Origin of the sequence: Reichenbachiella sp. 5M10 (assembly GCF_002742335.1) — a bacterium.
Lineage (GTDB): Bacteria > Bacteroidota > Bacteroidia > Cytophagales > Cyclobacteriaceae > Reichenbachiella.
Genome location: NZ_MDGR01000007.1, coordinates 2811686 through 2869356, shown reverse-complemented (window position 1 = coordinate 2869356; position 57671 = coordinate 2811686). Strand labels below are relative to the sequence as shown.

Here is a 57671-nt window from a genome sequence, read left to right as displayed (position 1 = left end):
AAGTCAATTGCTCCAACAACATGTGGTTTTCATACCCAGGGTACAGCGAGATTCTTTGTGGGTTTGCAGATGATGAGCATATCGATAGCAACAGCAAAATCAACAATCCCAACGTCACGGTGTTGGAGTATCTCAACGAGACGAAAAAGTACAAAGGCCAAGTGGCTGCCTTCGGGTCATGGGATGTGTTTCCATACATAATCAACCAAGAGCGTAGCGGTATCCCTGTCAATGCAGGGTTCGAAAAAGCTACTGACAACCCCAACGAGATCGAAACTTTCTTGAATAAGATACAAGACGAGATCAGAGGTCCTTGGGGTGGAGTCCGCCTGGACGTGTTTACCCATCACTATGCGATGGAGTACATGAAAAAGAACAAGCCGAAGGTGCTCTACGTCGCATATGGGGAGACAGACGACTATGCGCACGATGGCGAGTACGACCAATACCTCAAGTCTGCCCACCAGACAGATGCTTACATTCAGGAGTTGTGGGACTATGTGCAGTCTGAGGAGCAGTACAAGGACAAGACGACTTTTATCATCACCACAGATCATGGTCGTGGCACGCATCCTAAGAAAACATGGCAGCACCATGGCAACCGAATCAAAGATGCAGGGGAAATCTGGATAGCTGTATTAGGCCCAGATACGCCTGCCAAAGGAGAGATCAAGGTAGAAGGACAATATTACCAAAATCAAGTAGCACGTACCGCGGCGGAAGCCTTGGGAGTGAAGTACAAGCAGCCCAAAGCCGGTGAGGTCATTGAGGGTGCGATTGAGTAGTAGATATTCATGATGAATAGACTAGTAGTTACGTTTGCAATTTTGTTTGCCTGGGGGTGTAGTAGTCCCCAGGTATCCTTTTTACCTACCTATCGGGAGGCTGCTTTTTCTTCCCTAGCTGCCAATCAGGAGCTGGATTCTTTGATGAATCTGCGGTTGACTAGTGTCGATATAGGTGACACATGGCAGCTTGTGACTACAGATACAACGGGCGGTATGCAGCCCGATTTGCCTACTTTTGACCCAAGTCAATATACGCCATTGCCGCACCGAATCCTGCTGCCCAACACAGCGATATGGTACCGACGAGAGGTCTCTCTTGATAGTGGCGTCTTGCATGTACGAGCCGATGATGGCGCGCAGCTCTGGGTTGACGGGCAGCGTGTGTTCCGACTGGAGGGAGAGTACTTTCCTTTCCATCCTTCCAACCCCTCTCCTCAAATTACCATCCGTGTCCTCAACAACGCCATGCATGGTGGACTTAGGAGCGTACAGTGGATTTCTCAGGCCGATTGGGCTGGTCATGTAGAATCCCGACAAAAAAATCAACAGTACTGGTTGGCTCGACGCAAAAAAGAGCTGGCACGTGTCCCGATAGACGAAGGAATGACTCTGCCGATTTTGCTCACCGACCCGATCGTGCAGCAAGTCGGAGATACCCTCTATCTACGCTGGGTGTCTGAGCGTGGAGGAGAGGCCCGTTTTCACTGGGGGGAGGATACGACGAGACGGTTTCAGACGCAGATGGTTAGGAGTGAATCAGGAGTGTTTTTGGCACGGGTTCCGTGTCAGATATCACGATTCTATTATCAAATCGAGCAAGACAATGCCATTTCTCAGCGCTATGCTTTTCAGCAAAAACCAGTGTCCGACACCCTGCAGTTTGCGGTGTGGGGGGACAGTCAGGGGGGATGGAGGACTTTTAGAAAGCTCCTCGGTTTGATGGATGAGCATCTGCCAAGTTTTGGCGTAGGGGCGGGAGACTTGGTCAGTCATGGGAGTGACCGCTTGGGGTATTTGCAGTTTTTGCAGGCGCTCAGTGGATCGTCTTTTGTCCACTACCCTGTGCCAGGCAATCACGACTATGACGGCTACTATGACGATCTTCATCCGCAGAACTATTTGGATTTGGCAGCCTTGCCTGGTGAGAAGCAGTATTTTTCATGGCAGGTGGGGAACTGTGCTTTCATTGCCTTGGATCCAGATGAGCGTTTCCCTGTTGGGATTCCGGACGGTTCGGACCAATACGATTGGTTCATAGAGCAAATTGAGTCTTCCGAATGGCAGGCTGCCGAATGGCGATTCGTATTGTTGCATCACCCTCCTTTGTCTCAAGGGTGGCCAGGGTATCACGGTGAAGAGTCCATGCTACAACTGCTGGAGCCTCACTTCGAATCGGCCAAGATAGATTTTGTAATCGCAGGTCATAGCCATGATTATGAACGCCTGATTCGGACATATGGTCGGCAGCAGACGGGGATACTGGTCGTAGGAGGAGGTGGCGGTGGCATAGAACCCTCGGGTTTGTCTGACTGGCCTGTGATGGATACCGTCATCAAAGCACATCACTACGGCATCATGACGGTAGAGGAGTCCTCACTGACTTTCAAAGCTTACGATATAGAAAATACAGTAATTGACAGCATCAAATTCATACATCCATGAGAACACTTATTTCACTATTTTTCATTTCCATTGTGGCGCTCGCGTGCGAGCAGCCCAAAGAACAGGTCGCACCTCTTCGTCTCAATCAAGTCCAAGTCATCGGTAGTCACAACAGCTACAAAAGTGGGGTCGAGCCAGCATTGATGCAGCTGCTGGTAGCGCAGGACTCAGGAGCACGTGGGCTGGATTACAGGCACCTGCCGCTGGATCAGCAGTTGGATTTGGGTTTGAGGAATCTCGAACTGGATGTGGTCGCTGATCCCGAAGGGGGGCGTTTTCAGTCACCCATAGCCTTGCAACTCATGGACTCGCTGGGGATTGATGCACTGCCTTTCGATACGGCACGCGAACTGTCTACGATGGGTATCAAAACTTTCCATATCCCAGATATTGATTTTAGGAGTCACTGCCTGACTTTCAGGGGATGTTTGTCAGACGTCCAGTCTTGGTCAGCGGCGCACCCGGAGCATTTGCCAATCATCATCACCATCAACCCCAAGAACTCCGGCATAGACAGATCTGGGTATACGAAGGTGATTCCTTTTGATGGGCCGTTGCTGGATAGTCTGGATGCAGAGATTCGATCTGTCTTTTCGGCTCAAGCGCTGATCACACCGGCACTGGTGCAGGGAGGGGCTGCATCCTTGCGAGACGCTGTGTTGACAACTGGCTGGCCAAAATTAGAAGAGGTCAAGGGACGTGTTCTTTTTGTATTTGATGCGGGGCGTGCACAGACGGAGCAGTATCTGCAAGGTGACACGTCGGATCATGTGATGTTTGTAGATGTAGAGGAGGAGCATCCTATGGCTGCTTTTTTCGTGATGAACGACCCTGTGAAACAAGAGCAAGCGATCCGAGAGAGGGTCAACAAAGGCTATATGGTACGTACACGAGCAGATGCCAATACCCAAGAAGCGCGTGACGATGATTATGCCCGATTCGAGGCGGCCAAGCGCTCCGGTGCACAGGTGATCACGACGGATTACTATGTCAAGGCGATCAATCCATTCAGTACGTTTCAAGTCACTTTTGACAGCATGACCTATGAGAGGGTCAACCCAGTATCCTACAAATCTACATTATGAATTCACGAAGAAAATTTATCAAACAATCGACTGTCGTATCTCTGGGGTTTGCGGGGCTCGCCCAATATTTGACACATTGTTCGTTTGCCAAAAACGAAGCGATGACAGAAGCCAATCCTTGGTTGGAATTGCCCGAAGGGTTTGAGGCAAAGATCATCTCACGCTGGGGAGACCCCATGTCGGATGGCTTTTTGGTGCCCAGTCGAGCAGATGGCATGGCGGCTTTTGACTTGGAGGGCAAGGTCGTCCTCATTCGCAATCACGAGAACAGTCCTAGTCCTAGTGAGTATGGGCCTTTTGGTAGATATATGGAGCTGTTGGATCGATTGAAGAAAGATAAGTTTTATGACCATGGATATGGCAAACACCCGAGTCTAGGAGGTACAACGACCGTCGTGTACGACGAAGAGAAGCAAGAGGTCGAAAAGCAGTTTTTGAGCTTGATCGGTACCAACCGAAACTGTGCCGGTGGGCCGACACCATGGAACACTTGGATCACATGCGAAGAAGATACTACGCCACAGGGAGGCGACAGTGAGCGTTTTCATGGCTACAATTTTGAGATCCCGGTAGAGGCTACAGGACTGATCGATCCAGTTCCGATCAAGGCCATGGGGAGGTTCAATCATGAGGCAGTCGCTGTGGATCCTAAGACAGGGATTGTCTATCAGACCGAGGATCAGCACGATAGTTTGATTTACCGCTTTCTGCCTGATGTGCCTGGCCAACTGCACCAAGGAGGTCAATTGCAAGCACTTGTAGTGAAGGATAGTCCAAGTTTTGACACGAGAAATATCGACGAGCAAACCTTGGCTGTAGGAGAGTCCATAGCAGTCCAATGGATGACACTAGATCATGTGGATAGCCCAGCGGATGACCTGCGCCACAGAGGGTTCGCAGCAGGAGCGGCGGTCTTCGATCGAGGGGAAGGCATGTGGTACGGTCACGAGGAGATTTATTTTGCCTGTACCAATGGAGGCAAGAACCGGTCTGGGCAGGTGTTCAAGTACGAGCCGAGCCCCTACGAGGGTACGGAGCGAGAATCCGAACAGCCAGGGAGTCTTACACTCTTTGCTGAGCCCAACGATACCGAAATCCTCAAGTTTTGTGACAACTTGACTGTAGCCCCATGGGGAGATGTGATCCTGGTAGAAGATGTAGCAGATGCGTATATCCGAGGCATTCGGCCCAACGGAGAGATTTACAACATCGGTAGAAATGTAGGCTCCACATCTGAGCTGACTGGGGTGTGTTTTTCGCCATCTGGCAAAACACTATTCGTCAATGTCCAAGAAGAAGGACTGACCATGGCCATCACTGGTCCATGGGATCAATTGAGAAACAAAGCATGAAAAAAAATATCCTATTCGTATCGTTGGTAGCGGTAGCATGGGGTGTGCAGGCCCAAGAGCCGCTAGTCGAATGGTGGTTTTGGCCAGACTATACCCTGGAGCGCCATGCCAAGAACCCTATAGGTCCTCGGCTGGAGGCGCCTCAGACACCTGTGGCTCCTTTGAAGTATCAGACGTATCCGTTTGAGTTTTTTGGACAAGACCCTACTGAGCGGTTGGAAGGGTTTTATCCTTCGGAGCAGGTGCCGACAGAGGCTTTTTCGGTCGAACTCTGGCTGCTCTATCATGTCAATCAGGAGGTAGGAGTGATGACGACCTACCGCTACCAGTACCGAGAGGAAGATCCTCTTTGGCTATTGGGGATGTACGGTCGTGAGGTGGTTTTTACTTTGAAGGATCAAGGCTCTGCTTATTCGAGTGCTGTCAACTATACCGTTGCAGAACGTGGATGGAAAAACTACTGGATGCATCTGGTCGCGACTTATGATGGAGCAGCTATGAAGCTATATATCAACGGCGAACTCAAACGCGAGATGAAGGTCGGGCAGATGATTGGTCACGACCCGAGAGATATGCAGCTCGAGAATGCGGCCTATCTCTCGCACGAGCCTTACATGCAGCTGGGAGACCTGCTCAAATGTCAGCGACTCTACGGACGTGCCCTTCACAAGAAGCAGATCCAACGGAATTACGAAGACTTCCAGAACCTGACGATCGAGGGCAAACTCTATCCTGACCTCTTTCACTACACGGCGGGTCCTTATTTACAGATGGCGACACCTACACAGATGGGGATAGTGTGGGAGACCAGTGAGCCTGCACAGGTGGTCATCGAGTACGGGACGTCTGTTCCCTTGATGGAAAAAGTAGAGGTGCAAACCTTGAAAACCAACAAGGAAATGGGAACAGTAGAGGGAGAGAATATCAATCAATACGTATTGAAAGGTTTGACGCCCGGTCAAGCCTATTTCTACAACATCAAATCAACCTCCAAAGATGGAGAGACGATCGAGAGTGGAGTGTCAACCTTCAAGACAGGTGAGGTAGCACCTCCATCATTCACGTTTGCGGTGATAGGAGATACGGAGGCACGACCGCATGTCAACAACCGTGTGTCCAAACTGCTGTGGGATGAGAGACCAGAGTTTTTGCTCAACCTTGGAGACTTGACCGATGGAGGAAAGGAGGCCAACAAGTACCAGTGGAACTACGAGTACTTTCATGCCATGAATCAGTTGACGTCTCGCATCCCAGTCTATCCTGTAGCGGGCAATGGCGAAGGAGACTTGTACTGGTTCAATCAATACCACATACTGCCTTATCAAGAAAAGGCCTATTATAAATTTACGTATGGCAATGCCGAGTTTTTCATGCTGGACAGCAACCGCAAGGAGCAGTTTGGGGAGGGGGAGGAACAGTACGTCTGGCTCGAAGAGCAGCTCCAAAACTCTACAGCAGAATGGAAGTTCGTCGCGCATCATCACGCGCCCTATTCCTCGGATGAGGACGATTATGGAGATAGCTGGTCTGAGTCGAGTTCTATGGGTGATCCTAAGATCAAACCGATCGTGCCACTCTACGAAAAGTACGGAGTGGATATGGTTTTCTTTGGACACCTGCATACCTATCAGCGGACACATCAGATTTTAGAAGACAAGCTCACCAAGACTGGAGGGGTGACCTATGTGCAAGCCGGTGGAGCAGGGGGCAATTTGGAGGATTTTGCGCCGACGCGTTCGTGGTTCAGTGCCAAGACCTTCAGAGGACATCACTACTTGACCATCGAGGTGTTCGGGAACGAGCTAGAGCTACGCATGTACGATAGCGAAGGTCGGATGAAAGATATTTTTACACTCAATAAATAAACCAACTATGAGTACAACTACAGCCCCCTTTGTGCAGCAGGGCGATACGCACAAGTCGGGAGTGCAGAGCCGAAAGGCCGAGTCGCTGAGCCAAGCTTCACGGACCTTACTCCATCGTGATGCCAACGTGTTTTTGCATCAAGCCCTATCTACTCCCGTGATGAATGTCGTCGAGCAAGCGGAGGGAGCCTACATTACAGATCTAGATGGCAAGCGCTATCTCGATTTGCATGGCAATGGAGTACATCACATCGGGTACAACAATCCCGCTGTGATCGCAGCGATCAAACAGCAGCTGGATGCGCAACTTAGTTTTGCACCACGGCGCTACACGGCACGTGTGACTGTGGATTTTGCGGAGCAGCTGGTAGCTCTAGCTCCTGAGGAGCTTGATCGTGTACTGTTTTGTCCTGGAGGATCAGAAGCCATCGAGATGGCTGTGATGCTTGCCAAGCGTGTGACGGGCAAGTGGAAGACGATCTCTTTTTGGAACCAGTTTCATGGGAGTACCTATCAAGCAGCGACTCTTGGAGGGAATCCTCACTGGACGACTGGAGTGGGGCCGATGGTGCCTGGGGCGTACTATGTGGAGTTTCCAGACTACTATCGTAATCCGTGGGGCTTAGATCCTAGTGATACCGAAGCGATCGATGAGGCGTATCTGGATCAGGTACGGACGGTGTTTCGACACAATCCGGATATCGCAGCTGTGGTGGGGACACCAGTGGCTTCTACACCATTCATCCCGACAGCTTACTATTGGCAGAGTGTGCGAGAGTTGTGCGACGAGTACGGGGCTTTTTTGATCTTCGATGAGATCGTATGTGGCATGGGACGGACGGGCCGTTTGTTTGCATGTGAGCACTATGTGACGCCAGATGTGCTAGTAGTGGGCAAGTCACTCGGTGGGGGGATATTGCCTTTTGCTGGGATCCTTACCAGAGACAAGTATAACCTGGTTTCTGACTATTCGATTGGGCATTTTACCCACGAGAAGAGTCCGATATGCAGTGCAGCAGCCAAAGCTACATTGGATTATATCCAAAAGAATGAATTGACTGCTCATGCAGAAAAAATGGGGGCATATCTACTCGATGGACTGAGGCAACTCGCCGATCACTACGAGCAAGTAGGACACGTCGACGGGATCGGACTCTTGCTGTCGATGGATCTGGTGACAGATGTACAGACCAAGGGCCGCAATCCAGATTTAGCCAACGCCGTCCTTGAGGCCGGGTTGAGTAAGGGGCTCTCCTTCAAGGTGATCGATACCAATGTGGTCAGTTTGCACCCGCCGCTGATTCTCTCTCAGGCCGAAGCAGACCAGATTTTGAAGAGTTTTAAGCAAATACTTCAAACCTTAATAAAAAATTAATCACGCCACTTAGGCGATAGAATCTAGATATATGAATTTGAACGGAATTGAGCTTGTCGTTTTTGACATGGCAGGCACCACAGTAGAAGAAGGAAAAACAGTGTATCAGTGTGTAAAAAGAGCATTAGAAAAAGTAGGGATCCATTTGGAGCTAGAAGAGGTGTTTCGTGCCATCGGAGGCATGAATAAGACCGAAGGTATCGCGCAGCTCATCGATGAGTATGCGCCGGAGACTTCTCTAGTAGATCGCGAGGCTGTCAATGTTGCTTTTTTTAATTCGTTGATCCAACGCTACGCGGAGACAGATGAGATAGCGGCCTATCCTGGTGCAGAAGAGCTTTTTGCCGAACTCCGAACACGTGGTATCAAAGTCGCTCTTGATACAGGTTATAGTCGTGAGATTGTGGATCTATTGCTCCAGCGTCTTGGGTGGACTGTACCGGGTACGGTTGATTTTACCGTGACAAGTGACGAAGTGGAGGCCGGGCGTCCTGCTTCAGACATGATCCGAAAGATCATGGCGTACTTTGAGATTAATGATCCCGCCAAGGTCATGAAAGTCGGTGATACCCAGTCTGACATGGAAGAGGGGCTCAATGCCCAATGCAAATACATCGTCGGAGTAGCTTCCAACATGTTTGGTAGGGAAGAATTGACCCAACTGGGTGCGACACATGTGGTGACAAACCTCATGGAAATCATGGATCACGCCGAAGCATAACTTGATGGAAGCTACGTTGCCCTCCACCGTGACCCGTCCAACCAAGAGTTCTTGGCTGCTCATCATTTCGATGGGGTTGGTGGCTTTCTCGACTTATTCGTGTATGTATGCCTTTCGCAAGGCGTTTTCGGTGGGGGTGTTTGCGGATGTGACGCATTTGGGGTTGGAGTTCAAGAGCTTGCTGATCATTGCACAAGCTTTGGGCTACATGTTTTCCAAGTTCATCGGGATCAAGTTTATTTCAGAATTGAAAAAGGACCGGCGTGCGGTCTTGATCTTGGTTTTGATTGGAGTAGCCGAGTTGGCCTTGGTGTTGTTTGCGATCATACCTCCTCCTTACAATTTTTGGTGTTTGTTCCTCAATGGCCTCCCGCTGGGGATGATTTGGGGGATCGTGTTTAGTTATCTTGAGGGACGCTCGAGTACCGAAATTCTCGGAGCGATCCTCTCAGTTAGTTTCATCATGGCATCCAATCTCTGCAAGTCCGTGGCACAGTGGCTGATCGTACATCTCAATGTGTCGGAGTACCACATGCCATACATCGTCGGGATGATCTTTGCCGTGCCGCTGTTGCTCTCGGTCTATTTCCTCAATCGCATGCCCGAACCGACAGATGAGGATCGTGCCGATAGACTGGCTCGTACTCCGATGACTGCTGCGAGCCGAAGACAGAGCCTTCGCGGGATCGGGATGCTGATGATGATCATGGTGTTGAGCTATATGTTACTGACGATATTTAGAGACCTTCGGAGCAACTATGCCTCGGATATTTGGTTGGCTTTGGGTTTTGACCAAGAGCCATCGATCTACCTCAGTACTTCGGTGCCCTCCACAGTCATCGTCTTGGTGGTGATGAGTCTGATCTTTTTGATTCGGGACAATTTCAAGGCCCTGCTGACGATACAGTTGATCATATTGCTCGGTTATGTAGTCATCGCTCTCAGTACCTATGGTATGGAGCGCGAGCTGGTCTCGGGATCTGTCTGGGTGATCATGATCATGACTGGAGTCTACTTGGCATATATTCCATTCAACTGCTTTGTGTTCGAACGGGTGATTCCCGTATTCAAGATTTCGGGTAGCAACATCGGATTTTTGATGTACATCGCCGATGCTTTTGGCTACTTAGGCAGTGTAGGGGTTTTGCTGTTCAAAAACTTCTTTTCACCCGAAGTGAATTGGTTGGACTTTATCATTCAATCCGCCTACCTCGTGGCATTCGTCGGGATGGGGATGACGGTGATCACTGTCGTGTATTTACTAAAGAAAATTAGAGTGAATAATTGATTATGAATAACGAAAAGTATGATTTGATTGTCGTAGGGGGAGGAGTTCTGGGGACTTTTCATGCCTACCATGCACTGCTGGCAGGCAAGTCCGTAGCGATGGTCGAAAAAGACTGTGAACCTCAAGGTGCAACGGTACGCAATTTTGGACAGGTAGTGCCTTCGGGCATGGATGCCAAATGGCAAAACTATGGCCGGCGAAGTTTGGAGATTTACAAAGATCTCCAGTCACGGTTTGATATATCAGTACGTCAAAACGGCTCGATCTACCTTGCCTCCAATGATGAGGAAGTGCAGCTCCTTCATGAGCTGCACAAGATCAACAGTGCCAATGATTATGAGTCGCAATTGCGGTCTTCTCGGGAGTGTCTAGCGACGTATCAAGGGCTCAAAACGGATTATGTGAAGGAGGGCTTGTTTTTTCCGGGCGAAGTGACAGTGGAGCCTCGTGTAGCAGTGCATCAGATCAGGGCGTACTTAATAGAGCAGCACGGTTTGGCGTATTTTCCCAATCACAGTGTGATGGAGATTGATTCAGCGACGGAGCAGCAGTGGGTCTTTTGCAACAACGGGGAGGTATTCGTTGGGGACAAGGTCGTCGTATGTACAGGGAGTGACTTCAAGAACCTGTACCCGACACTCTATGGATTGAGTGATCTAGAAGTGACCAAACTACAGATGATGCAGACAGTGGCGCAGAAGAATCAAATCATACCTGGATCGGTATTGACTGGTCTCAGTATTCGACGTTATGAGAGTTTTGCGGAGTGCCCGTCGTACCAAGCCGTGAAAGCCAAAGAGGCGAAGCAATCCAAGCACAAAGAATGGGGTGTGCACATCTTGTTTAAGCAGGCGATGGACGGGAGTGTGATTATCGGGGATTCACACGAGTATGCAGATGCTGGGCAGGCAGACACTTTGGGTTTTGATATCAATCATGATATCAATCAGTACATGATTGATCTGGCCAAGGAGATATTTCAACTGGAGGACTGGAGATTACAGCGTACGTGGTTTGGTGTGTACAGTCAGTGCAAGACCAAGGATGTGTTTGAGCATACGATCGATGAGAATGTCCATATCATTACAGGAATCGGAGGCAAAGGGATGACAGGGAGTGCAGGGTACGCAGAAGCTAGTATCCGCAAGATATTTGATTTGTAAATGGAGCGAAAAGGAACCCTAGCGTAGTGCGTAGTGCTTGGAGTAGGTTTGTCGCGAGCTTTTAGCCATCAATGGGTATTGGCTCAGTACGATCTGTGCAGCAGCTCTATGGTTCTGTGTAGAGATTGCATGCAGGTTGCTCATGTGTCCTTGCCAAACCTCACGCTGGATCTGCGGGTCGTAAAATGAAATGAACAACGAGTGCCCGTGGATTTTGGAAGTCGTCTGGTGCGTGTCTTTGTTGTCGTCCTCTGAGAAATACCCCTTTCGAGCCAGCCAGTTCTCCAAGGGGGCTTGATCTTCTGTGGTCAGTTTGAAATCCTCTTGATAGACTTGGTAGTAGATGTAGAGCGATGGGTTCTCTGTGTCTTCTTGGTAGCCAAGTGAATTCATGTGAGCAGTGATGCCCTTCTCGATGGCACGCTGCTCCAATGTCTCAACTTGCTCGTTGCTCACCAGTGTATACGATGTGTAGTCCTCGAACCGACCCTCCTCTGCATAGGAAGATTGGATGGGATGCTGATGTGTCATGCTACAGCTAGCGGTCAGGAGGAGGAGTATGTAGTGGCGTAACGAGCTCATATTACCTTAAAGTTAACAAAAGGTCATCACAATGTTATGAGTATTGTGTTGAAAAAAATCGCCTAAACAATTGATTAACAGTCTAATGTCTGTGCAGTGCTGAGTTTAGGTTGTGCAGAGTGTGAAGGAATGTGTCGTTAGCAGTGTTTAGGGATCCGTTGATCAGTCTGTGAATTGGAGGATAAAAACCAATATTCGACATGGAGCATTCGATATTCATGCTTTCCATTGTGTACACATTGGTTCAAAGACTCATAGTAGGTGGTTGTTTAGCAAAAAAGTAATGATGAATGTCGAACCATGACTGTTGAATTTCGAAGTGATCTTGGATCAATGCCCCAGAAATACAGACTGATCCCAAAACCACTATCAGAGTATTCTCAATTTCTTTGATCATCGAAGTACCAATGCGTCAGCAGAATCTTTCAATGCCAAGATCAAAGCCTTTAGATCTCAATTCAGAGGTGTTCAAAACGTAGAATTTTTCCTCTACAGACTATCTAAAATTTATGCGTGATTTTTTCAATCCCCCAAGTTTACAGACTGATCCGTATTACCTCTATAAAAAACAATAGCGAAAGTCGAACAATGAATCTTGACTAACAGAGTGATCAGAGATTTTTAGAATGGTTGGGACAAGGACTTGGGTATAAAAAAAGCCTCAATTCCTTGAGGCTTCTTGGTGACTGGTCTGGGGCTCGAACCCAGGACCCACGCCTTAAAAGGGCGTTGCTCTACCAACTGAGCTAACCAGTCGTTTTCCCATCAAGTGAGAATAAAAAACCTGATGCGTTTATCAGGTCTGATGTGATTGGTCTGGGGCTCGAACCCAGGACCCACGCCTTAAAAGGGCGTTGCTCTACCAACTGAGCTAACCAATCGACTTTTTGCAAAAGAATTTCTTATTTTCTAAGTCATTCCCTTATTTTGCGGTTGCAAATCTAGGTATCCAATGACGAAAAAGCAAAACATATTATTCAATTTTATCATGATCCTTTGTGGTCTTTTTATAACTCCTTCATTAACAGCGCAAGAGTTGGGAAATCAATCTTCCTTGCAGCAGGCTGATTCGTTGTTTGAACAAGGTAAATACACTGAGTCGTTCGAGATTTACCATGGGATATTGAGTCAAACCAATGAAGCCACTCCCCAAATGTTGATGAAAATGGCTTTCATCAAGGAGGGGTTAGGGAATTATAGCCAAGCGTTGTTGTATTTGAATAAATATTATTTGTTGACTTATGATGAAAATGCCCGTAGCAAGATGGATGACATAGCTACCGAGAATAATCTGAGTGGATATGATATGACAGATTATGGATTTATCAAAGGAGTTATCAACGAGTATTACCTGCAATCCAATGTCCTCGTAGTAGCGATTGCACTTCTACTGCTCTCAGTGGTTGTATATCGCAAGATCAAGCTGCATGTCAATGCGTATCCTTATGTAGTGATTCTGTGTTTGCTTTTAGGGGCGTTTTTTTATGTGTCCAATTACCATTTGACGATAGATCAAGTGATCGTCTCGGATGATCATGTCTATTTGATGCAGGGACCTTCATCTGGTTCAGGGCTTGTCGACGTTATCAAGAAGGGGCATAGACTCACGGTATTGGGTGAGGATGAAGCCTGGGTCAAAGTCCAGTGGAACAACGCTGTAGTGTATGTCAAACAGTCCAAAGTAGAGCGAGTCATCTAGTGCTTGATCAGACTGGGGTCTTCCTTGGTCATGACGTTGTAGACTGTTCGGTCCATCCATCTCGGAAAACGCTTGTTGAGAAAGATGAGTGCTTTGCCCAATAGGGTCAAGATGACATTTCTTTTTCTCCGCATCTGTGCACGGTAGATATGATCAGCCACTGTTTCTGGTTCCATGAGTTTGCTCTCATTTTTGTGAGACTCATTTTGTACTGAGCCGTCTGCGGAGAGTGCGTTGGTTCGGATATTGGAGCGCGTATAGCCGGGGCTCATTGTCATGATGTGTACGCCGCGTTTCATGACTTCAATACGCAACGCTTCGAAGAATCCCTCCATCGCGAATTTAGATGCTGAGTAGGCTGTTCGGCCTGGAGTGCCTCGGTGTCCGTTGATCGAGGAGATTCCTACTATTGATCCTTTGCTTTGGATGACGTGGGGAAGGGCGTACTTGACATAGTTGATGGTTCCTGTGAAGTTGACTTTCATGACTTGGTCAAACACCTGTAGATCTACATCCTCAAAGAGGGCTTTCATGGAGACGCCGGCATTGCAGATGAGTACGTCGATACTACCGTAGGTATCGATGGTTTTTTGGATGACGATTTGGGCTGCTTTTTCATCTTCTACCGCAGCAGAGATGCCGAGGCATGAGATGCCAAGTTTTCTAAAACCCTCTGCGGCTTGTTGGGTTTTGTGCTCGTCCCGTCCTGTGAACACTACATTGAAATGGCTCTTTCCATAGCGTTCGACGCAGGCTTTGCCTATTCCTGAAGTGCCGCCAGTGATGAGTAGTGTCTTTTGCATGTAGTTGTCGTGTATGGATTGTGTCTGTGATCCTTACGGATAAAGACGTGATCTGTTCAATCTGGATTATGTATTAGTACTTCGTGATGAGGTGCTTACGAACTATAAATTAAGAAAATATCATAAATAGTTGATTTGTAGTAGGTTAGACTTTAGAAGTGTTTTCTAATGCATAATGCGGATCATTTGAATCAAGCCAAAAATTAGTGATCGTCGAATTTAGCAAGACTTCCATGGAAACTTAGTTTTAATAAGAGCTAATTTCCTCTAATTTTGCGCCTCATGGCAAGAAGAAGAAAGCAGATCCGGCTGGATCATCTCGAAATCGAGGCAGTAGCAGCAGAAGGTAAGAGTGTCGCCCGTCACGACGGACAAGTGGTTTTTGTGAAAGGAGCCGTCCCTGGAGATGTGGTAGATGTTCAGGTTACCAAAAAACGTAAGGCATTCATGGAAGGGAGCCCAGTGGTCTTTCATCAGTATTCTGATTTGAGGGTTGATCCAGTATGTGATTATTTTGGTACTTGTGGAGGGTGCAAATGGCAGCATCTCAACTACCCCTCTCAGCTGGAGTACAAGCAGCAGCAGGTCGAGGATAGCCTCCAGCGTATCGCTAAGGTCGAACTGGCTGGTATGTCACCGATCATAGGCTCGCAGAAGAAACTCCGCTACCGCAACAAACTGGAGTTTACTTTTTCGAATAAGAAGTGGCTAACGAAGGAGCAAATATCTACGGAAGAAGAAATTCAGCGCAATGGGTTGGGATTTCATATTCCAGGGTTGTTTGACAAGGTTGTAGATGTAGATACCTGTCACTTGATGGAAGAGCCTACCAACGCAATTAAGAACGAAATTAGAGCGTATGCTTTGCGTAATGGTCTGACATTTTTTGATATTCGTGACCAACATGGTCTTCTGCGCAACTTGATGATTCGTCTGACGGATCATGGCGATCTTATGGTGCTTTTGCAGTTTTTCGAGCCAGATATGGAGGCGATCGATGGATTGATGGCGCATGTGCAGAATGCCTTTCCAGAGATTACATCACTGCTCTATGTGATCAATCAAAAGAAAAACGATACAATATTTGATCAAGAGGTGATCGTCTATCATGGCGAAGATCATATCGTGGAGACGATGGGTGACTTGAGATTTAAGATCGGACCCAAGTCTTTCTATCAGACGAATTCGGCGCAGGCCAAGCTACTCTACGACAAGACGATCGAGTTTGCAGGACTGACAGGTGACGAGCTGGTCTACGATTTGTATACAGGTACAGGTACCATCGCCAATTATTGTGCGCACAGTGCCAAAAAGGTGATTGGAATCGAGTATGTTGAGGATGCAATCAAGGATGCTTTTGTCAATTCAGAGGTCAATGGCATCACCAATACTGATTTTTTTGCGGGAGACATGAAGGATGTGCTCAACGACTCATTCGTACGTGAGCACGGTACACCGCATGTGATTATCACAGATCCGCCACGTGCAGGTATGCATGAAGATGTCGTGGATATGATTTTGAAACTTGCGCCGCAGAAGGTCGTGTATGTGAGTTGTAATCCTGCGACACAGGCACGAGACATTGCTTTGATGGATGCCAGTTATAGAGTGGAGCGCATCCAGCCTGTGGATATGTTTCCTCATACGCATCATGTAGAAAACATAGTACTATTAATCAAAAAGTGAGATGAATAACGATCCAGAATTGAATGGCAAGTATCTCGGTACCATCACTGAGGATTTTGTCAAGGTAAGTGAAAACCTAAAGGAAGCGTCTTACCAAATTCGAGACCGTGGGTTTTCTGATTATCCGATATTTCCTATTTCGAAGCATGAAGTGTCTATCGGTCAGGTACTCATCAAGTCGACTGAGTTGGAAAACAAGTGGAACTATTCTGCCTCGTTCTTGGATGAATTTGTCCAAAGGGAAGTAGTGGAGGAAGGACGAGTGGATGCATTCAAAGAAGCATACAAGAATCCAGATGAGTTTTGTTGTTTGTTCGTGATTGATCAGGAGTTTACCAACTTCGTCTTTATTCCTTACCCAGAGGATTGATAGGGGTGAGCTGTCACGTTGGAGATGAGTCTACAATGTTAGGAGGCAAAATAACGATTCGATATCCTAGTTACTGGAGCACTCCGTGTTTTTGGGGGAGAGATAGTAGACCACTTCGTTATTCAAGATTCATTGTTCCATAGGATAACCACCTGTTGTGAGTCTTTCAGGGAACGCTCAAATGATTGGAAGAATGAATATCGAATGCTCCTGTCGAATAGTGATTTTGAACCTCAGAAACACCTATAGACCCCTAGTGTCCCAAACCTTAGATAGTTTGGTTTTTTCTGAAAGGGCAAAAAAAGGGCCCTACCGTCCGACAACCGGTAGAGCCTATAGACTTGAAAACATCAAATACACAGAGATGCTATGCAAATGGAATCTTAACCTTTCGGTAGCGAGGCTACTTTATAGTCTCGATTCAAGCACAATGTTCAATGAGTAAGGTTTCTTTCAAAACCCTACAATACAAATGTAGTGGAGGGTCAAAAAGAATACTATGGGCTTGCCCAAGGTGAAATCGTTTTTTTTAGAGCTTAAAAGCTGTCAAACGACAGGTAGGTAAGGGGTTAATGGGTTTCGTCTCGAAGTTGTCGAACATTTTGTTTGAACTCAATGCGATACTGTACCAAAAACTCCTTGACATCATCGATTTGCATGGCCTTCATTTTGTCACTGAGGAGAAAGGGTTCCTTGATCTCACAAGCAAATTTATTGTTGCGAATGCGCTGATCGAAGTTGGCCATCACTACAGGTACGATGAGGGGTTCTCGCTCCATCTCCAAGATACGCTCAAAAACGTCCGCGTTGAACAGCCCAGGGGATTGATCGGTTGTGTAGGATGTGTGCTCGGGGGCGATGAGAACGTTGTTGAATTCCGTTAAAAATTCTTCTATTTGATCAGAGACTGCTTCGTTTTTTTCGAAGTTTTCACTGCTCTCAGTATCCTCGTTGTAGGCATTGATATAGCCCAAGCGCTCATAATATGACTGATGTCCGTGTTCGATCTCTCTGCCGCTTCGTACGATTTTCATGGTCACCTCTTCGTTGTAGGCGTCCGCCAATATGGTGCTAAGGAAGTGGCAGTCCAAATTGATTTGAAATTGATTTGGTAGGGCGTAGTAGGGAGGGTTGAGCAGGTGGTTGTACAAAAATAAATTACCTGGAGTTTCTGGAATGAGCTCTTTGCCTTTGACGAAAGTCGAGACTGCATCGAAAGTTTCTTTGCTCAGATTGATACATTCTTTGAATACCTTGTCTGGCATCATGATCGCTGGAGCAGAGACCACACTGTTGTATATTTTTTGCAAGTTCTCGTAGAAATTCACTTCACGTTGTGTGTCGTGCAGATTGTCGAGACACAGCGATGCGATATTTTTCTCGATACCGGACCCGTTGAGTTCTACGTGGTGGAGGATACTCAATCCATCAGTGATGGTATGCTTGAAACTCAGCAAGTGAGGAACCTTGTGCAGTGGAGAACTTAGCGATAGACTGGCTCGGTTGCTTTCGATGAGGTTGGTAGATACAGTGACCTCTTCGTTGAATTGCGCGGAGATCAGGCGGGCACGTAATCCTCTGAGTTGGTTATTGAGCAACCAGGAGATTCTAATCTGTAGTTTGAGGGCAAAGTTTGGATTCTTTTTGCTCAATGCTTTGAAGGCATCGTAGGGTATGTGCAAGATGACCGAATCCTTCTTGGCTTTGGTTGTCATGACATTCTCAGCACCTAAGAAGCCTGAGGGACCGAGTAAATAGCCGGGCGTAGAGATTGCACGCAGTGATACTTTGTATTTTTCATCTCCCTCGCTGTTGAATCGGGAGAAACGGATGTCTCCTACACGTAGGATGTTGACACCTTTGCTTACTTCATCTTGTAGGTCAATGACATTTCCTACTTTGTATTGTTTACGGATGATATTTTTTGAGAGAATGCGCAAATCTTCTTCTTCGAATATTTCGAAAAAAGGAGACTGCAATAGGAATACGACGATTTCGTCCTCGTTGAACCCGAGAGGAGAGTCATAGCCTTTGGATGCTTTCAGGTTGGTATCGGCCTGTTTGGTGATCATCGCCGTGTTGGCGAACAGGTAACTGGCCTCTTTGATGAGGTTGAGCGCGTGGATATTGATATGCTCATAAAACAGGATCGCGAGATCGATGTTTTTTTCTAGAAATACATTGAGCTGTTTGCGGTCCCATCGGAGTACCTTGACGGTTTCGGAGACAGCCTCAATCGACGAGTCGTAGCGGTACGGCTCATTCATCATATCCAGTCCCAACGGTGAGTTGAGGCTCGAGTATCTACCTAATTCAATTTTTTTGTTGCCACCATCGAGAAATGAGTAGACACTGACTTCACCTTCTTGGAGAAGGTAGTAATAGTTGGTTTTTTCAAACTGTACAGCTAGGTGGTCGCCTTTTCTATAGGTGATGTGTTCTGCTTTTGCAAAGACACTTTCTAGGCTTTTGGTCGATGTTTTTTTATAGAAATTGAACAATTGGGCAAAGATTGATTTAAAGCGCAATTTTATCGAATAAACTTTGAAAAGGACTTATCTATTCTGTAATTAGTCAAGCAATAGTGCTAAAATCTCTTCCATATGTACCAAGCGAATTGGGAGGGTATGATTAGATTTGATCTAGCAATGCGTGAAACTCAATCGATAGATATCAATAGTGACATGGGGGAGTTTGGTGATAAGGTCACTTCCGGAGACGATGCGGTTCTTATGCCGTGGGTGAGTTCGGCCAATATCGCTTGCGGAGGACATGTGGGAGATATCCAATCGATGGCTCAGACGGTACTATTGGCCAAGACGCACAAGGTGAGAGTAGGTGCTCATCCTTCGTATCCTGATCGGCGGGGCTTTGGGCGCGAAGAGGTGGATATTAGTGAGGAAGCACTGATCGAGACGCTGGTGGAGCAGATTGGAGCTCTCCAAGAGCAAGCCGAGCGGCAAGGCATTCGGTTGTCCTATGTCAAAGCACATGGAGCCCTTTACAACCGGTCTGCTCAGGACCAAGATACGGCGAGAGCGTTGATCACCGCAGTACAAAGGGTAGATGCTGAATTGCCCTTGATGGGACTGGCAGCTGCTCCATTGGAGACATGGGCTGCAGCGCAAGGACTGTCTTACATTCGGGAGGCTTTTGTCGATAGACGCTATGACCAGAGCGGGGCTTTGATGTCACGTGCCGAGTCGAGTGCTTTGCTTACAGATCCTGCCTTGGCACTCGCTCAATTTCGAATATTGGTAGAGATGCAAGCAGTGAGTACGCCGACAGGTATGCTCATACCGATGGCTGCTGATACCTACTGTGTGCATGGTGACAATCCAGCCGCACTTCCTATTCTTATGGAAATTCATCGTTATTTGTCTACCACTCCGTATACCTTGTGTACATGGAGTTGATCGATGTGATACGATACGGTGATTCGGCGCTACTGGTGCAGTTTGAACAAAAAGTGGAGGTGAGGATCAATAGGGCAGTTCATGCGCTAAATCAATGGCTGCTACAGCAAGAGATTATAGGTGTACAAGGGACAATTCCCGCTTATTGTTCGTTGACAGTATGTTTTGATCCGACGTTGATTTCCTTTGCGGAGATGAGTCAACGAATAGTATCTTGGTCATACGAGGACCCGTCGACTCCTGAAACAAATCGAGTGGTGCGGATTCCTGTTTGCTATGAAGAAGAATATGCGATGGATATGTCTTGGGTGGAGCATTATACCCGACGGACCAAACAAGAAATCATAGACGATCATACCCACGCGATCTATCACACCTACATGATTGGTTTTTTGCCAGGATTTCCTTATTTGGGGAAATTGCCCGAGACTCTTCAAGTGCCTCGGCATTCCGAGCCGAGGCTCAAAGTACCTCGTGGCGCGGTAGGTTTGGCAGGGGATCAGACAGGTATTTACCCTTGTGCTGCGCCAGGAGGCTGGCAGATCATTGGGCAGACGCCTATTCCTCTTTTTGACGGAGTGTCGGGCAAGGGAGCTCTACTACAGGCAGGAGATCGAGTGCAATTTTTTGCAGTGAGCCCACAGGTATACCGTATGATTGCCAGAGATATAGAGTCAGGTAATTTCAATTTAAAGTCACTTTATGTCTGGTAAACTAAAAGTAATCTGCGAGAAGCCTGGGTTGTTTGCCTCCGTGCAGGACCAGGGACGGATGGGGTGCCAGTCCATGGGGGTCCCGATTGGAGGTGCCATGGACCGTGGAGCTGCCGCAGCTGCCAATGCCCTCGTCGGCAACCCTGTGGAGAGACCTGTACTGGAAATGACTTTGGTGGGACCCGTATTGCGTTTTGAAGGGAGCGGTAGTATCGCACTGGTGGGAGCGGATCTTTCGCCACAACTCAACGGTAAACCAATGCTGATGTGCGAGAGGGTGACGGTTGCTACAGGAGACGTGTTGCATTTTGGGAGGTGCGTGTCAGGGTGTAGGGCTTACCTGGCGATTGGGGGCAAGTGGGATGTGCCAGTCTGGATGGGGAGTGTCAGTCCCATGTGCGAAGGGGAGGCTGTTCCGGGCAAGTTGACTAAGGGTAGTGTGTTATCGATCGAGACGGTAGAAGGAGCTGAATTTTGCCGAAAGGTTGCACCCGAGCCATGGGTACCCGTACTCGGAGTGTATGAGGGACCAGAGTGTCATTTGCTCAATGTGCAACAGAAGAAAGCATGGACCAGTGTTACTCATGTGGTATCGAGTCATTCCAACCGCATGGGCTTGCGTCTCAAGACGAAATTGATTTTGGAAGAACCTATGGAGGTGATTTCGTCAGGGGTTTTTCCCGGGGTGGTACAACTTACACACTCGGGGCAGCCGATCATCTTGGGGATAGATGCGCAGACGACAGGGGGGTATCCGAGGATTGCTGTGGTGCAGAGCGAAGACTTGGATGTGTTGGCACAACTCAAGCCAGGAGATACCTTTCGTTTTGTCTGGTTGTAAAAATTGCCATCGTCCTGTTGCCTTATTCTTGGGGAGTATTTAATTTCAAATTTTGAAACAAAAGGAAGTGTAGTATGAAGCAAATATGGACAATACTTGGGTTGGGGTTGATTGTGTGGTCTTGTGGACAAAAACGAATAGTGACAGAAGATGTGACACTAGATGGCCTGCCCGAATATGCTGAAATTACGGATTACGAAGAGATTCCAGGATTGTCTCGTGCGACAGTGATGTTTGGCGATCGTGTGGAGGAGCAGGGCGAATACTACAAGGGCAAGCGCAACGGTACATGGACGGTCTATCATAGTAACGGGATGCCCAAATCAGTCACTTCGTATGTCGATGGAATCAAGCAGGGTGTGCATATCGAAATGAATCAGCAGGGAGATGTGACGCTCAAGGGGCATTTTGTCAATGGGGTGGAAAATGGTGAGTATGTATTGTATCAGAGGGGTAGAAAAGCAGAAGAGAGAAACTATACGATGGGAGTGCTCGATGGTGGCAAGAGAAAGTACTACACCAATGGCAAACTCATGGAGGAAAGTTTCTACAGTGGTGGAAAGATCCACGGGACCGCAACATGGTTTGATCAAGATGGTAATGTGACCATCCAGTATGAGTACAAAAACGGCGCATTGGTCAAAGAATAGGCAGGGATCGGTTTTGTCTATGAGATCATTCGCAAAAACGATAATCTAGCACGAACAATTTCTACTATATTTGCGTTTTGAAGGCATAATAAAAGCATTAAATATTAAATTTTATAATCATGGGTAACAAAGCAATTGAAATTACTGACAGCAACTTTGACGAAGTACTGCAATCAGATCAGCCAATATTAGTAGATTTTTGGGCAGAATGGTGTGGGCCATGTAAAATGATCGGTCCAGTAGTGGAAGAATTGGCTGGTGACTATGAAGGAAAAGCTGTAGTAGGGAAAGTAGATGTAGATGCTAATCCTGAAGTATCGGCTAAGTTTGGTGTGAGAAGCATCCCTACTTTGCTTGTATTCAAAAACGGGGAAGTAGTAGACAAGCAAGTAGGTGCAGTACCCAAAGGGGTATTGGCGGGTAAGATAGACGCGCAGCTATAAGCCTCTTGATACTCAAAAACATAGAAAACCCTGATCATTGGTGATCAGGGTTTTTCTTTTTATATACTTTTCTTATCTTCTCAAAAAAACACGATTATGAAAAACTACATGAAGTTGGCTTTGTTGTACATAGTGATAGGTGCATTTTTTATTTATTGGGCCATGACTCATTCTCCCAATGCTAGTCTAGGTACTATTGTTCGCAACGAGATCGGAGGATCCTATACGCTCAGTTCCAATTGGTACTACGCCATGTTGTTTGTAGGGGCTGTGTCAGCTGTCATAGGGGTGTGGAAACTCATAGTAAGAAAATAAAGCAATTCGGCTGACTGGTTTAAGGTCAGCCGAATCTATAGTTGGACTATTTGAGCGATATATCTTGAGTAGAGGATATGGATACAACAGACGCCTTGGGGTCGGTGATTACGTCTAATTTTTTTGTCTCCACGATGTAGTGGTCGAATTTCTCATTTACGAAGGGTGAGAGCACTTCGATGTTTTTGTATGTTTTGTTGCTTTTTTTTGGCACATCAAAGGTGTACAGTTCCATCGTGCCGATTTCCTCTTGATTTTTGTCGAGTAGATGGATCAAGAAGTCTACCTTTTGCAAATCATACTCCGACGCATTGTTGAGAGTGTATTCGATTTCGAGATTGTCCCATCCATATTTTTCCACTCGCTTGATGTCAAGGATTTCTATGTAGACATTGTTTTTGATCTGATATGCGTCGTAGGAGGTTATCTCTTGTGCATAGATAGTGGCAGTTGTCAATAGACTGAGGGCAATTAATCCTAATTTTTTCATGTTGTTTCTTTTAGCGGTGTGCTGTGCCACAATCCAAAAACCGTGTCAAAAATGAAATCCAGACCAAGATTGGCTTGCAATCTCGATGATTCGGCTAACTATGTCGTCTAGGCGTCAATGCCCTGTGTCGGAGATGGTTGTGCTTTCAGAGGTTGCAGTTTGTTCACTATGGTCCGAATGACGTCCTCATTCCAGAGCATCTTGTAATGTCCAGTATTTTGTATGATCTCTAGTGTAGCATTGTCCCAAGCATCGTGAACCGATCGGGCTTTGTCTATGTGAATGATCCTGTCAGATTGGTCGTGTATGATGAGCAAACCGTCGTGCTGTATCAGACTGCCTAGGGTGGAGACATTGACCCGATCGATGGGCTCCTGGATGAGGTTTTCGGTGATGGTGAGCAATTGCTCATAGGCCCGAGGGCTCAACCCGATGAAATTTGCGAATTCTTGGAATACATCAGTGATTCTGTCGGGAGTCGTGAGAAAAATCAGTTGATCCACAGTGTGACGGGTTTTGGACAGTGCATAGGTCGTGACTGCCGAACCAAAGGAATGTGCTACGACAGAAAATGGAGCTGTGGGTTGCAAGAATTCAATAACCTCCCGTAGTGCTTCGCTACACATCTTTAGGTTGGTACGCTTGAGTTTGGAGTAGCCATGAGCAGGGAGATTGAGTAGTACTGTATGGTACCCTGCTTCAGCAAGTGGGGTTGCGATACCAGATAGGCTAGCGGCGTTGGATTCCCAACCATGAACCATCAAGACCAGAGGTCCATCGATAGGCCCTAGACTGTAGCACCGTATGTCTTCGTGATACCAGGGCACGATGAAGCTGTTCGCTTGGTCAAAGAAGGGTAGCTCTTTTGGACGAATTTTTTTATTGATAGGAATTTGAAACAACCGAAAAGCTTGTTTTCCCGCAAGAGAGGGGGAGAGGGTGGACAAGACTTGGAAGTAGGGTTTGATGAATTTTTTCATGGCAATGTTAAAATATACCGATCGGTATAATGCTGTTTAAATTTTTTTATACTTTCATTTCTATGGCGATCATTTGATCGATATGATTCATCATGTCTACCATGTTTTGATTGGATTGGGTGATGATGGACAGAAATATGCTGCCTTGGATTTGGGCATAGATACGGTTGGCATAGGTAGTCGCGTCGATGGAGGCTTTGATACTGCCTTCATTTTGCGCCTGGAGAATGACATCTGCGATTCCTTGAGTCATTTTGCCTATGACCGACACGACACGTTGGTAGAGCACACTGTTATGGTTCATCGAATCCACACCGACATTGAGGACCGGGCACCCGCCATATTCTGAGACATGGTCGTAGTAGTTGCGATAGAAACTCGTCAGTGCGTGTAGCTTGTTCAAGCCAGTGTTTTCTTGATTGATAGCCTCTATTACAGGCCAAAGGCGGGATTTGACCGTGAAATTGAAGGCTTGTACGGCCAAATCTTCTTTGCTAGCAAAGTTGCCGTAGATTGCTCCTTTGGTTAGTCCTGTGGCTTTGGTGATATCGGACAGGCTCGTGCCCGTATATCCGTGCTTGTTGAAATATGGAGCTACGGTTTCGATGATGTACTCCGCTGTTTTAGCGGCTTTGGTAGTGACCATGCCACAATAGTAGTTAATATTCAAAATATACCGATTGGTATATTGCTGTTTTTTCTTATTTTTCTTTTACAAGAAAGCCCTATTTCCATATAGGAAAAGGGTAAAATATATTTGTGACAACTCAATGTATGACCTCATATGAAGCTAACTGGTTTACAACCGATAGAATGAAAAACTTGTTTCGCATTCCTTTCTGTTTAGTTCTCTTCGTGTGATGACAATATATCCCACCGCCGATGGTTTATATAGCTAATGAAAGTGATGCGCATACGGATGTGTAGCCATATACACGGAATTATAATATAGGAGCTTGCTTTGGAAGTTTGACTACTCATCTAGGCTCGACGACATTGGATTTGGTCAAGTATTAGATCCATATCGGATATGAGTGAAAGGTACTATGTCGTAACGAATTTTCTTATTTGAAAGATTACGCAATAGTACTATGCTCCTGCTCAAGGGGATCAAATATCTTTGTCATCGACCTAGTTGATACAACCTACCTATATAAAATAGAGTATACCAGAGGATGATAATGAAATACATAGGTCATTGGCTTTTAGTGCTTTGTGCAGCGATGGTGGTGAATCACCTGTCCTATGCACAAGTACACCCGTTGAGTAGTGAGCTTCTTCACTTTCAAAAAGAGGTCAAGAATCAACAGATGCATTTGACTTGGGATGTGGTAGCCAATTCGAGCATTCATCAATTCGTAGTAGAAATCAAGTCTGAACTGGATCATGAGTTTGTGGCTTTGACTACATTGGGTGCAAACCACTCTTGGAATCCCTATAGCTTCAAAGTCGATGAATTGGATACGGATTGTGATTATCGTCTCAAGTTGATCTCCGAAGAAGGTGTGGCATATAGCGAAGTGTTGACTGTCCATCGAGGAGTAGCCAATGAAGTGGTCGTCTATCCTAATCCCACCAATGGTAGCATACGAATCGCAGGGGATCTAATCCAGCACTATCAGCTGCTAGATGTACGAGGCAAAACCATACTCTCTGGAAACTCCCATAGCAATATGGAAGTAGAGATGATAGTCTCTGCTGAGTTGAAGCGAGCGCAGACGGGTATTTATTTTCTCAAAGTACAGACTGCACACGAACAGAAAACCATCCAAATTCGTCGAAACTAATTTTAAGGTTTTTGTTGTTTGTTTTGGATGAATTCATCCATACGCGAGAGCAATCTCCACCATTCGGATCCATCCTTTCTAAATTCACGAATCGCTCCAGCTCTGACCAGTATTTTGCGAAGTTCATCTTCTTCAAATCCACCTAGGTGCTTTTGGATGACCTCAAATGATCGATCTGTATAGGTCTTGTGGTTGAGGAAATGTTTGACGGTTTCTTCGGCCATAAATTCCGTTTTGTTTTCCATACGCAGTTTTTTGAGTTCGTGCTCAAACTGCTTTTTTTGGATGAGGTAAGTCATCATTCCACCCATGGCTGTGCCTATAAGTGCAGATAGTGCAGGTATCAACGTATCGATCATGGCCTCAATATAAGAGGAATCAGAGATTCTTGCCAGTTTGGGCTGCCTTGATCAATAGATTTCTGAAAGATGCCGTGTTGTACTTGGCCATCCCTTCTCGTCGAGCGATGATTCGTCCCTGAGGAGAGAGTACGTATGTCGTAGGTATGGACTGGCTTTGGAGTACCTGAGGTCTATGGGATTGCAGTTGATAGATAGGGAAGGTGTAGCCTTTTTTTTCTTTTAGCGCAATGGCTTTTGCAAAATCCTCATCGAGACTAATCATCACAAAATGTACGTCCTTGGAGTGTACTTCATTGTATAGGGCTTGGATGTCCGGCATCTCGGCCATGCATGGAGGACACCAGGTGGCCCAAAAATTGAGAAAGACTGTTTTCTGACGAAACGTATTGAAATCTACGCTTTGACCTGTTTCGTCGAGCAGGTGCATGTTGTAGTCTGCTTGCTCGAACCCTGAGGCATTGGTCGAAGGTTGGAGTAGCCTTGTCTCGATGATGATGCGTTGCAGAAAACTTGCGACATCCTTGTAGTACCCACTGACATACAGTCCTCCAAACAGTGCCACAATGAGCACCCATTCCTTTATTTCCTTTTTGATTTTCATGGCATTGTAGTCTTTAGCCCCTGTGGATAAATAGTTCAGAATTAATACAATTTCAAACGCAAAATAATTCCTCGAAGGACTTACTTTTGGCTCCCCCAAAATAAAAAATTGAAGAAAATATTAATCTAGATACATGAGTCAACAACATACCGCGATAATCGCTTCGGAATTAAACCTAACACCTTCCAAAATAGCAGCTGTGGTTGCTTTGCTCGACGAAGGAGCTACGGTGCCTTTTATCTCTCGATATCGAAAGGAAATGACTGGCAGTATGGACGAAGTGCAGGTTGGTGCGGTCAAAGAGCGGATACAGAAGCTCCGTGATTTGGACAAACGTCGTGAAGCTATCCTAAAGTCAATCGATGAACAAGGGAAGTTGACCCCCGAATTGAAGAAAAAAATAGAGGGAGCAGATACTTTGGCAGTGTTGGAAGACATCTATCTGCCCTATAAGCCCAAGCGAAAAACCAAGGCGACCATCGCAAGAGACAAGGGATTGGAACCACTGGCGCAGGTGCTCTTCAAGCAAGGGATGGAAGACCCAGAAGCAATCGCAGCACAGTATATTGACGAAGAGAAAGACGTCAAAGACATAGAGGCGGCTCTACAAGGTGCTCGTGATATCATCGCTGAGTGGACCAACGAAAACAGTGAAGTGAGAGCTTCGTTGCGTAAGCTGTTTTTGGAGCAAGGTATCGTCAAATCCACTGTCATGAAGGGCAAAGAAACGGAAGGGCAGAAATACAAGGATTACTTTGAGTGGGACGAACCGTTGAAGAAGATCCCTTCGCACCGATTGCTTGCTATGAGACGTGGAGAGAAGGAGATGATATTGTCTTTGGACATCTGTCCTGAAGAGGGCTTGGCGATGAAGGCCATCGAAGACAAAGTACTGACGGGGCAAAATGCCTGTTCGGAGCAAGTGGGTATAGCGATCAAGGATGCCTACAAGCGTCTTTTGAAGCCATCGATGGAGACCGAGTCTCGTGTCGAATCCAAGAAGAAGGCAGATGAAGAAGCGATAGCTGTATTTTCTGACAACCTGCGTCAGCTTCTCTTAGCTCCTGCTTTGGGTCAAAAAAATGTATTGGCACTGGATCCAGGTTTTCGTACGGGGTGCAAGGTGGTGTGCTTAGATAGACAAGGTAAGCTGTTGCAGTTTGAAGCGATCTATCCCAATCAACCGCAAAACCGAGTGAGGGAATCCAGTGCAGTGATCAAAATGATGGTGGAAGAACATAACATCGAAGCGATTGCGATTGGAAACGGCACGGCAAGTCGCGAAACAGAGAGTTTCGTCAGAGGGCTTGGTTTGAGCCCAAACATCATCATCGCGATGGTCAACGAAAGCGGTGCGTCGATATATTCTGCTTCTGAAGTGGCAAGAGATGAATTTCCAGATCAGGATGTCACTGTACGGGGTGCAGTATCCATCGGTCGGCGTATGATGGATCCACTGGCTGAGCTCGTCAAGATTGATGCAAAATCCATCGGTGTGGGGCAATACCAGCATGACGTGGATCAATCTGCACTCAAGGGATCGCTCGACGATGTGGTCGGGAGTTGTGTCAATGGTGTGGGTGTCGAAATCAACACTGCAAGCAAGCAGCTGTTGACTTATGTTTCGGGGCTGGGACCGCAGTTGGCAGAAAATATAATCAAACATCGTGAAGCCAATGGACCGTTTCAGAGTCGAAACGAACTGAAGAAGGTGGCTAGAATGGGAGACAAGGCTTTTGAGCAGGCTGCTGGTTTTTTGCGTATTCGCAATGGCGTCAATGTACTCGATCGCAGTGCTGTGCACCCAGAGCGCTACCCGCTCGTGGAGCGTATGGCTGCTGATCTCAATAGTTCTGTAGAGAGCCTCGTCTCAGACGCTGGACTCAGAGCCAAAATCAACCCCAAAAATTATGTGACCGAAGAAGTGGGGTTGCCTACACTGGAGGATATCATGAAAGAACTCGACAAGCCAGGGCGTGACCCTCGAGAGGAGTATGAAGTGTTCGCCTTCCAAGAAGGGGTCAATGAAATCAGTGATTTAAAAATTGGGATGAAACTGCCTGGTATTGTGACCAATATTACCAAATTTGGTGCATTCGTAGATGTGGGAGTACACCAAGATGGGTTGGTACACGTGAGTCATTTGTCGGACAATTTTGTCAGCGATCCTTCCAAAGTAATCAAGCTACAACAACAAGTAATGGTGACCGTGACGGAGATCAATGCCGCACAGAAGAGGATCTCACTTTCGTTGAAGTCAGACCCGTTTGGCAAGGCTCCAGCCAAGCGCAACGAGCGCAAGCAATCCAAGGCAGTAGAGCCGGAAGGTGATTTACAGGCCAAATTAGCTATGCTCAAAGGGAAATTTAATGGATAGTAGCTCGTTCATTGGGTATTCTATGGTTTTTCCTTCGAAAATCCATAATTTCAAGTTTTAAGAAAGAGACTAAATCTACCATACAGGTAGATTTAGTGTATAAATAGAAAACCTAGCTCAAGTATGTCAAATTATATCAAGTTCCTATTGATTGCCCTATGCGGGATGGCGAGCACGCAAGTGCAGGCTCAAAAACTGAAGTACAAGAACATCTTTGAACTCATCGAAGCGGGGGACTATGATACCGCGATTCCGATGACTAGGGAGTTTCTATCAGATGAGAAAAATGCTGATGAAGCCAATGCGAATCTGCAGATGGCCTTGTTTTATGATCGTCAAGTGAGCAACTATCACTTAATCGAAGACTCCACTGCGATACTCAAGGCGGCTGATTCAGCGTTGTATTTTTTGATGAAATCCAAGGACCTCATCGATGAGAAGGAGCTCAAGAAGAACGACGATTATTACCAAGCGTACTACCGTAGAGATTTGCGTACGGGAGAATTTGGGATCAAACTATCCGACGTGCAGCTTGATTTGGACAAGAAGATAGAGTCGACCAAAAACATCGTGGATTATGCCAGTGATATCTATAGCAATCTCTTCAAAATCAATGCATATAATACTTTTTGCATGAATACCTATACTGGTTTTGTGAAGCAATATCCTACGGTGAGTGAGTTCTACTTGAGGACAGGGCAGGATCAATTGGATCAGTTGGATGAGATGATCGCTCGTACGACGGATATTCGTGATGGATTTGAACGGGTGCGTCAGGCAGTGAGCATGACTGGGGCCAAGGGCTACAGTCCTGAGCTGACGTTCAAGGTCATCCGCACTTATGGGCAAGACGGCATGAGCGAAGTAGACTTTTTTGCCAATGACGTACAGGCTTGGGATTATGGTGTTTGGGCTGAAGAAAATTACTCTAAAATCAAAAGAGAAGTGCTCAGTATGAAGGCGGAATTGATCGAATTTGACAAGGAATTAAAGGCAGAGTACGAGTCCCTAAAGGGGTTGTATACGATGGATTTTTCATCACTCATCAAACAGACGAATCCAAGGCTTGTCAGCCAAATGAGGGAACTGGATCCGGATCCAATTCCGATCAAACTGTTTGATATCCAGATCAAAACCAATCAATACCAGTACATCACTACTCCACTCCAAAATGCCCGAATAGAGAATGAGGAGGACGTGGATTATCAAGTGATGATATCAGACAGTTTGTTGAGTATACTGGATCACATCGAGATGAATGCAGAGACTTTGGTAGAACCCTATGTGACAGAAGGGAAACTGAAGTATCCAGAATTGATAGAGGGAGAGTATGGAGGTGATTTTGGCTTGATCAAGCTGCGCCAAAAGATGGAATCTTTCGTCTCTTCGGCGCGTAGCAAGTGGGAAGATAGAAATCAAACATTTGTCACAAGGAGTCATTGGGGTGTGAGCCCTGATGGAGCAGATTCGTTGTATCTGCCGACAGCAGACGATATGGAAGCTCCCCGATATTTGAGTGATTACTATTCGGTCGCTACGCTCAAGGACGATTCGTCCAATACCTATGTGATTGGGTTGGAATTCAAAGGGAGTGTGGACGTAGGCTTCATTGCCAAAGTCAACAACGGACGATTGATTGAGTGGAAAGAGAATTTTGTTCTCAAAGGGATGAGCTATGACAAAGCAGACTTGTTGGTGTTTGGTGATTTTGTCCCGGCCCAAGAAGGACGCTTGACAGCATATTTGTACAGTGCAGACCCATCGGGTAGTAAGAACATGGTGGCCATTTCGATCGAGGAATCTGGCGAAATGAAGTGGTCCAATAGAATCAAAGTGCCGCGAAAGCCGGTAGACGTGAAAATGAATGATACGGTCAAAGAGACCATCTTCTATTTCGTGTCGGCCGATGAGATGGATAGTGTAGGCGATGGCGAAATGGCCTATTTGGTGATTGATAGGACAGGGAATGTCAGAAAGTAGAAGAATATACCGCACCCTGGTGGTGATTTTGCTGGGAGGGCTAGCCGCGTGTGCGCAAGATATTGAGACCAAATACAGCGTGGGGCAGGTCAATCACCTGCTCACAGCAGAAAATAGCAAAGAGTGGGAACGTGTCTATCGATCAGAGAACGGTAGCACCATCGATCTGGTAGATTGTATCGACTCCAATTCATTGGTTTTTGTAGAGGCAACCAAGGCAGATTCCGTGGTGATGTGGAGTCAGAGTTTTGATTGTGAGAATTCCGAGCAGCCTACTTTGGTTTATCAAGCCTACTACGAATTAGAGGAGGATGCCAAGGGGCAGTTTGAGGGGGTAATCGATTTGACCAATGAGCGTCTGCAGGATATCAATCAAATGGAAGTGCTTTATTTGACCTCTGAGTACTTGAGAATCGAATATTCTGAATCTGGAGTGAAAGTGGTAGAGGAGTATTCTTACGAATAGTCTACCTTTAGTTAAATCAAATCTGTAAATCATGCGAATAGCTCTGTTGTGTATAAGTGTAGTGACACTATTGACTTCTTGTAGTGGCGATGCTATCCGAGAATCTGGGGTGGACTTAGTGAACCAGTACGTCCGAGCCATCGAGGATAGAGACTATGCGGCGATGGATTCCTTGGCGAGTGATGCGTTCTACATCGTGGGGCCATCCGTGGGAGACACCCTCTTCAAGGAGGAGTTGATTAGCAACTGGCGCAACAACGATGGCGTGACTCGCTTGGAATTTACAAGTGTGAAAATCTCAGGAGTGACCCTGCCGTCCCAAGTTGAGTATGGGGATTGGATAGGTGAATGGGCTCTCGCTAAAATTACTTTCAAAGATTTCGATGGTCCCCCTGTGAGTGTATTGATGAGTACGTCGTTTTTGGTTCAAAATGGAAAAGTCTCTCGAGGATTATTGATCTATGATCGAGCAGATATCTATGATCAGTTGGGCTATTTGTTTTTCAAACCAAGCGATACACCATCGACACAAGAGGCAGATGAAGAGTAAACACGCGTGAAGCGAAGGAGGAGGTGTTTCGTCCCTGTTGGGGTTGAAACGGATGTCCTTTGCTGTCTTTTCATCTTCATGTTTATTGGTTTGTGTTGCCTATTTTTGAATCAGATATGGGGATTAGAACCTACACTTTAGACGCCTTTACCGATCGGCCTTTTGCAGGCAATCCTGCCGCAGTATGCATGCTCAAGGAGCCTCTGGCAGAAGATGCGATGCTGGCCATCGCTAGAGAGTTTAACCTCTCAGAGACAGCCTATGTGACACAACTAAGCGGTGGCGTATATGGTATTCGTTATTTCTCTCCAATCCAAGAAATTCCTCTTTGCGGTCATGCGACACTGTCAGCAGCCAAGGTGCTCTTTAGTACCAAGTCTCTCGATGCGGTGGATTTCGTCACAGGGGAGGGACTGACTTTGCACTGCTTCAAAGTAGGGAGTGAGATCATGATGCGGTTTCCGCTCTATGGTACCGTTGTCTCTGAGGTACCTGAGAGTATGCTGGTGGCGCTAGGGTTGGACTCGGTCCTAGCGGCGCGCTTTTGCCAAGAGACCAAGATGCTGTTGCTGGAGATGGGAGGAGCAGAGGCACTGCGTCTTTTGAAGCCTGATTTTGAAGCACTGCAAGCGAGCCATCAGGGGATCAATGGAGTCATCGTGACGGCTCGATCTACAGATGCCTATGATTTTCATTCGCGGTATTTTTGGCCTTGGGCTGGAGGAAACGAAGATCCTGTGACGGGTGCAGCCCATACGGTGCTGGCAAAATATTGGCAAGAGCAGCTTGGTCAGGATCAATTTCGAGCCTACCAAGCATCGGCGCGTGGCGGGTTTATGAAACTGAAAATCGTCGCAGAGGATCGATTGGAGATCACCAGCAATGCAGTGATTGTGCATACTGGAGAATTGCTCGTCTAGTTTCGCATACTTCTACATTTTTGTATATTGCTCGTACGAACCCAAATCTCCTAGTTATGAAAAAAGTACTTTTACTTCTTCTTGTTGTTTTGCTTCCCGTTTTGACAAATGCACAAAACGTGATGACTCCAGAGCGCCTCTGGGAACTCGGTCGGGTGAGCCCAGTGGGCTTGTCGATGGATAAATCAAAGGTTGTATTCGGTGTGACCACATACGATATCACTGCAGACGCGAAGGCTACGCAGTACTACGCGATACCACTCAAAGGTGGAGTCTCTCAGGTCATAGATGATCCGGTCGCTTTGGTGGGAAACAAAAACCGGTCGAATGATGGCAAGTATGATTTGAGCCATCGGGCTGTGAAGGTTCAAAATGTAAAAGGAGTGGATTACTACCCCAGTCTGGACAAGTCCAACGCATATGTTTACGATGACCTGATGTATAGGCACTGGGACACCTGGGCTGACGGGAGTTACAATCACCTGTTCATGAGGGATAGGGATACAGGGGAGGAGATTGACTTGATGGAGAACAAGTTGTTTCATTGTCCGACGATGCCTTTTGGCGGGGACGAAGATTACATTTGGGACCCGAGGAGTCATCAGGTACTGTATGTGACAAAATCAAAAGTAGGGACGGCTTATGCGACGAGTACCAACACGGATATATATGTCTATGACCTGAAGTCACAGACCACGACCAATAAGACCAAAGGGATGATGGGCTATGACAACAGCCCGGCGTTTTCTCCGAAAGGCGTCCTCGCATGGCTCAGTATGAAGCGGGACGGGTACGAGTCTGACAAAAACGACATCATCGTCGAGTATCGGGGTGTCCGCTACAACCTGACTGAGCACTGGGACGGGACTGTGAGCTCGTTTCTCTGGGGAGAAAAGGGGAAATACATCTATTTCGTTGCTCCTGTGGGGGGAACCATGCAGTTGTTTGCGGTGGATTTCCCTGGAGTGGCACGACGAATGCCCGTCGTGAGGCAACTCACCCAGGGGCAGTTTGATGTGGTCAATATCGTGGGGCAGTCGGGACAGACACTCGTAGTAGGTCGTAGAGACATGAACCATGCGACAGAACTGTATACGGTCAATTTGAAAACGGCTGCTTTTTTACAATTGACGCATGTCAATGATACAAAGTACAAAGAAATAGCACTGAGCAAGGTGGAAAAAAGGATGGTCACTACGACGGACAACAAGCAGATGGTCACTTGGGTGATTTATCCTCCGGATTTTGACCCAAGCAAGAAGTATCCGACGCTACTGTATTGTCAAGGAGGACCACAAGGGGCACTGAGTCAATTCTACTCCTACCGGTGGAATTTTCAACTGATGGCTGCCAAGGGCTACATCGTCGTGGCTCCCAATCGTCGGGGGATGCCTGGACATGGTGTAGCATGGAACGAGCAGATCAGTACGGACTATGGGGGGCAAAACATGCAGGATTACCTATCGGCCATCGATGATGTCGCCAAGGAGCCCTACGTAGACCAAGATCGATTGGGAGCTGTCGGAGCTAGTTATGGAGGGTATTCGGTGTTTTATCTCGCAGGGATTCATGAGGGGAGATTCAAGTCCTTCATCGCACATGATGGGATATTCAATTGGAGGAGTATGTATGGCACCACCGAGGAGATGTTTTTCGTCAATTGGGATTTGGGTGGAGCATATTGGGAGAAGGACAACGCAATAGCACAACGCTCATTCGGTGAGTTCAACCCCATCAATAGGGTGGAGAACTGGGATACGCCGATTATGATCGTGCAGGGAGGCAAAGACTACCGTGTGCCTATAGGGCAGGGGCTGGAGGCATTCCAAGCAGCACAGCTACGGGGTATCAAAAGCCGACTACTCTACTTGCCCAACGAGAACCACTGGGTGCTCTCTGCGCAAAATGCCATGGTCTGGCAGCAGGAGTTCTTTAGGTGGTTGTCAGAGACACTATAACCCCTCAGGCTCGAGCCAGAATGCATTTGAGTGTGCCTGAGAGAATCTGGTCAGCGTGAGGTCCGCCCGATGTGGTAGGTGATGCTGATCGCAATCAGCACTGCAAAGGGTACAGATATAAGGGTCGAATAGAGAATCAATTCGGGTTTGGTCAAGCCATAGGATAGTTCGCGGACGAAAAATTCCGTGGCTCCTGCTGCCCAAAGCCCGAGTGCTGCGCCGTTCATCCCGATGATGTGTTGCTTGAGCCAGTTGGGTTTGCGCTTTTTCGCGAAAGCGGGCCATAGTCCGTAGCAGAGGAAAAACAACGAGACGGGAATGAGCAGGTGGAACACGCTCGGGTGGCCGTCGTTGAAGTCGTAGATGGACAAAGCCGAAAGGTTGACCAGAAGTAGTGAGACCGAAAAGAGGTAGCCGATGGTTTTATGCAGGCGAGTGCCCTTGGGGGCGAGAAGCAAGAAAGCTCCGGTCAGTAGTCCGATGATCGAACTGTAAAAGTGTAGCGCACCTACTGATGAGTGAATCCAATTTGATAAATCCAGCATGAGTATAGAGTTTTGAGTAGCATGAATATACGCTCAATAGGTAGATATACCTAATTTTTAGATTAAGCGATTACTTTTTTGAAGACTGGAGGAAATGCATTCATTTTGCGATAATAAAACATTAAAAAGCGATGAAGTATATATTATTTGTTTTCGTATTGTTCGTAGGGATGGATGCTGTGACTGCACAAACTGAGGAATTGTGGGGTAGTGAGAATCTAAAAATAGAAGAGACGACTCAAGAGTCTGGAGATAAAGTCTATAACCTCTACTCAAAGGAAATGAAGTACAACGATATGTATTATTTGTTGACCGTCAGCAGCGGTACTATGCAAGAAGTGTACAGTGATGTGGTCTACTACGATGATCTTTGTAAGAAGATGAAGGGGACCAGAGAGCAGCACAAAGGAAACGATATAGCGACACGTGATGACCGATCGATCTTCGTCGTAGTAGATGGAGATGTTGGGTTCACGGCGATGTTTCGCCACGACTTGCTTCGCGTCAAGAAAAAATTAGAGAAGAGAGCCGAGGAATTAGGGGTGACTTTGGATGACAGTCTAGAAGCAGCAGTTTCGTTTGCCAATAGAGGGACTTCCAAATAAACTTAGGACGAGCGCAATGCTCGTTTTCTTTTTTTCTCGTTGTAGAACGATTTAGACGCCACATAAATGGTCTTTTCCACCTCGGAGAAGACCATTTCTTGTTTATTGGTGATGTAGATCATCTTGGTGATGTCGATTTCGCCTTTCTCCGCTACATCACGCTTGATCTGCTCGACTTCTTCAGGGGTGTATTCGAAGCGCGCATAGGCACGCTCGGTCGCTGGTCGTTTGAAGCGGATCAGCGCAGCTTTGTCCCATACCACATAGTCTTTGCCTAGGATGTACACCAGCTGAATCATATAGATCGGATCGGTGGCTGAGAACAAACTGCCCCCAAACATCGTCCCCACGTAATTGCGGTTTTTGTAATTGAGGGGGATTTCTACAGTGGTCAGCATCAAGTCATCTGAGACGTATTTGACTCGTCCTACCGACCTACGGTACATCGGCGCTAGGTTAAACAAGGCTTTGAATAACGTAGCAGTCTTGAAAAACCTGTTGAGGAATTGATAAATTTTGTCGTACATGTTTGTTTTGGGTGTTGTCTATGTCTGCCAAAGATATCCGATGCAACCCGAAATAGCGGTGGATCAAGGCAAGTCATTTGTCACAAGTGTGAAATCCATGCTGGGCTTTTCTATCCTGGAGATTTGTCAATATGCGTGGTGTCGCTGTAATTTCACGTTCGTTCCATCAAAACACATTACCTATGTATGTTTACCTGCTCGTCTATATCCTGTTGATTATTGGTTTCTCACTTTACCTGTCAAGGTCTTCTAGTGCGGAGGATTTTTTGATCGGCGGGCGCAACCGCGGTGGGCTCACGATTTTGTTTTCCAAATTTGCGGGAGCAGTAGGAGTCAGCACTCTCATCAGTTATACAGGCTATGCCTACCGCTTTGGGGTGGGGATGTCTGGGATGCTCGTCGGTGCAGTGATTGGCTATGCTCTCTTTGCGTTTTGGGCCGCTCCTCGGGTCAAGCGTCTGTCGCTAGAAGGGCAGTTCTACACACAAGGGGATTTGCCGGCACACCTCACTCAGGACAAGCGAAGCGCTCGGTTGACCAATGGTGTCACTACGGTAGTGCAGTTTTTTTGGATTGTCCTTTCACTCGCAGGAGGAGCCAAGATCATCGCGTATTTTGATTTGTTCTCCTACGAAACCGCTCTGCTCCTCACGACAGGAGTAGTGATGGTCTATGTGCTGGTTTCGGGGTTCAAGGCCGTCGTGATGACGGATGTCGTGCAGGCAGTGATTATCTTGGCGTTTTTGGGATTGCTGGTGTATGGGATGACTCGTGGAGAGTCAGTAGATGCACTGCTCCGTATACCAACGGGTGAGCATGTCACGCTCGGGAGTATCATCGGTTTGGTGCTTTATGGAGGGTTGTCGGTATTCGGTCTGGCAGACCGCTATCAGCTCTGCTATGCCGCTAGAGATGAGCAGTCGCTCAAGCGGGGCATGGGCTTGGCCATCGTGCCAGTTTTGATCATAGCCTTTTTGCTGTTGCTTTTGGGTTTGCAAGTATACCGTCTTGATACGAGTTTGGACCCAGATATGGTGTTTGTCTACGCGACACAAAACCTCATGGATACCTCTTGGTTGCCGGCTCTGTTGGTGTTGTTTTTTGCCGGACTCATGAGCACGGCAGACAGTGCGATCTTTGCGGTAGCCTCTCACGTGACAGGAGGGGTCTCTTCGGACAAAAGGGTGAACTCAGTGCGCTACGCTACGGTGATCACGGTGGTGTTGGCTTTTGGGATTGCATGGTTTTGGAGGAGCATTGTCGACATCACGATTGTCGGTGCTGCGCTACGTATGACCCTCGCTGTGGCTATGATCTATGTGATCGGTGGCCACCAAAACAAAGGCCGATTCATGGGGAGTGCCATGGGTGGAGTCCTAGGACTGCTCATAGGTCTCGCCATCTTCGGGGCTAAACCCACTATTGCCATCGTGGTATTGGTAGGCTCACTGTTGGGATTGCTGTACAGGAGCAAGAAAGTAGAGGTTAGGGAGGTGTAGTTGGAGTATAGTTCTGCGTGTCACGCAAATCCCCTGCTGATTTCTGATTTGATACCCTGATGAATTCTATGGTTATGGCTGTGTGTTGAGCCAATGAAGATCGCCAATTGGGACTAAACAAGTCTGAAGACTTGCACTGTATATATTATATACTTTCAAGTCTTGCTTTGTACTAAGACTTGAAAGAGCGGGTCTATTGACTATGCACCTTGTAGTGCTTTTGTTTTTTCCCTTTTGACGATAACAAAGCATAAAATAGCGGAAGTCAATGTCAAGAAGGTTCCTAGGATTAATTCAATCAAGCTTTTTGAAAATAGATTGCCTACAGTATTCAATGCGAAAAAGGCGGAGAAAATCCAAATGAGTATATCAATAACCTTATTTTTCACCCCTTTCGCTAGTTGTCTGTATTTGATATACAATACAGATAGCATGAAGACATTCAGTAGTATTGAGAATGTTTCAAAAGATTTCATTTCCTCAACTGAATGAAGTTTTCCTGCCCAAACTTTGTCATACGGAATTTGCCCTGTCAAAATCAAAACGTGCAGTATTAGAACTATTCCAAGTATGAAAAACATGATAATTGAAGCTACTTTCTTATTCATATTTGATGCTATCTATCTAGCTTTTGGAATTACCAAGTCATACTTAATCCTTGCAAGAAGTTCGATTAATCTTTCGGAATCTTCAATGTTACTAACGAAAATAGTGTAATAACCCTTTGAAACTAAAGCTCTCTTATTTATTTCTTTTAGAGTGATTTGATTAATCTGATCTAAATAGTCGTACACCCATTTATTGCCTGAATAATTTTCAATTGTGAGTTCTCTAGTCTGAATAATTTGATAGAATGCAGCTTGCACACCTTCAAAATTATCACCGTAGCATATTAGGTTAAAGTGAGATAAAATAAATTCAATAACGAAACGAATGTATGTAATCTCTGAGTTCTGAACACTCCACTCAGCAAGAAACGGTTTTGGCTCCTTCACATGAGCCCCATCTTTTCGAACTGAATAGCCACTACCTAAGCTTCCCTCAGAAAACTCCTTGTAGTTAGAGTCGAATAGAATTGGGTCAATAGCCGCTTGCCAGATCAGCGTTGAAATAGAATCGATTTCATCATCAGAAATCGACTTTGAAGCAATAATTGTTACTAATTCTTTAAGTGCACCTTTATTAAAATCAAGCTTCGAATAATCAGGGTTGAAGTTTTTATACTCAATGTTCGTATCGTAAACAATGTTGACTTCTTTTTGGCACAATGCTTTGAAAGACACAGAAATTACCAATACAAAGATTAAGTTTTTCATCATGTTGATTTATTTGGCTAACAGACATTGCATATAACGCCCAACTATCATCCGTATGCTGGGCTTATTTCAATAAAACTACACGACCACAGCAGCCTTTGCAAACAGCTAAGTAAGCTTATGGGTGATAGCGATTGTTATCAGCCTTATATTATGTTCTTTTCATGCAGTTCTTTCATTATCTTGTTCGCTAAAGTTTTAGCTACTGCCCTATAGTTTTCGTCAGAAATAAACCATTCAAAACTTGCTGAAATAGTACCCTGCCAAACCATTTTTTGACTTCTTATGTCAAATAAAGCAACTCCAAGTTCTCTTGAGCTTGTTGTGCCATACCCAACAATAACTTTAGTTGTAACCACAGTTAGTACGTGATCAGTTTCTGGTGATGATGGCCTCAATGATGAGAACAGAACATTCATATCAGTGTTCTCATCTCGGCAACAGTGATATTTCGAATCAACCGATACATAACTCGAAAGAGAATCTTTTAAGTTATCCGTTAGATAGCCATAAGCCGCCTTGGTCTTTTCATCACCAACAACGATTAGATAGAGTTCTTCAATATTGTTAGTTGGTTGGTAAGAAGAGCTACTTTTGAAGTGTGCTCTTGGTCCACAAGAAGTCATAAGTCCTAGAGCCAGACAGAATATAAGTAATGCTTTATTCATATATTGTTTTGGTTTCTTCAATCTTACTCGATTGAGTTGCTTTTTTCAGCACGTGCATGCTGATGAAAGGATCAATATTCGGTATATACTCAGAATACATATCTAATCTTCCCAATTGTCTGTCAGCTTGACTGAGGGGATTTAGTAATTCCATGTTTTCAATTTGTCATTCTCGACATATGATGTCTGGTTGAAAACTCTTATAGGAGCCTTGTTTGATATACTTCCCTGAGTTGTAGTTTTTCATTTTTGTCTATCATGAGTTACTTAAACAAACGTAAATCTTATATGATAAAATGACAAAAATCTTAATTAGTAGGATTGTTAATTAAGATTTTAATAGGCAAGATTCTTAATGAAGCCTAACGCCTGCGTATGGTGCGTGTGCGTGTCGTTTGATAATACAGCCAAAGTAGTGAAAATCTGCCGAACCTACTAGCGAATCGGTCAGAGCTGCGTTCCGCCGATCTTCCGATGCGGCGAACTGATCTCACTTAAGCAGAGAAGTAATTTCCGCCGGCAGATGCACGGGTACGTTCCGCCGAGGTTGGCTATATGCTCAGTTCGCACATGCATCTATACGCCATGTTGTGATCTGTTATTTATTGGAAACTATCGGGTAGAGAATTGTTCAGGCAGATGGCTGGAACCCAACCAGAGTTTGAAATTTCCTCGCCTCTGAAATTGTTATGAACCCATTTAACTTTAGCTACTGTTGGTGTTCCATAATATCTGTAGATAAGGACTTTATCACCAAACTTGACTCTGTTTGAGACAACATTGTCATAATTTCCATTCTCAATAAGAATAGCAGATTTTTGTGCATCTTCTGCTCTAAAATGCAATTTTGCTAACTGGATTTTCTTATTTTCAGTTGCGCAATAGCAATACTTTTCGGCAATTGGTTCATCAACAAAGTACTTGTCTAGATGTTCAGCTAGATATGATTGATATAGCCAGATTCCTCCAATTATTACAGGACTAGCAGCAACACCTAAAATCATTAGAATTCCCATGAAATCCCACTGTTGTTCAAGGAATGATTTTTTACTCTTCATTATTCGTTCCGAAATGGATCACAACATTTGTGTAAAGTGCACAGTGCACTTTATATCTGCTATGTCTTTTATACTGTTCTTTATTTTTCTACGTAGTGACAGCTCTCAATAGAGTGAATAGCTCACAGGATAGAGATGGCTGCACACTTCGAAGATAGTGATAGTCTAGTGACCAAACAACAATCCTAGGTTGATACCTACTTGCTCCAAAACCTGACGGAGGGGCTATTCGAATTCCGAGTAATGCCTCAGGCGAAGGGTTCAAAGCTTATAGCAAGCTTCCCTTGATCGTGTACTTATTTCTCGAACTTATGCTACAGGAAGCCGACTGCTGATCGGCTTGGTGAGGCCAAGCTAGTATTTCCTGTCGATATTCCCCAAGACTACAGGCAAACCTCTTGGTATATCACAAAACGCGATGAGACCTGACCTGTCCAAACTAAGCTTAGTTCGGCTCCCATGTTGCCTTACCTCAGGGTCGAGGTAAGCTTAGGTTCACCCTGCAGTAAGCTTAGGTTGGGGCTCTGGTAAGCTTACCTTCAGGCTCAGGTAAGCTTAGCTTTTGCTCAAAGTGCATAAAGCCTGCTCAAAAGCTTGTTTTGAAGGTTTTTGAGTGATGAAATAAATCCCCTGCTGATTTCTGATTTGATGCCCTGATGGTTATGGCTAGGTATTGAGCCAATGAAGATCGCCAATTAGGAGTAAGCAAGTCTGAAGACTTGTCCTGTATAGATGCTTTCAAGTCTCGCTTTGTGCTAAGGCTTAAAAGAGCGGGGTTCATTTCCGTTATCCAGTTCGTTGGAGTTAGCCGTACCTCTTGGTGTTAAAGTACTTCACCTTGTTCGCCTGTCCAGAGTTGATCGCCTGATATACCAAAAATGGAACCGTTAGGATTCCGACTGCTCCAGAAATCGCATAAACGGAAGCTATTTGAAAAATGTAAGGCCAGAGGTAAATTAACAATGCAGTTGTTCCACCGAGGAAAATGAGCACTGAGATGATTCCAACTATTCTGCTTTCCTCAGCTTTCAAGTTGTTCACATGATATTTCTTGGTTGATCCGCAAGATTCGCAATTCAATTTGATTCGTTCGCCTTGTCTCTTCGCCAGGACAAACCTATCTGATGCACTTGTTCGGAAGTTAATTTCGGATTTACAGTTGATGCAGTTCGTGTAGAGTCTCATGCGAGTTGCAGTCTATGCTGGGTAACGACCAACTAAAATGAGTATGCGCCCCAGTGGCTAGAAACATGGAGGTTTCCAGTTCGCAATGTCATATCAAAGTGCTCAGTTCGCATATTCATTTTAGTGTTTGTTGGGGGTATGTGTTTTATGCGTTTTCGCTTTCGTTTTCGGTTGATTCTAAAGCCTCATCAATACCAGCAAGTTCCTTATTAAGGATGCGTTTCTGCCGTTTTTCGAGAATTTCGGTTAGCTTACTCATGCCTGGAATTCCAGTAAGTTTGTCAACAGCTTTTGATAGTTTAGCACTCTTATCCAATGCATCCATCAATGGATGGTCAGATTTGTTATAATCTGAAATTAATTTACCCGGGTTCTCAGAACTTACTTCCATAATATTGAAAAGCAACTTTATTCTGAGTTCGCTTGACACATCATAGTCGTGATCTTCCAGTTCGTCAATTTGTCTAGACAATCCTTCAAAAGTTTTACTCAAAACCTCTTTGTGCGTATATTCCTCAATTAGTCTTTTGGATAAATTCAATTTTTTGTTCGCTGAATAAGCTAACCACATTACAGGTACGTACAAGGGGAGAATTGAAATTACCAGTCTAGGTAAATCTAATAATACCTCTGAAATTTCCTTCCCTTCTTTCAAAAGGTTGATACTGACCAAAAAAGGTATTAGCGAAACCAAAACTAGAAAAAAGATACCTACATAAAACTGAGTTCTTAGCTTCTTACTATCTGATTCCTCTTTTACCTTTTTTTCGGAATAAGCATGACTTAGTCCTGCCGTCAGTGCATTCGGTAGAAGGGACTCAATTTGTTCTTTTATTCTGGAGTATTCGCTATTCCATGTTTTGATTTTCTTTTCAAAAGAATCATCCTTTGAGGTAATAAAATTGTCGTAATTCGTTTTTGATTCATTTTCTATCTTTTCAACCTTCTTTCCGAGTTCTTGAAAATCACTTTCCAACTGCTCAAATGTGCTATCAAGCTTATCTTTTATACCCTCAACGTGTGTATCCTCTTCTCCCTCAGCCCCCTCTTCGTCATATCCATGAATTTCATAATATAATGAGTCTACTTCCTCTTTTCTGGAGATGGCCTGTTTGTGTAGAGTATTTATTTTATTGAATAAATCTGAGGCTTGAGTTGATATGGATGAAAGTTTTCCTATTTGAGCGACCAATTCCTCATGACCTGCATAGATTTCTTCAACAGCGTTTATTTGATTCTCTAGTTCGGACTTCCTTCGGGTTAGCTCGTCAAGATCCTTTTGAAGAGCTTCTGAGTTTCCTTTGGAGGTATGATAAAACCTGCTTATTGAGGTGTTGAGCTTCTTTAATGACTCCTTTTCTGTCCTTAGTTCTTCAAGAATGGATTGGCATTCGGATAGAAATTGTTCGGCATTCCCTTTCGCTTTTTCGGTTTTATTTCTGAACTCTGAAGTTTTACGTGAAGCCTGTTGTGCCTCTTTTTCATAGTCGGAAGTCTTTTTCTGGATTAGTTCGTCCAGTTCGATAATTTTTTTCCAGATTTTTTGACGTTCGGATTCTAGGTATTCAAGTTGGTCCATCTGCGGTGACAGTTATATATTAGATAAAGGTAGGAAATTTACGAGTTTAAGACATTACCCCTAACGTCTGCGTATGGCGATGTGCCCACACAGTTTCTAAAAGCACTAAAGTAGCCGATGCGCTCCATACCTCCAATTGATCAAGGGATAACTGCTGATCCGAATGCCTCTTCGCCAGACTTCTAGAGATTCCTGAGCGAAGCGGCGGTCAAGTTACTTGCAGAGTTTCGGTGAGATCGCATGGGCATTCGCTCATACGCTTTGTTGTAGGTCGTTGATTAGCTTTCTAATACATTCTGATATTCAGACCTACGCAACTTCAGATTCACCTTTGTTACTATCAAGCTGATACCAAGAAGGATTAAAAGTCTGACAATGACGTTAAATTTCATCATACTGTATTTGACAAAATCTAGGTCTAGTTGAAAGGTATTATTAGGATGGTTAGGGTCATAACTGATGAAATGGTTCAGGTTCTGAAAGGCAGTGGTTACTAATCCAACAATGCAAATTGCACATAAACCATGAAAAACATAGATGGCCCATTTTTTATAAGTTATCATTTTCGTGGCTACAAAAATTCCGGTAATGCAAAAGATAACTCCTGAAATGTTGTAAGCAAATACGATATTCATTGCTGAATTTATTTCCGTGACAATTGGATCGTCGCTTGAGATCAAGGCGCTTGTATATGGTTTTAGAAAATGCAGCATAACACCTTCAGCAACTGACACCAGTGTTATGGTAAGTCCGATGCTAAAAATTGTAATTGTTAGCAACCCGAGAGCTCTAATGTTTGATTTAATTACTGTAATTCTTTCGTCCATATGACCTACAACGCCTGCGTATGGTGCGTGTGCGTGTCGTTTGATAATACAGCCAAAGTAGTGAAAATCTGCCGAACCTACTAGCGAATCGGTGAGAGCTGCGTTCCGCCGATCTTCCGCTGCGGCGAACTGATCTTGCTATAAGCAGAGAAGTTTTTCCCGCGACAGATGCACGGGTTCGTTCCGCCGAGGCTGGCTAGATGCTCAGTTCGCACATGCACTATGACGCCATGTTACAGGCTTTTTTTAGCCATAAATCAAAGCCAAAATAAAAGGTATCGTTATGATGATTGAAATGATAAGAGGCTTCCAAATCTTCTTCTTGCGGTGTTTCAATTCTTTGCCGAGTTGATGATTCCAGAAAATCTCGGTTAAAATTACTGCGCCAACTAGGTTGAATACGGTCACCAAACTGGAATTAGTTCCAATTTTTTCGTTGGTAAAAATTATAATGGCTGTGTAAACCACTCCAAATGCTAAAACCAAAAATCTACTTGAACTTCTGCCCATTGTCTTCATGTTCGACATAAGCAGGGCAGCTCCAAAAATAGTTGAGAAAAGGGCTGAAAATAGAGTTATAGCTGTTTTGGTGTAGAGTTCAGGTGCATCAGGATCATCAGTAATGTATTTTTTACTTTTATTAAATACTGGTTCATATTGTTCTTCGAGGCTCTCTGATTTTGCTTTCGAAGGTTCCGAATCAAGTTTCATGGTTACTTCGGATTCAGCGTTACGCTTTTCGAGTTCCCACACAGCGGCTTGACGGGCTTCTTCGACATATGGGGAGTTTTCGGCAAGTACTGCATTAAGTTCAGCTTCGGTTTTGCCTGACATTGTTTTTGAGAAAAGGTTTTGGTTCATTCTAGTACTAATTGCCTGTAACATTTGTGTAAAGTGCACAGTGCACTTTATTCGCACTGCATCAATCCAAAGCTAACTGATTTGCGCTCCTTGTCAAATCCATTTTGCCTTCAAATCTCCATTCTCAAGCCAATACTTTTCAACAATAAAATCCATATTTGCAGCCGTATGGATAGAAACGCACCCATTGGGATATTTGATAGTGGTACGGGCGGACTGACAGTCGCGAGAGCGGTCAAGGATATGCTGCCGGACGAGGACATGATCTACTTCGGAGATTCGGCGCACTTGCCCTATGGCGACAAGTCAGCCACGACGATCCAGTCCTACTCCATCAAAATCACCAACGCCCTGCTGGAGCGTGGGTGCAAGGTCATTCTCATCGCCTGCAACTCAGCCTCTGCCGCTGCTTACGAACTGGTCAAGGAATATGTCGGCAGCAGAGCGAAAGTGTACAATGTAATCGATCCTGTGATAGACCTACTGGCCCAAAGATTCGTAGACAAGAAAGTCGGACTGATCGGGACCAAACAGACGGTCAACTCTCAGGTGTTTGATCAGAAGATCAAACAACGACAGATAGAGGTGTCGCTGGTGTCGCTGGCTACTCCGCTACTCGTGCCGATGATCGAGGAGGGATTCATCAACAACTCGATCAGTCATGAGATCATCGCCCAGTATTTGGGAGACGAACGTTTCGAAGGGATCGAGGCATTGATTCTAGGGTGTACGCACTATCCGATTATCAAAGATGCCCTAAAAGATTTCTACAAAAACGAGGTAGAGTTGATCGATTCGGCTAATATTGTGGCTCAGAATCTCAAACAACAGTTAATAACCCAAGACTTAACTAGAGAGAAAAACAAAGGCAATGACCAGTTTCTTGTATCTGATATTACCCCTGCTTTCGAAAAGGCCGCCAGTCTTTTCTTCAATCAAGATATTCATCTTGAGAAGTACCCGCTATGGGAGTAATTGCTGTTGTTGTTGATTGATTGATACCCCCTCGAAAACAAGCCAAATTCTTGCGCTGTTTTCCTTTGTTATTTTTTTAAATTACGATTTTTAAAATCAATCAATGATAGCGTTTCTCATCTATCTTCCTTTTCTACTCGTCTTTGTCATTTTCGCGGTATACGCGGAGAGGAAAGTGTCCGCGTTCATGCAGGACAGGATAGGGCCTATGGAGACGGGCAAGTTCGGGCTGTTGCAGTCCTTTGCCGATGTACTCAAGATGATGCAAAAGGAGGATATCATCGCACTGGCTGCCGACCGCAAGCTCTTCTTGATGGCACCCCTCGTGATATTTGTCTCGGTATTTACCGGATATGCCGTGCTGCCCTTGTCTGCGGATATACAGGGGTCTGCTGCAGAGACGGGGATCTACTTTCTCCTGGCGGTGATCTCGCTCGACGTGATCGGGATACTGATGGCTGGCTGGGGCTCGAATAGTAAGTTTTCGCTCTTTGGTGCGATGCGCTCCGTGGCGCAAATCGTATCCTATGAAATCCCGCTTGGGCTAGCCATCCTCTGCGTGATCATGCTGATGCAGACGCTGAGTCTACAAGAAATTTCGCTCCAGCAGGTAGGAGGCCTAGGCTTCATCCACTGGAACATCATCCAATATCCCTTTCTCATCGTGCCATTCGTGATATACTTCATCGCGTCGTTGGCTGAGTCCAACCGGACACCTTTTGATTTGCCCGAGGCAGAGTCAGAGTTGATCGGCGGCTTTCATACGGAATACTCCGGGTTTCGATGGGCGGTGATCATGCTGTCGGAGTACGGGATGATGCTACTCGTGTCGCTCATCGCGGTGATCCTGTTCTTTGGGAGTTGGAATACTCCACTGCCCAATCTAGGACCTGTGCGCTTGGCAGACTGGACTTCAGGGACGGTCGGACAACTGTCCGCCGATGTATGGGGGACGTTTTGGATCCTGTCCAAGGCGATGTTGATGATTTTTGTGCAAATGTGGGTGCGGTGGACTTATCCAAGGATTCGTGTCGATCAGATGATGTCACTGAGTTGGAAATACCTCACGCCGATAGGTTTGTTTATGGTTTTTGTGTCGGGATTTTGGAAACTTTGGATGTAAGCTGTGAAGACCTATTTTAAAAATATCATCAAAACAACTGGCGGGCTGCTCTATGGCTTGAAGATCACCTTTAGGCACTTCTTGAAGGCGCGCACTTCGCGCAAGCCGATAGGCGTGGCAGACAAGGACTACTTCGAGCACAAGGAGGGCATCTTTACTCTCAAGTACCCCCAAGAGGAGTTTCCCGTACCGGACAATGGCCGCTACCAGCTGCACAATGAGATCGACGACTGTATCGTCTGTGACAAGTGTGCCAAGGTCTGCCCGGTCAACTGTATCGATATCGAACCCGTACGAGCGACCGAGGAGATCGGCAAGACCTCCGACGGGACATCCAAAAAAATATATCCGGCGAAGTTTGACATAGACATGTCCAAATGTTGCTTCTGTGGTCTCTGTACGACGGTATGTCCTACCGAGTGTCTGACGATGACCAAGGAGTACGACTTCAGTGTGTTTGATTTGAAGGCGCACAATTTTGAGTTCTCGAACATGACGGCTGATGCGGTGGAAGAGAAGAAGAAGGAGTTGGAAATATTCAATGCGGAGAAAGAAAAGGCCAAGGCAGCCGCCGCAGCAGCGAAAGCCAGTACGGCGAAACCTGCAGCTGCCAAGCCGTCTTTCAAACCGCGAGTGAAGCCTGCCGCTACGGAGGGAGAAGCTACGCCAGAGAAGAAACCCGCTGCGAGACCCGCTTTCAAACCGAAGGTGAAGAAGGTAGATTCGGAGAGTCAAGAACCGAATGTAGATACCGAAAGCAAAGAGCCAAAGGTCAAAAGCCAAAAGCCAGTGTTCCGTCCGAAGATCAAAAAGTCAGGAGACGAAGGTCAGGAGTCGAGAGAGACCAAAGCGGATGAGGCAGAGGGGAAACAGAAAGCTGAAAAACCTGTTTTCAGACCAAAGATCAAGAAGAAGACAGACGCTGAGAGTCAAGAGCCGAATGTAGATACCGAAAGCAAAGAGCCAAAGGCCAAAAGCCAAAAGCCAGTGTTCCGTCCAAAGATTAAGAAGACAGACGCTGAGAGTCAAGAGCCGAATGTAGATACCGAAAGCAAAGAGCCAAAGGCCAAAAGCCAAAAGCCAGTGTTCCGTCCGAAGATCAAGAAGGCTGGAGGCGAGAGTCAGGAGGCGGCAGATTCAGAGACAAACTCAGAAAGCAAAGAGCCAAAGGCCAAAAGCCAAAAGCCAGTTTTTCGTCCAAAGATCAAGAAGGCTGGAGGCGAGAGTCAGGAGGCGGCAGATTCAGAGACAAACTCAGAAAGCGAAGAGCCAAAAGCGAAAAGCCCTAAGCCAGTCTTTCGACCTAAAATAAAGAAAAAGAAAACAGATGACGGGGAGTCGTCTACCCAGAGCGAAGAATAGTGGAAGAGATCAATTTCAACATATTGGCATTTTATGGCTTTGCGGGGCTAGCGGTGATATCGGCGCTGATGATTTTGATGTCCAAAAACATCATCCATTCGGTGTTTATGTTGGTGCTGGTATTCTTGTCAGTAGCGGCGATATATATCATCACCAATGCGGAGTTTGTCGGTGTGACGCAGATCATGGTTTACATCGGAGGGATATTGATCCTGATGATGTTTGGCGTGATGCTCACCAATCGCATCGATGGAGGCAAGATGCTTACCGAACATAGGCGCATCATACCTGCGGTACTTTTGGGCTTAGGTTTGGCGTTTGTATTCTACAGTACGCTACAAACGAAGTTTCCTTTGGCGGAGTTTGGTCCGCAATCCGAGCTGGACAAATCAGTGACCGAGACGATCGGGATCAATTTCATGACGCATCAGTTGGTGGCGCTAGAGCTGACCGCTGTTTTGCTACTGATGGCACTGATCGGAGCGGCCTTCCTTGCAGGATCTAAATTCGAAGACAAGAAATGATACCGATAGAACACTATATCGTCTTGAGTGCAGCGCTATTGATCATCGGTCTGATGATCATCATCATCAAGCGAAACGCCATCATGGTGTTGGTAGGGGTGGAGCTGATCCTCAATGCCGCCAATATCAATTTGGTCGCTTTCGCGAAAAACGACCCACTGCTCACTGGGCAGATGATGTCGCTCTTTGTGATCGTGATCGCGGTAGCAGAGTCTGCCGTAGCACTGGCGATCATCTATCAGGTGTACAGACACCAACAAGTATCCAACATAGACGAACTAGACGAATTGAATGGTTGATTTGAATTCCATATTGATGCTCGCTATTCTCCTGCTGCCCTTGGTCGGAGGTTTGTTGGCCTACATGGCGGGCAACCGAGGAGGAGGCGTGACGATCGCGACGGTCTTTGCTGGGGTACTCGGGATAGCCGTTTGGTCGTTTTTGACCATCCCTGCAGGAACCGACCTGCAGGCAGACTGGATTCGCTTGGGGCAATATAGTTTTGCCGTGGGGCTGTGGTACGATCAGCTGACAGGGATCATGGTGATGGTCGTGGCACTGATAGCACTACTGGTGGCGGTGTTCTCGATGGAGTACATGAAGCATGACGAGAGTCGTGCACGATATTTTGGCTTGCTGGGGCTGTTTGCTTTCTCGATGTACGGGATCGTCCTGTCTTCCAATTTGCTGTTGACCTTTGTGTTTTGGGAATTGGTAGGATTCTCTTCGTATCTATTGATTGGATTTTGGTTTGATCAGGTCAAGCCACCGCTTTCATCCTTCAAGGCCTTCGTGATGAACAAGGTAGGGGATGCAGGATTCCTCTTGGGTATATTTGTACTGTACGCCTATTTCAAGACGTTGAATATCGCGGAGCTATTGGTACTGGCGGAGGCTGGGCTGGATATCCCTGATGCGATGTTGTTCATGGCGGGCTTGGGGTTGTTTTTGGCAGCTGTGGGCAAGTCTGCACAGTTTCCGTTGCAGACCTGGTTGCCCGATGCGATGACAGGGCCTACACCCGTCTCTGCGTTGATCCATGCCGCGACGATGGTAGCAGCCGGGGTGTATTTATTGGTGCGTGTATTCCCATTGCTGTCGCCAGACGTACTGCAGTTGATCGGAGTGATTGGCGGGGTTACAGCCTTTACAGGTGCTTTTGCCGCATTCGCGCAAAACGATATCAAAAAGATTTTGGCCTACTCCACGGTATCCCAGTTGGGATACATGGTGATGGCGATAGGTGCTGGGTTTCCAGTAGCGGCATTTTTCCACCTTGTGACCCATGCTTTCTTCAAGGCGGGCTTGTTCCTCTGTGCAGGGAGTATCATCCACTATTTTCACGAGACCAATCACGATCATGCTTTTGATGCTCAGGACATCCGCAACATGGGTGGTTTGCGCACGGTGCTCCCAGTGACTTTCGTGGCATTCACGATTTGTACGCTTTCCTTGGCGGGCATACCGCTGTTCTCGGGTTTCTTGTCCAAGGAGCTAGTCCTTGGAGGTGTTTTATCTTCGGGGCTGCCGATGATCGTTTCGATATTTGCATTGGTGTCCGTGTTTATGACAGCTGCTTATATGGCTCGACTGTATTTCAAAGTGTTCTTTGGGGAGAAGGTAGAGAGTACTTTCATGGAACATATCAGAGTGAAGTTGCCACTGATCGTATTGACTGCTTTGTCGTTTTGGATTGCTTTTACACTCAACCCCTTTGGATCGCATACGGGGGTGACGGATGCTTTAGCGCAAATCATTGCCAATCCCGAACCAGGACATTATGCTTGGCTGCCGATGCTGTCTGTCGTACTGGCGGTCTCTGGAATTTTGGTGGCTTACCTCTATGTAGAGAAAGGAATGTTGGTCAAACCGGTCAGCGCATCTAAGAAGATATGGGGCGGGTTGTCTGCCAATAATTTTTACCTCGATCACTTTCATCGAAAGATCGTGGCTGGAGGTGCCATGAAGGGCGCCTCGTTCTTGTTTTTCTTTGACAAGAAGATATTGGATCGTTTGATTGATCTATTGGCGAAAGCCGAAGTAGTCTTTGCACATTTTGTGGGATTGATTGACAAGCACGTCGTGGATGGGCTGGTCAAGTTGCTGGCTTGGACGGCACGTTTTGCGGGTGGTCGCACCCGAAAACTACAGAGTGGTAATGTGCAGATGTATTTTGTGTGGGCTTTGTTTGGCCTATTGATCATTGTTTATTTTTTGACTTAATTATCTAGGTATATGCTCCTTGATCACCTATTGTCATGGTTAATATTCGTTCCTTTGATCGCTGGAGGAATCATGCTTTTCGTCCCCAGTGACAAAGAGCAGGCATTCAAAGTCATCGCTTTGGTGGCTATGCTTGTCGAGTTCGTGCTGACGATGGTACTGATGTGCTCGTTTGATCGTTCGCTTGCGGGCTATGGCGCATCGAGCCTGCAGTTTGCCCAAAAGCTTGAATGGATCAATTTGAATATCGGATCGTTTGGGAGTATCCTTATACAATATTATGTAGCAGTAGATGGCGTGAGTATCCTGATGGTGCTGTTGACAGCCATCGTGATGCTGGTCGGTGTGATCTCCTCTTGGAACATCAAGAAGAGTGTCAAGGGTTATTTTGTGCTGTACATGGTTTTGACGACCAGTGTGTTTGGCTGTTTTGTGTCCATAGACATGTTCTTGTTCTATCTCTTTTTCGAGTTTATGCTACTGCCGATGTATTTCTTGATAGGCATCTGGGGTGGCAAGCGTAGAGAATATGCATCGATGAAATTCTTCATTTACACCTTGGTGGGATCGTTGTTCATCCTCATGGTGATGATCGGGCTCAACCTGTCAGTGGTCGAGGCACCAGGTAGTTCGGTACATACCTTTGATATCATGAAGATGATGGACCCGTCCAATTATCTTGGCGAGGCTATGTTGGGGTTCAGTACACAGTGGATGGGAGTCAGTGTCAGAGTATGGGCTTTCTTGTTTCTGATGATTGGCTTTGCCATCAAATTGCCAGCTGTACCTGTACATACGTGGTTGCCTGATGCACACGTGGAAGCGCCGACACCTATATCAGTAGTACTCGCAGGAGTCTTGTTGAAGATCGGGGGCTATGGTTTTTACCGCATTGCTTATTCGATCTTCCCAGAGTCAGCGGTGGCGTATGGGTGGTACATTGCACTTGCAGGAGTGATTGCCATCATCTATGCTGCATTGGTGGCGATGGCACAGTCTGATCTTAAGAAATTGATCGCATACTCTTCTGTTTCGCATATGGGCTTTGTGCTGTTGGGCTTGGCTTCTTTGACGATCGAAGGAGAGTCTGGAGCGATGTTTCAGATGTTTAGTCACGGGGTGATCTCCGCGTTGCTCTTCATTTTGGTAGGTGTACTTTACGATCGTACCGGCAACCGTGAGATAGCCAACTTCAGTGGATTGGCGACCAAGATGCCGTATTATTCTGCTGCCGTATTGGTTGGGTTCTTTGCTGCGCTGGGCTTGCCTGGATTCTCTGGATTCATTGCGGAGTTTTTGGTGTTGATTGGTGCGTTCGACGGAGCGGTCAATGGTAGCATACTCAGTACATGGATGCCGATAGTGGGACTGGTAGGATTGGTGCTGGGTGCTGCGTACTTTTTGTGGACGCTACAGCGGATGTTCTTTGGCAAGTTTTGGGTCAAAGACGAGTCGTGGCAATTGCCCGATCTTAACCGCAGAGAGTGGCTGATGATTTTGCCACTTGTGGTGTTGGCGGTGCTCTTCGGTATTTTTCCCAACATCCTACTCGATTATTCTAACGAAACGATCATTGGCTTTGTGGATTATATCCAATCGCAGAGTGAAGCCAATACCATACTAATCCAAGCAGGGAATTGAAGCAGTCAGAATTCATAGCGTACATCACCACACTGATTGGGGAGTTTGGGTATTTGTTGCCAGAGATGACCCTGATAGCAGGGAGCTTGTTTCTAGTGGTACTTGACCTGCTGTACAAAGGGACAGCTGCTGCGACGGTAAGGACGCTCGCGACGTTGGTTGTTTTAGCAGCCACTTCGTTGGCGATTGATGCGGCACCTATCGAAGGGGCGTACCTCAATGGTGTCTTGGCGCAGACGGCCGTTACACCTACTTTAAAATATTTCTTTGTCCTGATGACAGCTGCCGTTTTGCTGTACCCCAACAGTCGAGTACAGCGTAGGACGGGTGAATATCAGTACTTGATCCTGATGGTGTTGTTGGGGACATTCTTTTTGATTCAAGCGCAGAATTTACTCTTGTTTTATGTGGCGTTGGAGCTCGTGTCGATTACTTCTTATGTATTGATTGCCTTCTCTTTTCAGAGAAAAGGGTTCGAAGCAGGAATCAAGTACCTGCTATTTGGCGCCATGTCCTCTGGTTTGATGCTCTATGGTCTGTCGTTGATATATGGCCTGTCTGGGAGTTTGGATCTCGCGGTGATCCCGCAAATGGTGGCTCAGAGCAGTGACCCTACCTGGCTCAATCTCGCGCTGATGCTGTTCTTCGTCGGGATCTTTTTCAAGCTGGCCTTGGTGCCGTTTCATATTTGGTCTCCAGATGCCTACGAGGCTGGGCCTACGGCTGCCATTGCTTTGATCTCTGTCTTGCCCAAAGTCGCCATCTTGGTGTTTTTCTATCAGTTTACTCAGCTGTTGGATACAACTGATGTCGAGCTATTCAATTGGCAATATGCACTTAGCATCTTGGCGATAGGGTCGATGTTCGTGGGCAATCTCTCTGCACTGCGGCAAAACAATGCCAAGCGTATGATGGCTTATTCTTCGATTGCGCATGCGGGGACATTGCTGATCGGTGTGATCGTTGGGACAGCGTTTGGGTACGAAGCGATGCTGTTTTATGCAGTCGTCTATGGCGTCATGAATGTAGGGGTGTTCTATTTCATCGATTGGATGGAAAAAAATGAATTGGAAAATATCTCAGATCTTGCGGGTCTGGGGCGGCAGCTCCCAGCTGCCGGTGTGTGTATGACCGTCCTGCTGGTGTCGCTTGTAGGATTGCCACCTACAGGTGGTTTTTCGGCCAAGCTGTTGGTCTTTTCTTCGCTGTGGGATGTGTACCTGCAGTCAGCGGATAGCTACCTGCTGTGGTTCTTTGCACTAGGAATTCTCAATTCCGCTATCTCTTTGTTCTATTACCTCAAAATACCATACTACCTATTTCTCAAAACAACGAACTCTACGCAGCGCTATCGTGTTGGTGCAGTGAGTGTAGTCTTTTTGGCATGTACTGCTTTGTTGGTTTTGGCAACCTTCTTTATGGCAGACCTTTTGTTAGAAATGCTATTCTAGCGTAAGCTATTTGGAGGAAGTTTAATCTATACACTCCCTCTATTTAGGTGTTCAATAAGTTGAATTATCACATGGAATCCATGTAACTTTGTATTTTGAAACTGAGCAATGAGTGACCCTATCAAGCATGAATGTGGTATAGCCCACATTCGACTAAGAAAACCTCTCCAATTTTACATTGACAAATATGGTACGCCTCTTTATGGAGCCAACAAGCTGTTGTTGCTCATGAAGAAGATGCAGAACCGTGGACAAGATGGAGCGGGTATCGCCAATATCAAATTGGGACTAGAGCCTGGATACCGATACATCAGCCGCTACCGGTCGATCGATCCCAATCCCCTCAATAAGATTTTTGAGAAGGTAGGAAAGAAATTTGGCAAAGCCCGCAAAGAAGGAACGGATGAGCAGTTTCACTCTGAGGAGTGGCTCAAGAAGAATTATGGATTTACCGGTGAAGTATGGTTGGGGCACTTGCGCTATGGTACTCATGGTAAGAATGGCCTAGAGAGTTGCCACCCATTTTTGCGTCAAAACAACTGGCGCAGTAGGAATTTGGTCGTAGCGGGTAACTTCAACATGACCAATGTGGACGAACTGTTCGATATCTTGGTTCAGTTGGGACAAAACCCTAAAGAAAAGACTGATACCGTCACCGTGATGGAAAAGGTGGGACATTTTCTAGACGAAGAAAATCAGTTGTTGTTTGACGAGTACAAGGATCAGTACAACAACTTAGAAATTACCCAAAAAATAGAAGAGGAGTTAAAAGTCATCAATATCCTCAAGAAGTCCTTCAAGGATTTTGATGGAGGATACGCAATGTGTGGTATGATGGGCCATGGTACCTCTTTCGTAGCGAGAGATCCTGCGGGTATCCGTCCGGCCTACTACTATGCAGATGACGAAGTGATCATGGTCGCTTCTGAGAAGCCGGCCATCAAGACAGCTATCAACTGTAGTTATGATCAGATCAAAGAGATCGAGCCAGGACATGCATTGATCATAGATAAGGATGGGAATTGGACAGAAGAGCAGTTTGTAGAGAATATTCTACCTAAGAAGTCTTGTACTTTTGAACGAATCTATTTTTCGCGTAGTTCGGATCCAGATATCTACCGTGAGCGTAAGAAACTCGGGGAGTTGCTCGTCCCAAAGGTGCTCAAAGCAGTCAATTTTGATCTGAAGAATACGATATTTTCATATATCCCTAATTCAGCAGAGACTTCTTATCTCGGTCTGATGAACGGGATAGACGAATATTTGATCCAAAAGCGTAAGGAGATCATCATAGATGGCAAGCCCAGTACGGATGATTTGGATGAGCTGTTGTCGTTTCGTCCGAGAGTCGAGAAACTGGTGATCAAGGACGCGAAGCTGCGTACGTTTATCACAGGTGATGCGGAGCGTGATGAGTTGGTCGCCAACGTATACGATACGACCTATGAGGTAGTGAACAAAGGCAAGGACAACTTGGTAATCATCGATGATTCGATTGTACGCGGGACGACTTTGGAAAAAAGTATTTTGACCTTGCTGGACAAGTTGGAGCCTAAGAAAGTAGTGATTGTGTCCTCTGCTCCGCAGATCAGATACCCTGATTGCTACGGGATAGATATGAGCAAGATGAAGGACTTCATTGCTTTTAGAGCGGTACTTGCCTTGCTAGAGGATCATGGCAAGTCGAACCTCTTGGATGAGGTGATGGCGAAATGTGTAGAGAAAGGTAGTGAAAAGGATGCTCCCAACTATGTCAAGGAATTGTATGACCCCTTCACTCAGGAGGAGATATCGGCCAAGATCACGGAGATTGTAAGACCAAAGGGCATGAAAGCGGAGCTGGAGATTCTATTCCAAACTGTAGATAACCTGCACGTAGCTTGCCCGAATCACGAAGGAGATTGGTATTTTACCGGAGATTTCCCAACCCCTGGAGGAAATAGAGTGGTCAACAAGGCCTTTGTGAACTTTATGAAAGGAGCAACAGGAAGAGCGTATTAGCCAAACAAAGGTATGGTTGGCGCTCTCTAATGGGCGTTACAAACGTTAAGACACTAATAAGGTAGACACAAAAAAAGCTCTGAGGTTATCCTCAGAGCTTTTTTTGTGTTATATAAAGTCGTTTATTGAGCGGTGTAATCCATATTGAATACCCATCCGCCATCTACAACATGAGTTCTAGCTGCAGCAGAAGTGTAATCGAAGCTCATTTTGAGTGTAGTTTCAGTCACAGTGATGTCTATGTCCGTCGTATTGTCTCTGACAATGACCGTGCCTGTCTCGTCTTTGAAAGCCCAAGTACCACTTGCAGGCCATACATCAGTGTTTTTAGAATTGGTAGTTGTGTATGATCCACCGTCTAGGTCTCCAGAGAATTTGATCTCAAAGACAGCACCTTCTTCTGTCCACATCAA

Annotated in this window: 54 protein-coding genes, 2 tRNA genes and 1 pseudogene (2 of these 57 running past the window's edge); 37 read left to right on the top strand and 20 right to left on the bottom strand. The window is 46.0% G+C overall.

The features are described 5' to 3' along the window. The 9 genes in view from BFP72_RS11465 to BFP72_RS11425 are tightly spaced (at most 31 nt apart) and all read left to right on the top strand, a layout consistent with a single transcriptional unit that may run on beyond the window. Positions 1–785, top strand: the 3' portion of a protein-coding gene (locus tag BFP72_RS11465) for an alkaline phosphatase family protein (RefSeq protein ID WP_099599268.1). The gene continues 292 nt to the left of window position 1, outside the view; 785 of the gene's 1077 nt are visible here — the last part of the coding sequence; the start codon falls outside the window, past its left edge; it ends in the stop codon at positions 783–785. A 9-nt stretch (positions 786–794) separates the two neighbouring features. Then, positions 795–2450: a metallophosphoesterase gene (locus tag BFP72_RS11460; protein WP_099599267.1), complete on the top strand. Its 1656-nt coding sequence runs from the start codon at positions 795–797 to the stop codon at positions 2448–2450. Then, entirely contained in the window at positions 2447–3535 is a 1089-nt protein-coding gene (locus BFP72_RS11455; protein ID WP_099599266.1) for a phosphatidylinositol-specific phospholipase C1-like protein, read from the top strand. Before BFP72_RS11460 ends, BFP72_RS11455 begins: the two co-directional genes overlap by 4 nt. Then, on the top strand, positions 3532–4887 hold the full coding sequence (locus BFP72_RS11450; RefSeq protein ID WP_099599265.1) for an alkaline phosphatase PhoX: 1356 nt from the start codon (positions 3532–3534) through the stop codon (positions 4885–4887). Before BFP72_RS11455 ends, BFP72_RS11450 begins: the two co-directional genes overlap by 4 nt. Beyond that, positions 4884–6752, top strand: coding sequence for a metallophosphoesterase (locus tag BFP72_RS11445; protein WP_158233384.1), 1869 nt, complete (start codon positions 4884–4886; stop codon positions 6750–6752). The genes BFP72_RS11450 and BFP72_RS11445 overlap by 4 nt, the downstream gene beginning before the upstream one ends. A gap of 7 nt (positions 6753–6759) precedes the next feature. Then, positions 6760–8127, top strand: a complete 1368-nt coding sequence (locus BFP72_RS11440) for an aspartate aminotransferase family protein (protein WP_099599263.1) — start codon at positions 6760–6762, stop codon at positions 8125–8127. 31 nt (positions 8128–8158) lie between these two features. After that, positions 8159–8848 carry an HAD hydrolase-like protein gene (locus BFP72_RS11435; RefSeq protein ID WP_099599262.1) on the top strand — a complete coding sequence of 230 codons (690 nt, stop codon included), beginning with the start codon at positions 8159–8161 and terminating at the stop codon, positions 8846–8848. 4 nt (positions 8849–8852) lie between these two features. Continuing rightward, positions 8853–10136 (top strand): DUF5690 family protein, encoded by a 1284-nt coding sequence (locus BFP72_RS11430; RefSeq protein WP_143520045.1) that lies wholly within the window; start codon positions 8853–8855, stop codon positions 10134–10136. 2 nt (positions 10137–10138) lie between these two features. Beyond that, entirely contained in the window at positions 10139–11299 is a 1161-nt protein-coding gene (locus tag BFP72_RS11425; protein ID WP_099599260.1) for a TIGR03364 family FAD-dependent oxidoreductase, read from the top strand. 18 nt (positions 11300–11317) lie between these two features. Here BFP72_RS11425 and BFP72_RS11420 read toward each other — a convergent pair whose 3' ends face one another. Next, positions 11318–11881 carry a DUF4136 domain-containing protein gene (locus tag BFP72_RS11420; protein ID WP_099599259.1) on the bottom strand — a complete coding sequence of 188 codons (564 nt, stop codon included), beginning with the start codon at positions 11879–11881 and terminating at the stop codon, positions 11318–11320. A 358-nt stretch (positions 11882–12239) separates the two neighbouring features. Here BFP72_RS11420 and BFP72_RS11415 point away from each other — a divergent pair. Further along, positions 12240–12398: pseudogene (locus tag BFP72_RS11415) on the top strand (transposase); the annotation flags it as partial. A gap of 163 nt (positions 12399–12561) precedes the next feature. Here BFP72_RS11415 and BFP72_RS11410 read toward each other — a convergent pair. Continuing rightward, positions 12562–12637 (bottom strand) — tRNA-Lys (locus BFP72_RS11410). A gap of 52 nt (positions 12638–12689) precedes the next feature. Continuing rightward, positions 12690–12762, bottom strand: a tRNA-Lys gene (locus BFP72_RS11405). Between the two features lie 155 nt (positions 12763–12917). Between BFP72_RS11405 and BFP72_RS11400 the strand changes: the two genes are divergently transcribed. Then, positions 12918–13580: an SH3 domain-containing protein gene (locus BFP72_RS11400; RefSeq protein ID WP_158233383.1), complete on the top strand. Its 663-nt coding sequence runs from the start codon at positions 12918–12920 to the stop codon at positions 13578–13580. Here BFP72_RS11400 and BFP72_RS11395 read toward each other — a convergent pair. Then, complete coding sequence (locus BFP72_RS11395; RefSeq protein WP_099599257.1) at positions 13577–14383, bottom strand: SDR family oxidoreductase; 807 nt, start codon at positions 14381–14383, stop codon at positions 13577–13579. The two genes, BFP72_RS11400 and BFP72_RS11395, sit on opposite strands and share 4 nt — an antisense overlap. Positions 14384–14665: 282 nt before the next feature. Here BFP72_RS11395 and rlmD point away from each other — a divergent pair, with 282 nt between their 5' ends. Then, entirely contained in the window at positions 14666–16069 is a 1404-nt protein-coding gene (gene rlmD / locus BFP72_RS11390) for a 23S rRNA (uracil(1939)-C(5))-methyltransferase RlmD (RefSeq protein WP_099599256.1), read from the top strand. A 1-nt stretch (position 16070) separates the two neighbouring features. Then, entirely contained in the window at positions 16071–16439 is a 369-nt protein-coding gene (locus BFP72_RS11385) for a hypothetical protein (protein WP_099599255.1), read from the top strand. Positions 16440–17008: 569 nt separating this feature from the next. Here the strand turns inward: BFP72_RS11385 and BFP72_RS11380 are convergent. After that, complete coding sequence (locus tag BFP72_RS11380; protein ID WP_099599254.1) at positions 17009–18940, bottom strand: Crp/Fnr family transcriptional regulator; 1932 nt, start codon at positions 18938–18940, stop codon at positions 17009–17011. Positions 18941–19087: 147 nt separating this feature from the next. On the opposite strand from BFP72_RS11380, the gene pxpA reads away from it, so the two are divergent. The 6 genes from pxpA (at position 19088) to BFP72_RS11350 (ending at position 22817) form a co-directional block, all read left to right on the top strand. Next, the gene (gene pxpA, locus BFP72_RS11375) at positions 19088–19855 is read left to right on the top strand and encodes a 5-oxoprolinase subunit PxpA (RefSeq protein ID WP_158233382.1); all 768 of its coding nucleotides are present in this window, start codon (positions 19088–19090) and stop codon (positions 19853–19855) included. Further along, positions 19846–20568, top strand: coding sequence for a 5-oxoprolinase subunit PxpB (gene pxpB / locus BFP72_RS11370; RefSeq protein ID WP_099599252.1), 723 nt, complete (start codon positions 19846–19848; stop codon positions 20566–20568). Before pxpA ends, pxpB begins: the two co-directional genes overlap by 10 nt. Then, on the top strand, positions 20558–21409 hold the full coding sequence (locus BFP72_RS11365; RefSeq protein WP_099599251.1) for a biotin-dependent carboxyltransferase family protein: 852 nt from the start codon (positions 20558–20560) through the stop codon (positions 21407–21409). Before pxpB ends, BFP72_RS11365 begins: the two co-directional genes overlap by 11 nt. A gap of 74 nt (positions 21410–21483) precedes the next feature. Next, on the top strand, positions 21484–22059 hold the full coding sequence (locus tag BFP72_RS11360; protein WP_099599250.1) for a toxin-antitoxin system YwqK family antitoxin: 576 nt from the start codon (positions 21484–21486) through the stop codon (positions 22057–22059). Positions 22060–22178: 119 nt separating this feature from the next. Continuing rightward, the gene (trxA, locus tag BFP72_RS11355; RefSeq protein ID WP_099599249.1) at positions 22179–22502 is read left to right on the top strand and encodes a thioredoxin; all 324 of its coding nucleotides are present in this window, start codon (positions 22179–22181) and stop codon (positions 22500–22502) included. 96 nt (positions 22503–22598) lie between these two features. Then, on the top strand, positions 22599–22817 hold the full coding sequence (locus tag BFP72_RS11350) for a hypothetical protein (RefSeq protein WP_099599248.1): 219 nt from the start codon (positions 22599–22601) through the stop codon (positions 22815–22817). 46 nt (positions 22818–22863) lie between these two features. Here the strand turns inward: BFP72_RS11350 and BFP72_RS11345 are convergent, their stop codons facing one another. The 3 genes from BFP72_RS11345 to BFP72_RS11335 all read right to left on the bottom strand — a co-directional run bounded on the left by BFP72_RS11345 (position 22864) and on the right by BFP72_RS11335 (position 24957). Then, on the bottom strand, positions 22864–23307 hold the full coding sequence (locus BFP72_RS11345) for a hypothetical protein (RefSeq protein WP_099599247.1): 444 nt from the start codon (positions 23305–23307) through the stop codon (positions 22864–22866). Positions 23308–23414: 107 nt separating this feature from the next. Then, positions 23415–24287 (bottom strand): alpha/beta hydrolase, encoded by an 873-nt coding sequence (locus tag BFP72_RS11340; RefSeq protein ID WP_099599246.1) that lies wholly within the window; start codon positions 24285–24287, stop codon positions 23415–23417. Positions 24288–24333: 46 nt separating this feature from the next. Beyond that, complete coding sequence (locus BFP72_RS11335) at positions 24334–24957, bottom strand: TetR/AcrR family transcriptional regulator (protein WP_143520044.1); 624 nt, start codon at positions 24955–24957, stop codon at positions 24334–24336. A gap of 511 nt (positions 24958–25468) precedes the next feature. On the opposite strand from BFP72_RS11335, the gene BFP72_RS11330 reads away from it, so the two are divergent. Next, positions 25469–26074: a T9SS type A sorting domain-containing protein gene (locus tag BFP72_RS11330; protein WP_158233381.1), complete on the top strand. Its 606-nt coding sequence runs from the start codon at positions 25469–25471 to the stop codon at positions 26072–26074. Positions 26075–26076: 2 nt separating this feature from the next. Here BFP72_RS11330 and BFP72_RS11325 read toward each other — a convergent pair whose 3' ends face one another. After that, positions 26077–26433 carry a hypothetical protein gene (locus tag BFP72_RS11325; RefSeq protein WP_099599243.1) on the bottom strand — a complete coding sequence of 119 codons (357 nt, stop codon included), beginning with the start codon at positions 26431–26433 and terminating at the stop codon, positions 26077–26079. 19 nt (positions 26434–26452) lie between these two features. Continuing rightward, positions 26453–27037 carry a TlpA disulfide reductase family protein gene (locus tag BFP72_RS11320; RefSeq protein WP_255397197.1) on the bottom strand — a complete coding sequence of 195 codons (585 nt, stop codon included), beginning with the start codon at positions 27035–27037 and terminating at the stop codon, positions 26453–26455. A 133-nt stretch (positions 27038–27170) separates the two neighbouring features. Here BFP72_RS11320 and BFP72_RS11315 point away from each other — a divergent pair, with 133 nt between their 5' ends. The 6 genes from BFP72_RS11315 to BFP72_RS11290 all read left to right on the top strand — a co-directional run bounded on the left by BFP72_RS11315 (position 27171) and on the right by BFP72_RS11290 (position 35288). Continuing rightward, positions 27171–29414, top strand: coding sequence for a Tex family protein (locus BFP72_RS11315; RefSeq protein ID WP_099599242.1), 2244 nt, complete (start codon positions 27171–27173; stop codon positions 29412–29414). Between the two features lie 123 nt (positions 29415–29537). After that, positions 29538–31394, top strand: coding sequence for a hypothetical protein (locus BFP72_RS11310; protein ID WP_143520043.1), 1857 nt, complete (start codon positions 29538–29540; stop codon positions 31392–31394). Then, positions 31381–31860: a hypothetical protein gene (locus tag BFP72_RS11305; RefSeq protein ID WP_099599240.1), complete on the top strand. Its 480-nt coding sequence runs from the start codon at positions 31381–31383 to the stop codon at positions 31858–31860. The genes BFP72_RS11310 and BFP72_RS11305 overlap by 14 nt, the downstream gene beginning before the upstream one ends. Before the next feature lie 31 nt (positions 31861–31891). Then, entirely contained in the window at positions 31892–32410 is a 519-nt protein-coding gene (locus BFP72_RS11300) for a nuclear transport factor 2 family protein (protein WP_099599239.1), read from the top strand. A 116-nt stretch (positions 32411–32526) separates the two neighbouring features. Continuing rightward, the gene (locus BFP72_RS11295; RefSeq protein WP_099599238.1) at positions 32527–33330 is read left to right on the top strand and encodes a PhzF family phenazine biosynthesis protein; all 804 of its coding nucleotides are present in this window, start codon (positions 32527–32529) and stop codon (positions 33328–33330) included. Positions 33331–33386: 56 nt separating this feature from the next. Then, complete coding sequence (locus BFP72_RS11290) at positions 33387–35288, top strand: S9 family peptidase (RefSeq protein WP_099599237.1); 1902 nt, start codon at positions 33387–33389, stop codon at positions 35286–35288. A gap of 50 nt (positions 35289–35338) precedes the next feature. Here the strand turns inward: BFP72_RS11290 and BFP72_RS11285 are convergent, their stop codons facing one another. Continuing rightward, positions 35339–35833 carry a DUF2306 domain-containing protein gene (locus BFP72_RS11285; protein ID WP_099599236.1) on the bottom strand — a complete coding sequence of 165 codons (495 nt, stop codon included), beginning with the start codon at positions 35831–35833 and terminating at the stop codon, positions 35339–35341. Positions 35834–35964: 131 nt separating this feature from the next. Here BFP72_RS11285 and BFP72_RS11280 point away from each other — a divergent pair, with 131 nt between their 5' ends. Continuing rightward, on the top strand, positions 35965–36438 hold the full coding sequence (locus BFP72_RS11280) for a hypothetical protein (protein WP_099599235.1): 474 nt from the start codon (positions 35965–35967) through the stop codon (positions 36436–36438). 2 nt (positions 36439–36440) lie between these two features. On the opposite strand, the gene BFP72_RS11275 is transcribed toward BFP72_RS11280, so the two are convergent. Next, on the bottom strand, positions 36441–36965 hold the full coding sequence (locus BFP72_RS11275; protein ID WP_099599234.1) for a DUF4442 domain-containing protein: 525 nt from the start codon (positions 36963–36965) through the stop codon (positions 36441–36443). 182 nt (positions 36966–37147) lie between these two features. On the opposite strand from BFP72_RS11275, the gene BFP72_RS11270 reads away from it, so the two are divergent. After that, positions 37148–38464: a sodium:solute symporter gene (locus tag BFP72_RS11270; RefSeq protein ID WP_099599233.1), complete on the top strand. Its 1317-nt coding sequence runs from the start codon at positions 37148–37150 to the stop codon at positions 38462–38464. Between the two features lie 200 nt (positions 38465–38664). Here the strand turns inward: BFP72_RS11270 and BFP72_RS11265 are convergent, their stop codons facing one another. From BFP72_RS11265 to BFP72_RS11225, 7 genes are all read right to left on the bottom strand, one after another. Beyond that, the gene (locus BFP72_RS11265) at positions 38665–39072 is read right to left on the bottom strand and encodes a hypothetical protein (protein WP_099599232.1); all 408 of its coding nucleotides are present in this window, start codon (positions 39070–39072) and stop codon (positions 38665–38667) included. Positions 39073–39084: 12 nt separating this feature from the next. After that, positions 39085–39783 carry a hypothetical protein gene (locus tag BFP72_RS11260; protein WP_099599231.1) on the bottom strand — a complete coding sequence of 233 codons (699 nt, stop codon included), beginning with the start codon at positions 39781–39783 and terminating at the stop codon, positions 39085–39087. Between the two features lie 143 nt (positions 39784–39926). Then, the gene (locus BFP72_RS11255) at positions 39927–40448 is read right to left on the bottom strand and encodes a hypothetical protein (protein WP_099599230.1); all 522 of its coding nucleotides are present in this window, start codon (positions 40446–40448) and stop codon (positions 39927–39929) included. Then, complete coding sequence (locus BFP72_RS19390) at positions 40441–40602, bottom strand: Fic/DOC family N-terminal domain-containing protein (protein ID WP_255397196.1); 162 nt, start codon at positions 40600–40602, stop codon at positions 40441–40443. The genes BFP72_RS11255 and BFP72_RS19390 overlap by 8 nt, the downstream gene beginning before the upstream one ends. 448 nt (positions 40603–41050) lie before the next feature. Then, on the bottom strand, positions 41051–41506 hold the full coding sequence (locus BFP72_RS11245; RefSeq protein ID WP_099599229.1) for a hypothetical protein: 456 nt from the start codon (positions 41504–41506) through the stop codon (positions 41051–41053). 1330 nt (positions 41507–42836) lie between these two features. Then, on the bottom strand, positions 42837–44270 hold the full coding sequence (locus BFP72_RS11235; protein ID WP_099599227.1) for a hypothetical protein: 1434 nt from the start codon (positions 44268–44270) through the stop codon (positions 42837–42839). A gap of 1073 nt (positions 44271–45343) precedes the next feature. Further along, entirely contained in the window at positions 45344–45958 is a 615-nt protein-coding gene (locus BFP72_RS11225) for a hypothetical protein (protein ID WP_143520026.1), read from the bottom strand. 168 nt (positions 45959–46126) lie between these two features. Here BFP72_RS11225 and murI point away from each other — a divergent pair, with 168 nt between their 5' ends. The 9 genes from murI (at position 46127) to BFP72_RS11180 (ending at position 57258) form a co-directional block, all read left to right on the top strand. Then, positions 46127–46933, top strand: coding sequence for a glutamate racemase (murI, locus tag BFP72_RS11220; protein ID WP_073122387.1), 807 nt, complete (start codon positions 46127–46129; stop codon positions 46931–46933). Positions 46934–47036: 103 nt separating this feature from the next. After that, complete coding sequence (nuoH, locus tag BFP72_RS11215) at positions 47037–48056, top strand: NADH-quinone oxidoreductase subunit NuoH (RefSeq protein ID WP_099599225.1); 1020 nt, start codon at positions 47037–47039, stop codon at positions 48054–48056. Positions 48057–48059: 3 nt separating this feature from the next. Next, a complete protein-coding gene (locus BFP72_RS19340; protein ID WP_221406509.1) occupies positions 48060–49418 on the top strand; it encodes a 4Fe-4S dicluster domain-containing protein in 1359 nt (452 codons plus the stop codon). Beyond that, positions 49418–49942, top strand: coding sequence for an NADH-quinone oxidoreductase subunit J (locus BFP72_RS11205; RefSeq protein WP_099599224.1), 525 nt, complete (start codon positions 49418–49420; stop codon positions 49940–49942). Before BFP72_RS19340 ends, BFP72_RS11205 begins: the two co-directional genes overlap by 1 nt. Then, entirely contained in the window at positions 49939–50241 is a 303-nt protein-coding gene (gene nuoK, locus BFP72_RS11200; RefSeq protein ID WP_073122383.1) for an NADH-quinone oxidoreductase subunit NuoK, read from the top strand. Before BFP72_RS11205 ends, nuoK begins: the two co-directional genes overlap by 4 nt. Next, positions 50234–52165 carry an NADH-quinone oxidoreductase subunit L gene (locus tag BFP72_RS11195; protein ID WP_099599223.1) on the top strand — a complete coding sequence of 644 codons (1932 nt, stop codon included), beginning with the start codon at positions 50234–50236 and terminating at the stop codon, positions 52163–52165. The genes nuoK and BFP72_RS11195 overlap by 8 nt, the downstream gene beginning before the upstream one ends. 12 nt (positions 52166–52177) lie before the next feature. After that, entirely contained in the window at positions 52178–53806 is a 1629-nt protein-coding gene (locus BFP72_RS11190) for a NuoM family protein (RefSeq protein ID WP_099599222.1), read from the top strand. After that, the gene (locus tag BFP72_RS11185; protein WP_099599221.1) at positions 53803–55257 is read left to right on the top strand and encodes an NADH-quinone oxidoreductase subunit N; all 1455 of its coding nucleotides are present in this window, start codon (positions 53803–53805) and stop codon (positions 55255–55257) included. Before BFP72_RS11190 ends, BFP72_RS11185 begins: the two co-directional genes overlap by 4 nt. A gap of 108 nt (positions 55258–55365) precedes the next feature. Further along, positions 55366–57258: an amidophosphoribosyltransferase gene (locus tag BFP72_RS11180; RefSeq protein ID WP_099599220.1), complete on the top strand. Its 1893-nt coding sequence runs from the start codon at positions 55366–55368 to the stop codon at positions 57256–57258. A gap of 122 nt (positions 57259–57380) precedes the next feature. On the opposite strand, the gene BFP72_RS11175 is transcribed toward BFP72_RS11180, so the two are convergent. After that, positions 57381–57671, bottom strand: the 3' portion of a protein-coding gene (locus tag BFP72_RS11175; protein WP_099599219.1) for a hypothetical protein. Its footprint extends 192 nt past the window's final position; only the last 291 of its 483 coding nucleotides appear in the window; its start codon lies off the right edge, out of view; the stop codon is at positions 57381–57383.

Bases quoted from the DNA above. Each gene is read 5' to 3' on its own strand.
- BFP72_RS11305 (WP_099599240.1), top strand. From the start codon at position 31,381: ATGTCAGAAAGTAGAAGAATATACCGCACCCTGGTGGTGATTTTGCTG.
- pxpA (WP_158233382.1), top strand. From the start codon at position 19,088: ATGCGTGAAACTCAATCGATAGATATCAATAGTGACATGGGGGAGTTT.
- BFP72_RS11290 (WP_099599237.1), top strand. From the start codon at position 33,387: ATGAAAAAAGTACTTTTACTTCTTCTTGTTGTTTTGCTTCCCGTTTTG.
- BFP72_RS11445 (WP_158233384.1), top strand. From the start codon at position 4,884: ATGAAAAAAAATATCCTATTCGTATCGTTGGTAGCGGTAGCATGGGGT.
- BFP72_RS11260 (WP_099599231.1), bottom strand. From the start codon at position 39,783: ATGATGAAAAACTTAATCTTTGTATTGGTAATTTCTGTGTCTTTCAAA.
- BFP72_RS11460 (WP_099599267.1), top strand. From the start codon at position 795: ATGATGAATAGACTAGTAGTTACGTTTGCAATTTTGTTTGCCTGGGGG.
- BFP72_RS11320 (WP_255397197.1), bottom strand. From the start codon at position 27,037: ATGAAAATCAAAAAGGAAATAAAGGAATGGGTGCTCATTGTGGCACTG.
- BFP72_RS11315 (WP_099599242.1), top strand. From the start codon at position 27,171: ATGAGTCAACAACATACCGCGATAATCGCTTCGGAATTAAACCTAACA.
- BFP72_RS11360 (WP_099599250.1), top strand. From the start codon at position 21,484: ATGAAGCAAATATGGACAATACTTGGGTTGGGGTTGATTGTGTGGTCT.
- BFP72_RS11430 (WP_143520045.1), top strand. From the start codon at position 8,853: ATGGAAGCTACGTTGCCCTCCACCGTGACCCGTCCAACCAAGAGTTCT.
- nuoH (WP_099599225.1), top strand. From the start codon at position 47,037: ATGATAGCGTTTCTCATCTATCTTCCTTTTCTACTCGTCTTTGTCATT.
- BFP72_RS11225 (WP_143520026.1), bottom strand. From the start codon at position 45,958: ATGAACCAAAACCTTTTCTCAAAAACAATGTCAGGCAAAACCGAAGCT.
- BFP72_RS11350 (WP_099599248.1), top strand. From the start codon at position 22,599: ATGAAAAACTACATGAAGTTGGCTTTGTTGTACATAGTGATAGGTGCA.
- BFP72_RS11365 (WP_099599251.1), top strand. From the start codon at position 20,558: ATGTCTGGTAAACTAAAAGTAATCTGCGAGAAGCCTGGGTTGTTTGCC.
- BFP72_RS11385 (WP_099599255.1), top strand. From the start codon at position 16,071: ATGAATAACGATCCAGAATTGAATGGCAAGTATCTCGGTACCATCACT.
- BFP72_RS11450 (WP_099599265.1), top strand. From the start codon at position 3,532: ATGAATTCACGAAGAAAATTTATCAAACAATCGACTGTCGTATCTCTG.
- murI (WP_073122387.1), top strand. From the start codon at position 46,127: ATGGATAGAAACGCACCCATTGGGATATTTGATAGTGGTACGGGCGGA.
- BFP72_RS11440 (WP_099599263.1), top strand. From the start codon at position 6,760: ATGAGTACAACTACAGCCCCCTTTGTGCAGCAGGGCGATACGCACAAG.
- BFP72_RS11435 (WP_099599262.1), top strand. From the start codon at position 8,159: ATGAATTTGAACGGAATTGAGCTTGTCGTTTTTGACATGGCAGGCACC.
- BFP72_RS11255 (WP_099599230.1), bottom strand. From the start codon at position 40,448: ATGAATAAAGCATTACTTATATTCTGTCTGGCTCTAGGACTTATGACT.
- BFP72_RS11325 (WP_099599243.1), bottom strand. From the start codon at position 26,433: ATGATCGATACGTTGATACCTGCACTATCTGCACTTATAGGCACAGCC.
- BFP72_RS11280 (WP_099599235.1), top strand. From the start codon at position 35,965: ATGAAGTATATATTATTTGTTTTCGTATTGTTCGTAGGGATGGATGCT.
- BFP72_RS11285 (WP_099599236.1), bottom strand. From the start codon at position 35,833: ATGCTGGATTTATCAAATTGGATTCACTCATCAGTAGGTGCGCTACAC.
- BFP72_RS11245 (WP_099599229.1), bottom strand. From the start codon at position 41,506: ATGAAGAGTAAAAAATCATTCCTTGAACAACAGTGGGATTTCATGGGA.
- BFP72_RS11300 (WP_099599239.1), top strand. From the start codon at position 31,892: ATGCGAATAGCTCTGTTGTGTATAAGTGTAGTGACACTATTGACTTCT.
- BFP72_RS11425 (WP_099599260.1), top strand. From the start codon at position 10,139: ATGAATAACGAAAAGTATGATTTGATTGTCGTAGGGGGAGGAGTTCTG.
- BFP72_RS11310 (WP_143520043.1), top strand. From the start codon at position 29,538: ATGTCAAATTATATCAAGTTCCTATTGATTGCCCTATGCGGGATGGCG.
- BFP72_RS11195 (WP_099599223.1), top strand. From the start codon at position 50,234: ATGGTTGATTTGAATTCCATATTGATGCTCGCTATTCTCCTGCTGCCC.
- BFP72_RS11235 (WP_099599227.1), bottom strand. From the start codon at position 44,270: ATGGACCAACTTGAATACCTAGAATCCGAACGTCAAAAAATCTGGAAA.
- BFP72_RS11270 (WP_099599233.1), top strand. From the start codon at position 37,148: ATGTATGTTTACCTGCTCGTCTATATCCTGTTGATTATTGGTTTCTCA.
- BFP72_RS11265 (WP_099599232.1), bottom strand. From the start codon at position 39,072: ATGAATAAGAAAGTAGCTTCAATTATCATGTTTTTCATACTTGGAATA.
- BFP72_RS19390 (WP_255397196.1), bottom strand. From the start codon at position 40,602: ATGGAATTACTAAATCCCCTCAGTCAAGCTGACAGACAATTGGGAAGA.
- BFP72_RS11345 (WP_099599247.1), bottom strand. From the start codon at position 23,307: ATGAAAAAATTAGGATTAATTGCCCTCAGTCTATTGACAACTGCCACT.
- BFP72_RS11455 (WP_099599266.1), top strand. From the start codon at position 2,447: ATGAGAACACTTATTTCACTATTTTTCATTTCCATTGTGGCGCTCGCG.
- trxA (WP_099599249.1), top strand. From the start codon at position 22,179: ATGGGTAACAAAGCAATTGAAATTACTGACAGCAACTTTGACGAAGTA.
- nuoK (WP_073122383.1), top strand. From the start codon at position 49,939: ATGATACCGATAGAACACTATATCGTCTTGAGTGCAGCGCTATTGATC.
- BFP72_RS11180 (WP_099599220.1), top strand. From the start codon at position 55,366: ATGAGTGACCCTATCAAGCATGAATGTGGTATAGCCCACATTCGACTA.
- BFP72_RS11190 (WP_099599222.1), top strand. From the start codon at position 52,178: ATGCTCCTTGATCACCTATTGTCATGGTTAATATTCGTTCCTTTGATC.
- BFP72_RS11275 (WP_099599234.1), bottom strand. From the start codon at position 36,965: ATGTACGACAAAATTTATCAATTCCTCAACAGGTTTTTCAAGACTGCT.
- pxpB (WP_099599252.1), top strand. From the start codon at position 19,846: ATGGAGTTGATCGATGTGATACGATACGGTGATTCGGCGCTACTGGTG.
- BFP72_RS11295 (WP_099599238.1), top strand. From the start codon at position 32,527: ATGGGGATTAGAACCTACACTTTAGACGCCTTTACCGATCGGCCTTTT.
- BFP72_RS11340 (WP_099599246.1), bottom strand. From the start codon at position 24,287: ATGAAAAAATTCATCAAACCCTACTTCCAAGTCTTGTCCACCCTCTCC.
- BFP72_RS11395 (WP_099599257.1), bottom strand. From the start codon at position 14,383: ATGCAAAAGACACTACTCATCACTGGCGGCACTTCAGGAATAGGCAAA.
- BFP72_RS11330 (WP_158233381.1), top strand. From the start codon at position 25,469: ATGAAATACATAGGTCATTGGCTTTTAGTGCTTTGTGCAGCGATGGTG.
- BFP72_RS11420 (WP_099599259.1), bottom strand. From the start codon at position 11,881: ATGAGCTCGTTACGCCACTACATACTCCTCCTCCTGACCGCTAGCTGT.
- rlmD (WP_099599256.1), top strand. From the start codon at position 14,666: ATGGCAAGAAGAAGAAAGCAGATCCGGCTGGATCATCTCGAAATCGAG.